General features: G+C 38.5%; 35 protein-coding genes (2 of these 35 only partly in view). 20 read left to right on the forward strand and 15 right to left on the reverse strand.

The features are described from left to right. From rpoC to EOJ36_RS06000, 9 genes are all read left to right on the forward strand, one after another. On the forward strand, positions 1-2,612 hold the 3' portion of the coding sequence (gene rpoC, locus EOJ36_RS05960) for a DNA-directed RNA polymerase subunit beta' (RefSeq protein WP_127803333.1). 1,702 nt of this gene lie to the left of the window's left edge; 2,612 of the gene's 4,314 nt are visible here — the last part of the coding sequence; its start codon lies off the left edge, out of view; the stop codon is at positions 2,610-2,612. Between the two features lie 153 nt (positions 2,613-2,765). Then, on the forward strand, positions 2,766-2,945 hold the full coding sequence (locus tag EOJ36_RS05965) for a type II toxin-antitoxin system HicA family toxin (protein WP_127803335.1): 180 nt from the start codon (positions 2,766-2,768) through the stop codon (positions 2,943-2,945). Beyond that, positions 2,942-3,316 carry a type II toxin-antitoxin system HicB family antitoxin gene (locus EOJ36_RS05970; protein WP_127803337.1) on the forward strand — a complete coding sequence of 125 codons (375 nt, stop codon included), beginning with the start codon at positions 2,942-2,944 and terminating at the stop codon, positions 3,314-3,316. Before EOJ36_RS05965 ends, EOJ36_RS05970 begins: the two co-directional genes overlap by 4 nt. A gap of 21 nt (positions 3,317-3,337) precedes the next feature. Continuing rightward, positions 3,338-3,661 (forward strand): DUF3467 domain-containing protein, encoded by a 324-nt coding sequence (locus tag EOJ36_RS05975; RefSeq protein ID WP_127803339.1) that lies wholly within the window; start codon positions 3,338-3,340, stop codon positions 3,659-3,661. 104 nt (positions 3,662-3,765) lie between these two features. Beyond that, complete coding sequence (locus EOJ36_RS05980) at positions 3,766-5,226, forward strand: tagaturonate reductase (RefSeq protein ID WP_127803341.1); 1,461 nt, start codon at positions 3,766-3,768, stop codon at positions 5,224-5,226. Between the two features lie 103 nt (positions 5,227-5,329). Continuing rightward, complete coding sequence (gene uxaC / locus EOJ36_RS05985; RefSeq protein WP_127803343.1) at positions 5,330-6,733, forward strand: glucuronate isomerase; 1,404 nt, start codon at positions 5,330-5,332, stop codon at positions 6,731-6,733. Between the two features lie 2 nt (positions 6,734-6,735). Further along, on the forward strand, positions 6,736-7,746 hold the full coding sequence (locus EOJ36_RS05990) for a sugar kinase (protein ID WP_127803345.1): 1,011 nt from the start codon (positions 6,736-6,738) through the stop codon (positions 7,744-7,746). Between the two features lie 2 nt (positions 7,747-7,748). Continuing rightward, positions 7,749-8,411 (forward strand): bifunctional 4-hydroxy-2-oxoglutarate aldolase/2-dehydro-3-deoxy-phosphogluconate aldolase, encoded by a 663-nt coding sequence (locus EOJ36_RS05995; RefSeq protein ID WP_127803347.1) that lies wholly within the window; start codon positions 7,749-7,751, stop codon positions 8,409-8,411. Between the two features lie 18 nt (positions 8,412-8,429). Then, positions 8,430-9,704 (forward strand): MFS transporter, encoded by a 1,275-nt coding sequence (locus tag EOJ36_RS06000; RefSeq protein WP_127803349.1) that lies wholly within the window; start codon positions 8,430-8,432, stop codon positions 9,702-9,704. A gap of 63 nt (positions 9,705-9,767) precedes the next feature. On the opposite strand, the gene mazG is transcribed toward EOJ36_RS06000, so the two are convergent. Both mazG and EOJ36_RS06010 read right to left on the reverse strand, forming a co-directional pair. After that, on the reverse strand, positions 9,768-10,550 hold the full coding sequence (gene mazG, locus EOJ36_RS06005) for a nucleoside triphosphate pyrophosphohydrolase (RefSeq protein WP_127803351.1): 783 nt from the start codon (positions 10,548-10,550) through the stop codon (positions 9,768-9,770). A 54-nt stretch (positions 10,551-10,604) separates the two neighbouring features. Further along, positions 10,605-11,411: a glycoside hydrolase family 16 protein gene (locus tag EOJ36_RS06010; RefSeq protein ID WP_127803353.1), complete on the reverse strand. Its 807-nt coding sequence runs from the start codon at positions 11,409-11,411 to the stop codon at positions 10,605-10,607. A gap of 115 nt (positions 11,412-11,526) precedes the next feature. On the opposite strand from EOJ36_RS06010, the gene EOJ36_RS06015 reads away from it, so the two are divergent. Beyond that, complete coding sequence (locus tag EOJ36_RS06015; protein ID WP_127803355.1) at positions 11,527-12,720, forward strand: glycosyltransferase family 4 protein; 1,194 nt, start codon at positions 11,527-11,529, stop codon at positions 12,718-12,720. Between the two features lie 399 nt (positions 12,721-13,119). On the opposite strand, the gene recF is transcribed toward EOJ36_RS06015, so the two are convergent. Continuing rightward, positions 13,120-14,196, reverse strand: coding sequence for a DNA replication/repair protein RecF (gene recF / locus EOJ36_RS06020; protein WP_127803357.1), 1,077 nt, complete (start codon positions 14,194-14,196; stop codon positions 13,120-13,122). A 101-nt stretch (positions 14,197-14,297) separates the two neighbouring features. Between recF and pdhA the strand changes: the two genes are divergently transcribed. Then, positions 14,298-15,308 (forward strand): pyruvate dehydrogenase (acetyl-transferring) E1 component subunit alpha, encoded by a 1,011-nt coding sequence (pdhA, locus tag EOJ36_RS06025; RefSeq protein ID WP_127803359.1) that lies wholly within the window; start codon positions 14,298-14,300, stop codon positions 15,306-15,308. A 74-nt stretch (positions 15,309-15,382) separates the two neighbouring features. On the opposite strand, the gene uvrB is transcribed toward pdhA, so the two are convergent. After that, positions 15,383-17,407 carry an excinuclease ABC subunit UvrB gene (uvrB, locus tag EOJ36_RS06030; protein WP_127803361.1) on the reverse strand — a complete coding sequence of 675 codons (2,025 nt, stop codon included), beginning with the start codon at positions 17,405-17,407 and terminating at the stop codon, positions 15,383-15,385. 147 nt (positions 17,408-17,554) lie between these two features. Between uvrB and EOJ36_RS06035 the strand changes: the two genes are divergently transcribed. Together EOJ36_RS06035 and EOJ36_RS06040 are read left to right on the forward strand one after the other, a co-directional pair. Next, positions 17,555-18,262 (forward strand): ABC transporter ATP-binding protein, encoded by a 708-nt coding sequence (locus EOJ36_RS06035; protein ID WP_127803363.1) that lies wholly within the window; start codon positions 17,555-17,557, stop codon positions 18,260-18,262. A 108-nt stretch (positions 18,263-18,370) separates the two neighbouring features. Further along, positions 18,371-19,552: a helix-turn-helix domain-containing protein gene (locus EOJ36_RS06040; protein ID WP_127803365.1), complete on the forward strand. Its 1,182-nt coding sequence runs from the start codon at positions 18,371-18,373 to the stop codon at positions 19,550-19,552. 130 nt (positions 19,553-19,682) lie between these two features. Here the strand turns inward: EOJ36_RS06040 and EOJ36_RS06045 are convergent, their stop codons facing one another. After that, on the reverse strand, positions 19,683-20,441 hold the full coding sequence (locus tag EOJ36_RS06045; protein ID WP_127803367.1) for a sterol desaturase family protein: 759 nt from the start codon (positions 20,439-20,441) through the stop codon (positions 19,683-19,685). A 1-nt stretch (position 20,442) separates the two neighbouring features. After that, entirely contained in the window at positions 20,443-21,966 is a 1,524-nt protein-coding gene (locus tag EOJ36_RS06050) for a carboxylesterase/lipase family protein (protein WP_127803369.1), read from the reverse strand. A 119-nt stretch (positions 21,967-22,085) separates the two neighbouring features. Between EOJ36_RS06050 and EOJ36_RS06055 the strand changes: the two genes are divergently transcribed. The 7 genes from EOJ36_RS06055 (at position 22,086) to EOJ36_RS06085 (ending at position 30,401) form a co-directional block, all read left to right on the forward strand. Then, positions 22,086-22,727, forward strand: a complete 642-nt coding sequence (locus EOJ36_RS06055) for an SdpI family protein (RefSeq protein WP_127803371.1) — start codon at positions 22,086-22,088, stop codon at positions 22,725-22,727. 390 nt (positions 22,728-23,117) lie between these two features. Beyond that, positions 23,118-24,485 (forward strand): DUF1800 domain-containing protein, encoded by a 1,368-nt coding sequence (locus EOJ36_RS06060; RefSeq protein ID WP_127803373.1) that lies wholly within the window; start codon positions 23,118-23,120, stop codon positions 24,483-24,485. A 1-nt stretch (position 24,486) separates the two neighbouring features. Then, a complete protein-coding gene (locus tag EOJ36_RS06065) occupies positions 24,487-26,019 on the forward strand; it encodes a DUF1501 domain-containing protein (RefSeq protein ID WP_238944419.1) in 1,533 nt (510 codons plus the stop codon). Positions 26,020-26,022: 3 nt separating this feature from the next. Beyond that, entirely contained in the window at positions 26,023-26,751 is a 729-nt protein-coding gene (locus EOJ36_RS06070) for an LOG family protein (protein ID WP_127803375.1), read from the forward strand. Between the two features lie 25 nt (positions 26,752-26,776). Then, a complete protein-coding gene (locus tag EOJ36_RS06075) occupies positions 26,777-27,787 on the forward strand; it encodes a glycosyltransferase family 2 protein (RefSeq protein ID WP_127803377.1) in 1,011 nt (336 codons plus the stop codon). After that, positions 27,774-28,697 carry an SDR family oxidoreductase gene (locus tag EOJ36_RS06080; RefSeq protein WP_127803379.1) on the forward strand — a complete coding sequence of 308 codons (924 nt, stop codon included), beginning with the start codon at positions 27,774-27,776 and terminating at the stop codon, positions 28,695-28,697. Before EOJ36_RS06075 ends, EOJ36_RS06080 begins: the two co-directional genes overlap by 14 nt. A 237-nt stretch (positions 28,698-28,934) precedes the next feature. Next, positions 28,935-30,401 (forward strand): capsule assembly Wzi family protein, encoded by a 1,467-nt coding sequence (locus tag EOJ36_RS06085; RefSeq protein ID WP_127803381.1) that lies wholly within the window; start codon positions 28,935-28,937, stop codon positions 30,399-30,401. Here the strand turns inward: EOJ36_RS06085 and EOJ36_RS06090 are convergent. From EOJ36_RS06090 to EOJ36_RS06130, 9 genes are all read right to left on the reverse strand, one after another. Further along, positions 30,398-30,856 (reverse strand): hypothetical protein, encoded by a 459-nt coding sequence (locus EOJ36_RS06090; protein ID WP_127803383.1) that lies wholly within the window; start codon positions 30,854-30,856, stop codon positions 30,398-30,400. The two genes, EOJ36_RS06085 and EOJ36_RS06090, sit on opposite strands and share 4 nt — an antisense overlap. 192 nt (positions 30,857-31,048) lie before the next feature. Continuing rightward, entirely contained in the window at positions 31,049-33,673 is a 2,625-nt protein-coding gene (locus EOJ36_RS06095) for a tail fiber domain-containing protein (RefSeq protein ID WP_164847857.1), read from the reverse strand. Between the two features lie 50 nt (positions 33,674-33,723). Continuing rightward, on the reverse strand, positions 33,724-34,749 hold the full coding sequence (locus tag EOJ36_RS06100) for a hypothetical protein (protein ID WP_127803387.1): 1,026 nt from the start codon (positions 34,747-34,749) through the stop codon (positions 33,724-33,726). Positions 34,750-34,753: 4 nt separating this feature from the next. Next, the gene (locus EOJ36_RS06105) at positions 34,754-36,292 is read right to left on the reverse strand and encodes a hypothetical protein (RefSeq protein WP_127803390.1); all 1,539 of its coding nucleotides are present in this window, start codon (positions 36,290-36,292) and stop codon (positions 34,754-34,756) included. Between the two features lie 11 nt (positions 36,293-36,303). Then, the gene (locus EOJ36_RS06110; RefSeq protein ID WP_127803393.1) at positions 36,304-43,245 is read right to left on the reverse strand and encodes a beta strand repeat-containing protein; all 6,942 of its coding nucleotides are present in this window, start codon (positions 43,243-43,245) and stop codon (positions 36,304-36,306) included. A gap of 15 nt (positions 43,246-43,260) precedes the next feature. Continuing rightward, positions 43,261-43,965, reverse strand: a complete 705-nt coding sequence (locus EOJ36_RS06115) for a hypothetical protein (protein WP_127803396.1) — start codon at positions 43,963-43,965, stop codon at positions 43,261-43,263. Positions 43,966-43,995: 30 nt separating this feature from the next. Then, entirely contained in the window at positions 43,996-55,566 is an 11,571-nt protein-coding gene (locus tag EOJ36_RS06120; RefSeq protein WP_127803399.1) for an Ig-like domain-containing protein, read from the reverse strand. Positions 55,567-55,760: 194 nt separating this feature from the next. Beyond that, positions 55,761-56,642, reverse strand: a complete 882-nt coding sequence (locus tag EOJ36_RS06125; protein ID WP_127803401.1) for a DMT family transporter — start codon at positions 56,640-56,642, stop codon at positions 55,761-55,763. Further along, on the reverse strand, positions 56,642-57,671 hold the 3' portion of the coding sequence (locus EOJ36_RS06130) for an LptF/LptG family permease (protein ID WP_127803403.1). Its footprint extends 47 nt past the window's final position; only the last 1,030 of its 1,077 coding nucleotides appear in the window; the start codon falls outside the window, past its right edge; it ends in the stop codon at positions 56,642-56,644. The genes EOJ36_RS06125 and EOJ36_RS06130 overlap by 1 nt, the downstream gene beginning before the upstream one ends.

Consider the following 57,671-nt stretch of genomic DNA (forward strand, 5'->3'; position numbering starts at 1 on the left):
CGAACATCGTTGTAAAGGCGAATGTGCGTAAAGAAGATGGTTCTTTGGTTCAAGAAATGGTAGAAACTGTAGCAGGTCGCGTATTGTTCAATTTATGCGTACCAGAGCAGGTAGGTTATATCAATGAATTATTGACTAAAAAGAAATTGCAGCAAATCATTGCTCACGTACACAAGATTTGTGGTACAGCAAGAACGGCTCAATTCTTAGATGATATCAAAGAATTAGGATTCCAACAAGCGTTCTCTGGTGGACTTTCAATGGGTATTGGCGACGTTCAGATCCCAGCTGAAAAAGCTTCTTTAGTGAAGCAAGCTCAAGAAGATGTTCAAGCGGTTTGGGATAACTACTTAATGGGTCTAATCACTGATAACGAGCGTTACAATGCAGTTATCGACATCTGGACTAAGGTTAACTCGAAGATCACTGAAACGTTGATGAAGCAAATGGAAGAAGATAACCAAGGCTTCAACGCAATTTACATGATGATGCACTCTGGAGCCCGTGGTTCTCGTGAGCAGATTCGTCAGTTGGGTGGTATGAGAGGTTTGATGGCGAAACCACAAAAGAACTTACAAGGTTCTGTTGGTGAGATCATCGAAAACCCAATCTTATCTAACTTTAAAGAAGGTTTGGACGTATTAGAGTACTTCATCTCTACACACGGTGCACGTAAAGGTTTGGCCGATACAGCACTTAAAACTGCGGATGCTGGTTACTTAACTCGTCGTTTACATGACGTTGCTCAAGATGTAATTGTAAATGAAACAGATTGTGGTACCTTAAGAGGAATTCAAGTTTCTGCATTGAAAGACAATGAAGAAATCATTGAACCACTATCTGAGCGTATCTTGGGTCGTGTTTCTATCCATGATGTAGTTGATCCAATCTCTGGTGACTTAATTGTTGCTGCAGGAGATGAAATCACTGAAAATATCGCTTCTAAAATCGATGAAACTTCAATTGAAATAGTTGAAATTCGTTCGGTTTTAACTTGCGAAACCAAAGAAGGTGTTTGTGCTAAATGTTACGGACGTAACTTGGCAACTGGCCGTATGGTGGACATGGGAGAAGCAGTAGGTGTTATTGCCTCACAATCTATTGGTGAGCCAGGAACTCAGTTAACACTTCGTACATTCCACGTGGGTGGTACAGCACAAAACGTTGCATTAGATGCTTCGGTTAAGGCGAAATTCGACGGAGTTATCCGCTTTGAAGAAGTTCGTACAGTTGCTTCAACAGATTCTGAAGGAGAAGGAGTTGATATCGTAATGGGTCGTTCGGGTGAGGTTCAAATTTGGAACCCTGCCAACAACCAAATGTTAATCTCTAACAACGTACCTTATGGTTCATTCTTACGCGTTAAGGAAGGACAAAAAGTGAAAAAAGGTGATGAGATTTGTGCTTGGGATCCATACAATGCTGTTATCCTTTCTGAAGTTGAAGGTAAAGTAGTATTTGAATCTATCGAAGAAAATGCAACTTACCGTGAAGAAGCTGATGAGCAAACAGGTTTACGTGAGAAAGTAATTATCGAATCTCGTGATAAAACTAAATCTCCATCAGTTGTAATTACAGCTAAAGGTAAAGAAGATATAGTATATAACGTGCCAGTAGGTGCTCGTTTAGCAGTTGACGAAAAAGATGCTGTTAAGCCAGGACAAGTAATCGCTAAGATTCCACGTGCTGCAGGTAAGACTCGTGACATCACGGGAGGTCTTCCACGCGTTACCGAATTATTCGAAGCTCGTAACCCTTCTAATCCAGCAGTTGTTTCTGAGATCGACGGTGTAATCAGTTACGGAACCATCAAGCGTGGTAACCGTGAGATTATTGTTACTCCGAAAGAAGGAGAACCAAGAAAATATATGGTGCCATTGACTAAGTTTATCTTAGTTCAAAACAACGACTTCGTTCGTGCGGGGGCTCCATTGTCAGACGGTGCAATTACTCCATCTGATATCTTGTCTATCAAAGGACCAACAGCAGTTCAAGAATACCTTGTAAATGAAATTCAGGACGTTTACCGTCTACAAGGTGTAAAGATCAACGATAAGCACATTGAGTGTATTGTACGCCAAATGATGCAGAAAGTTGAGATTCTTGAGCCAGGTGATACACAATTCTTACAAGGACAAAACGTTGACCGTTTTGCATTCCGTGAAGAGAATGATGCAATCTTAGACATGAAAGTTATCACTGATGCTGGAGATTCTGATAAGCACAAAGCTGGAGCAATCATATCTGCACGTGCATTACGCGATGAGAACTCATCATTGAAGCGTAGAGACCTTAAAGTAATGAAAGTACGTGATGCACACGCTGCCGTATCTTCTGCAAACTTGCAAGGTATCACTCAGGCTTCATTAGGTACTGATTCATTCATCTCGGCGGCATCGTTCCAGGAAACTACAAAAGTGCTTTCTGAGGCGTCTATCCGTGCTAAACAAGATACCTTAAACGGCTTGAAAGAAAACGTAATTGTAGGACACTTAATCCCTGCAGGTACTGGACTTCGTCGTTACAAAGATATCTTAGTTACGCCAGCTGATGAATTGAAGCAATTGGAAAAAGCGAGTGAAACTGTTTCTTCAGAAAAAGTAGAAGCTTAATCCAAATCATAAAATCCTTAAAAACCCGAGGCGAAGGCTTCGGGTTTTTTTGTTTGAAAAGATTATCAGACAACTTTTAAAAATTAAATATAAATTTAAAAATAAATTATTAAAACGGTATATTTTTTACTACCTTTACTAGCCACTATTAAAATGAAATCAAGTACTTTTCATTTAATAATTCAATCTAATGATTGGATATTAATTAGAATAAAAGGAAGCCATTATATTTATTCCAAAAATGGTAAAACGGTTCCTGTTCCTTTTCATGGGTCAAAAGAAATGGGGAAAGGACTTGAAATGAAACTTCGAAAATTAATGGAATTAAAATGAAAAATCTAATAATTATAATTGAAAAATCAAATGACTTATTTTGTGCTTATTCAGATAATTTTGAAGGTGCCTATGGTTGTGGTGTGACCATTGAAGAAGCAAAAAATGAAGCACTAAATGGTTATGAATTATATTTAAAGGAAAACCATTTAGAAAAACCAAATTGTCCAATAGTTTTTAGGTACGACATTGAAAGTCTTTTAAATTTTTACAAGGGTATAATTACCCTCTCTGGAATAGAACGACTAACAGGCATTAATCAAAAACTTTTGCATCATTATTTATGTGGTTTAAAAAAACCGCGTTCAACTCAAAAAGAAAAAATTATAAACGGCCTTAAAAAATTAGGTCATGAACTTGTAGAATTGTAATTTGCCATTTTAAAGAATCCCATGAAAGACCCCAACCCAGAAGAAAATCAATTAAATATCGAATTGCCAGAAGAAATCGCAGAAGGAGCCTATGTAAACTTGGCACTCATTGCCCACTCACCAAGTGAATTTGTGATGGATTTCATCCGCGTTTTACCAGGTATTCCAAAAGGAAAGGTGAAGTCGAGGGTGGTCATGACTCCCGACCACGCCTTGCGATTATTAAATGCCCTTCAAGAAAATATTTCCAAGTACGAAGAGAACTTTGGTTCCATTTCTAAGGATAATGACCTCGGTGGTTTCGATTTTCCGATGAACTATAATGGGCCAATAGGCGAAGCGTAAACGTTTTAAATATAAAACCTTAAAAAAATCCTCTAAAATTTAGAGGATTTTTTAGTAAAAATGCTGTCTATTAGCCTTTTAAAAGCAAATACTAAACATTTAAGATGGCAACAAAACATCTTCACCCCGATTTAATAAAATCAAAATCAATCAATGCATCTCTTCCCTTGGAAATTCCTCAGGAAGAAACATTCTCCTATCCTGAAAAAATTCTTCAATTCGGAACAGGCGTTTTGTTACGCGGACTCTGTGATTATTTCGTTGACAAAGCAAATAAAAAAGGTTTATTCAAAGGACGCATTGTCGTAGTTAAATCAACTGCAAAAGGTGGCGCTGATGCCTTTCAAACTCAAGGAAATCTATACACACATTGCATCAAAGGCATTGAAGATGGAACTGAAGTTGAAAAATATTTAATCAACGGCAGTATCTCTCGTACCTTAAATGCAAACAATGAGTGGGACAGCATTTTGGCTTGTGCGAGCAATTCGGAAATGAAAATTATTCTTTCCAACACCACAGAAGTTGGAATCCAATACCTTGCGGGAGACAAACTTTTTGATGGTTGTCCTAAATCATTTCCTGCCAAATTATTGTCTTTTTTACACGCACGTTACAAACATTTTCAAGGTTCTGCAGAATCTGGAATGGTGATTGTTCCAACAGAATTAATCATCAACAATGGAGATGCCCTAAAGAAAATAATTGACCAATTATGTGAGGAGCATCAATTAGATGCCCAATTCATTCAATGGTTGAATATGCATAATCATTTTTGCAACTCCTTAGTGGATCGCATTGTTCCTGGCAAACCGGACGCTGAAACGATTGCTGAAATTGAAGCAGGGGTTGGCTACTCAGATGAATTGATGATTCAGTCGGAGGTTTATGCACTCTGGGCTATCCAAGGCAATGAAGAGGTTCGAAAAGTGCTTGGATTTGCAGCCGCCGACAAAGGCGTAATCATTCAAGAAGATATTGAAATTTATCGCGAGCTGAAATTACGTTTGTTGAACGGAACCCATACCTTAATGTGTGGAATGTCGTATTTATTAGGCTTCCGTTTGGTAAAAGATGTGATGGCAAATGGGTATTTGGGCAAGTTAATCATGAATTTGATGCTTTCTGAATTGGCGCCTGCTATTCCTTATAAAATGGATTTCAAGGTGGCTGACCGATTTGGTAGATCTGTTTTAGACCGCTTCAAAAATCCTTTTATCAAACATAAATTGATTGACATTACGGTTCAATATACCACCAAGATGAAAATGCGTAACGTTCCTCTTTTGGTGAATTATTACCAAATATTTGGTAAAGCTCCAGAACTTTTTGCCATGGGTTTTGCAGCCTATTTACAATTTATGCATGCAGTGAAGGAAAAAAATGGCATATATTATGGAGAATGCAATGGAGAGTTTTACCCTATCCAGTGTGACTTTGCCCCTTACTTCTTCAAGGCATGGAAAAACTTTAACTTAAACGAACTATTAGCTGATAAATCCCTATGGGGTCAGGACCTTTCTGCACTTCCAGGGTTTAAAGAAGCTGTGGAAAAGTACTTGTAAAGAGTGAGCCAGTGAGCAAAGTGAGCCAGTTAGTAGAAGAAAAAATCTAGATTACTTTGATCACTTGCTCACTTGCTCACTTGCACACTATAACACTAAAAAAATGAAACCTTTCCTAAACGAACATTTCTTACTGCAATCCCCAACAGCACAATCGCTTTATCACGATTATGCAAAAGATATGCCCATTGTAGATTATCACAATCACTTGATTCCGCAACAAATTGCGGAAGATAAGCAGTTTGATAATATTACACAGATTTGGTTGTATGGCGACCACTACAAATGGAGAGCCATGCGAACGCACGGTATTGATGAAAAATACATCACAGGAAATGCTTCCGATGAAGAAAAATTCATGAAATGGGCAGAAACGGTTCCTTACACAATGAGAAACCCTTTGTACCATTGGACACATTTGGAGCTGCAAAGATACTTCGGAGTAACAGAAGTGTTAAATAAAGATTCTGCCAAAAGAATTTATGACCATTGCAATGCCTTGTTGCAAAAAAAGGAATATTCTGTTCGCAATTTGTTGTTGAAAATGAACGTAAAAGTTCTTTGCACAACAGATGATCCAACAGATGATTTGGTCTATCACAAAGCAATAAAAGACAGTGGATTTGAGATAAAGGTTTTACCAACCTTCCGTCCTGATAAGGCCATGGCGGTAGATGATGAATTGACATTTGTAGAATATGTAAACAAATTGGCTGCTGTAATTGGAAAAGAGATTTCAGATTTAGAAGCTTACAAGGCAGCAATTCGTTCTAGACACGATTTCTTCCATGCTATGGGTGGCCGATTAAGTGACCACGGTTTGGAACAAATCTATGCAGAAGAGTATTCAGATGAAGATATTGCTTTGATTTTTCACCGCCTGATGAGTGGAAAAACAATCTCACACAAGGAGAAATTACAGTTTAAATCTGCTATGTTAGTTTATTTTGCACATTTAGACCACGAAAAAGGTTGGACGCAACAATTCCACCTTGGTGCTTTAAGAAATAATAATGCCCGTTTGTTGGGTGCCTTAGGCCCCGACACCGGTTTTGATTCCATCGGTGACTTTGAACAAGCCACTCCGCTTTCTAAATTTTTAAATAAGCTGGATTCAACCAATCAATTAGCAAAAACTATTTTGTACAATTTGAATCCACGAGACAATGAATTATTGGCCACCATGATTGGCAATTTCCAGGATGGAACAATTGTTGGGAAAATGCAATTTGGCTCTGGTTGGTGGTTTTTAGATCAAAAAGATGGCATGGAAAAGCAAATCAATGCCCTTTCAAACATGGGTTTATTGAGCCACTTTGTTGGGATGTTAACAGATAGCCGAAGCTTTTTATCATTCCCACGCCATGAGTATTTCAGAAGAATTCTTTGTAACTTGTTAGGTCAGGATGTTGAAAATGGAGAACTTCCTGCAGACATGAAATGGTTAGGCCAAATGGTACAAGATATTTGTTACAACAACGCGGCTAACTTTTTTAACTTCGAATAAGAATGAAAAAAATTGTAAGTTTTGGTGAAATAATGGGCCGTTTGAGCCCTCCAGGATATGGCAGAATTGTCCAAGCCGACTCCCTAAATTTAACCTTTGGCGGTGGAGAAGCAAATGTTACTGCTGCCTTAGCCCACTGGGGAATTCCAGCGGCACACGTGACAAAATTCCCAGACAATGAAATGGGAAGAGCCGCAACTGCCTATTTCCGAAAAGTTGGAGTAGATATGTCCTTTGTGAATTATGGAGGCAATAGATTGGGTCTATATTTTACTGAATTTGGAGCAGCAATGCGTCCAAGCAAAGTAGTTTACGATAGAGCCGATTCTTCTTTTGCCCACATGCACCCAAATGAATTTAATTGGGTAGAAATCTTAGAAGATGCCCAATGGTTTCACTGGACAGGAATCACCCCTGCAATTTCCGACTCGGCAGCACAAGCAGTAAAAAAAGCCATCAAAACGGCTAATGAAATGGGAATAACCGTTTCTGCAGATGTTAATTATCGAAAAAATTTGTGGCAATATGGCAAGTCTGTGCAAGACGTAATGCCAGAATTAATTGAAGGCTGCGATATCATTGTTTGCGGAAAAGGTGACGCAGAGGATATCCTAAACATTGTTCCTGATGGTTCAACAAAGAGTGGATTTGAATCAATGTGTCGACAAATCATGGCACGTTTCCCTCGATTAAAGAAAATTATCAACACCAAAAGAGGACAAATTTCTGCTTCGGCAAACACCCTTTCTGCAATGGGTTTTGATGGTGAAAATTTGATTAAAACTGAAACAGTAGAAATCTCACAAATAGTGGATAGAATAGGTGGAGGAGATGCCTTTATGGCGGGATACATTTACGGAAACGTAATGGGAATGGATGAAAAAGATTCTTTACGATTTGGTGTAGCTGCCTCCGCTTTGAAGCACACCATTGAAGGAGATATCAATTTAAGTAATTTAGATGAAGTAGAATTAGTGCTGTCGGGAGACCTTACAGGACGATTAAAAAGATAAAAATGGCAAGAAATAATTCCCAAATCGTATATTCACGATTAGAAGAAACCCCTATCGTTCCTTTGTTTTTCAATCCTAATGTAAATGTAGCAAAGGATGTGTTAAAGGCTTGTTACGATGGCGGTATTCGAGTTTTCGAATTCACCAATCGAGGAGCAGAAGCTCCACAAATTTTTGCAGAATTGATCAATTTTTGCGAAAAAGAATGTCCTGATTTAGTATTAGGTATTGGTACTATTTATGATGCCAAACAAGCAAAAGAATTTATTGAAATGGGAGCAGATTTCATGTTGCAACCATTCACTACCCCAGAGGTTGGAGAAATTTGTGGCAAGCACGATATCCCTTGGATGCCAGGTACCATGACTCTAACCGAAATTAGAAATGCTGAATTGCTTGGAGCAAAATACATTAAAATTTTTCCAGGGAATGTGGTTGGTCCAGGCTTTGTAAAAGCCCTTACGGGTCCTATGCCACACAGTAAAATAATGGTTACTGGAGGAGTAGAACCAACACGAGAGAGCCTTACCACTTGGTTTGGTGCTGGGGCAAAGGCAGTAGGAATGGGATCTCAATTATTTCCTTCAACATTGATAAATGATAAAAATTATCAAAAAATTACTAATATTATCAGCGATTTGATAGAAATCTACAAAACGCTATAATTTAAACCCCTCTAAACGATGAAAATTGGAAATTACCGTTGGCGAATTTGCGCATTGTTGTTCTTCGCTACAACCATCAATTATTTGGACCGTCAGGTAATTGGTTTATTAAAACCTGCACTTGAGGACCAATTTAATTGGTCAGAAACTGATTATTCAAATATTGTAATCGCTTTTCAAGCTGCTTATGCCCTTGGATTAATTAGTTTCGGCGGTATTATTGATCGCATCGGGACCAAATTAGGCTACACTATTTCCATCGTTATCTGGAGTATCGCTGCTATTTTACATGCTGCAGCAACTGGCACTATGAGCTTTGCATTTATGCGCGCTTTATTAGGTGTTGGTGAATCAGGAAACTTCCCTGCGGCTATTAAATCTGTAGCAGAATGGTTTCCTAAAAAGGAAAGAGCTCTTGCCACTGGAATTTTCAATTCAGGGGCAAATATTGGAGCAGTAGCAGCGCCCATTATGGTACCATGGTTGTTGGGTGTTTATGGTTGGGAAATGGCCTTCATAGTAACCGGTGCAATTGGTTTCATATGGCTTATTTTTTGGATGATTTATTACGAAGCTCCTTCCAAACACAAACAATTGTCGCAAGAGGAATTTGACTATATTCATGCCGACAAAGAGGAAAAAGAAGAAAACGTTGAACCGGTTAAATGGGCTTCATTATTTGGATTCAAACAAACTTGGGCATTTTTCTTTGGTAAAATGTTAACCGACCCAATTTGGTGGTTTTTCCTATTCTGGTTACCATCTTATTTTAAAGAGCGCTTCGAATTAGACCTTAAAAAGCCAAGCTTAGAATTAATTGTAGTGTACACTGCAACCACCATTGGTAGTATTGGCGGAGGCTGGTTGTCGGGTTGGTTAATCAACAAAGGCTGGCCAAGTTTCAAAGCAAGAAAAATATCTATGTTAAGCTTTGCTTTGGCTGTTGTACCCATTATGGCGGCAAGATATTGCGATAATATTTGGCAGGCAGTGGCCTTAATTTCTTTGGCAGCAGCTGCACACCAAGCATGGTCGGCAAATATTTATTCCATAGCTACTGACATGTTTCCTAAAAAAGCAATTAGTTCGGTAATTGGTATCGGAGGAATGGCTGGCTCTGGAGGGGGTATCGTTTTTCCTATGATTGTAGGTGCCTTACTTGACCATTACAAGGTCTTGGGCAATATCAATGATGGATATAACATTATCTTTTTACTTTGCGGCAGTGCCTACATGTTAGCATGGGTTATTATTTATACCTTAGTGCCGAAGTTGGAAGAAGCGAAGGTTTAATTGTTAATTGTTAATTGTTAATTGTTAATTTTAAAAAATAATTCATAATTAACAATTAACAATTCATAATTGCTTCGCTTCCTCCCAAAAAACATCCATCTCAGCCAAAGTCATTTCTTGTAAAGATTTACCAATTTCATTGGCACGTTTTTCGAGATGATTGAAGCGCTTAATGAATTTTCTGTTTGTGCGCTCAAGAGCCGTTTCGGGATTTATATCAATAAATCGTGAAAAATTGACCAAACTAAAGATTAAATCGCCGAGCTCTCCCTCGGCTTTTTGTTTTTGCTCGGCATCTAATTGCTTGCCTACAAATTCAGCCTTAAACTCTTCTAATTCTTCTTCCACTTTGCCCCAAACCTGCTCCTTTTCTTCCCAATCAAATCCCGCACCACGAGCCTTTTCCTGAATTCGCATCGACTTTACTAATGCAGGCAAGGATTTAGGCACACCAGCCAAAACCGACTTATTACCTTCTTTTAATTTGATGGCCTCCCAATTTTGTTTGACCTCCTCTTCCGTTTCGGCTTTTACGTCCCCATAAATATGTGGATGTCTGCCAATCAATTTCTCACATTGAGCATTTAGAACCGACTCAACATCAAAATCTCCTGTTTCAGAACCAATTTTCGAATAGAAAACCAAGTGCAAAAACAAATCGCCAATTTCCTTTTTGATTTCGTTCATGTCCCCCTCCAAAATCGCGTCAGAAAGTTCATAGGTCTCTTCGATTGTCAAATGGCGCAAAGATTCCATCGTTTGCTTCTTATCCCAAGGGCATTTGGCACGGAGGTCATCCATGATGTCTAAAAGTCTTTGGAATGCGTTTAATCTTGGATCGTTCATTTTTTGTTTATTTATCTATAAATCTAACTTTTTACCTCCCCCCGTCCCCCTCCTTCACAAGGAGGGGGTGGCGCGAAGCGCCGGGGGCGGTAGAACTCGAACATAATCCACCTCCATTCTCACCGGAAATATACTCTCATCAACACCTTTACTACCTCCCCAATCTCCCCCAACAGCCAGGTTTAAAATTAGATGCTCCGGCTTATCAAATGGCCACTCTTCCCAAGACTTGTGCGTATTAGGGAATTCGAAATACATTTTATCGTCCACAAACATTCGGATAGTTTCTGGAGTCCAATCCATTCTATACACATGAAAAGCTTTATCGAAATCTGTAATCGTAATAGTATTCCCTTTTTGCGTACCAATTACGTGATTAAATGCCTTGGTATGAACTGTTCCATGAACCACAGAAGGGTCGTAACCCACATGTTCCATGATATCAATTTCTCCTTGATCTGGCCAATAGTTTTTGCCATAATTTATTCCACTTGCCAACATCCAAATCGCAGGCCAAGTACCTCTTCCTGCAGGTAATTTGGCCCTTACTTCCACGCGTCCATACGTAAAATCAAATTTCCCTTTGGTCACAATTCGTCCAGAGGTAAATCTATTTTTATTGAAGTCTTCTTTTCGTGCTTCAATGATCAGATGCCCGTTTTCAATACGTACATTTTCTTTACGGTCTTTCGTATAGTTTTGTAATTCATGGTTCCCCCAACCTTCTCCGCCGGTGTTGTAAGACCATTTGGTCGTATCAAGGTTTTTTCCAGAAAATTCGTCTTGGAAAATAAATTTTTGTTGAGCATTTGCAACCGAAATTGTTAAACAAAAAAGAAACAAAGGGTAAAATAATTTCATAAAATATTAGGTTTTACCTCCCCTAGTCCCCCTCCTTCAAAAGGAGGGGGTGGCGCAAAGCGCCGGGGGCGGTCAATTTATTAGATTCTTACATTCAAATTACATAATTTTGTAAATGCCCAAAATTCTAATTTACGACTCTATTGCCGACGGACACCACCTGGATTATATTTTTTATATCATCCAGCAAGTTAGCATCCGCAAAGATTCAGAATTAATTGTGGTTTGTCAAGATAAAATCGAAAGTACCCTCAAAGATTTTCAATTTGACCTGCCTTCTAATGTTCAATTAGAATTTATAACAAACGAGAAGATAGCCAACTTTCACAAAAAAAGTCTGTATGCTCGAAGCATATCAGAGTGGAATGAAACCATCAATTTAGCACAAAAACACCAGGTAGATCAAATCCTTTTCCCCTTTTTCGACTATTTTCAATTCGGGGCATTATTTGGCAAAAAGACAAACATTCCGTTGGCTGGCATCTTGTTTAAACCAAAAGTGAAAGGCAACCTGATAAATACTTTAAAATTTTGGATGCTAAAATGGGTAGTTAACAAGCCAAATTTTAAAAACTTATTTGTTTTAGCAGAATTCCGAGTTCAAGCGCTCCAAAAGACCATAAGTTTACATAAAATTAAATACCTACCGGACCCCATTTATGTTGTACCATCAAGTAATGAATTTAAGGAAGCGCTTAGAAAAAATTTAGATTTGCCTAAAAACAAGACTATTTTTTTAAACTTCGGACACCTGGATGACAGGAAAGGAATTTTAGAGTTTTTGGAGGGAGTTTCAATGTTGTCGGAAGAACAACGAAAAGAAATTCACCTCATTTTGGCGGGGAAAATAGAACCTAATTTCCAAAATAAAGTTGAAGAATATCTAAAAAAATTACCAAACCTTACATCTTCTCTACTTTTTGAGCGTCATAGCCCTGAAACGATGCAGGCCTTGTTTGAATTAACGGATTGGACTTTGGCATTATACCCAAAATTTATGGGCTCGGCCTCCATGGTCATCAGAAGTGCCTTTGCAGGAAAACCAGTACTAGGTAGCAATCTGGGTGCCATTTCGCATCAAATTAGCCAAAATAAATTAGGCGTATCTGCCGACCCCGAAAATCCAGCAGAAATTGCCCGCGCGCTCGAAAAAATACTCCATAAGGAAATATTATTTGATCCTAAAGGCCTTTCTGAATTTGCCCAAAAACATGGTGTGGAGAATTTTGGAAAAATTATATTTGAGAATCTGAGAATTGGGGAATCGGAGAATAGGAGAATTGGAGAATATGGGAATCGGAGAATTTGAGAATTGGGGAATCTGGGAATCTGGGAATCGGAAAATTGGGGAATATGGGAATCTGGGAATTTGTGAAGGCCGAGACATTTGTCCCTTATCCCTTATCCCTCATCCCTTATCCCTTATCCCTCATCTCTCATCCCTTATACCTTATCCCTTATACCTTTAATGACCCCGCTGGGGTCAAACGTCGGGGTGGATTCAATTAGGCTATAGATGTGGCATCCCTCCGGGATGCTTCCCCAATTCTCAAATTCTCCGATTCCCCAATTCTGCGATTCCCAGATTCACAAATTCACAAATTCTCCGATTCCCACATTCTCCGATTCTAAAATTCCCCAATTCTGCGATTCCCAAATTCAAAAATTCTCCGATTCCCACATTCTTATATTCCTATATTCTCCAATTCTACAGTTCTAAAAATTGAATCCCCCCCTTCAAACCCTTCAACAAAGATTTAGTTCTTTCTGGCCTGGCATCTGTAATAAAAACCTGACCAAAATGCTCTTCAGCCATCATTTGAATGAGTCGCTGGATGCGTCGATCGTCTAATTTGTCGAAAATATCATCTAACAATAAAATGGGTTTTTTATTGGTTTCAGACCACAGCATATCAAATTGGGCCAATTTCAAGGCAACAACATAGCTTTTTTGTTGTCCTTGGGAACCCATTTTTTTCAAAGAAAAACCATCAATTTCAAATACAAAATCGTCCTTATGGATTCCAATTCCCGTCCTTTGGGCTTGTAAATCTATTTGAACAGTACTTTTTAAAGCTTCTGCCATAGATCCAGGAACTACATTGCTCTCTAAGGCTATGTGAACACTTTCCCTGCCATCAGAAAGATTTTCATATTGTTTTTGAAAGGCAGGTATGTAGGCTTCTAAAAATAATTTTCTTGCATGAAAAATTTCTTCCCCCAATTCGACTAATAATAAATCGTAGGTTTCTAAGTGTAAATAATCTACTTGGCCACGTTCAGCAAAAGCTTTCAAAAGCTGATTTCTTTGGACTAAAACCCGATTATATTTCAACAATTTCTCCAAAAAAACACGGTCTTTTTGCGACATCATGTTGTCGAAAAATCGCCTCCGCTCCTCACTCCCCTCGCGTATTAAATCGGTATCATAGGGGTCCATCATCACCACAGGATAATTCCCAATATGATCTGCCAAGCGAGGATAAGCCTTTTGGGCTCTAAAAACCTGCTTTTTTTGTCCTTTCTGGAAACTACAACGAATTTCGGTCTCCATTTCCCCTACCACATAATTTCCTTGAACTGTAAAAAAATCTTCTCCGTGTAAGACACAAAGCGAATCCGAAAGTCGAGTGCTTTTTGTCATCGACAAAAAGTAAATTGCATCCAACAAGTTGGTCTTGCCAATTCCATTTTCTCCCACAATACAATTGATTTCTGGAATAAAATCAAAGGTACCTTCTGGGTAAGATTTGAACTGTCTAACTTGTAAGTTTTTCAAATACATAGGCTTTAATTTTGCCTTTTATCGCTTTTGTCTTAATTTCGCATCAAATTTCTAAAAATCTTTTCGGTTTGTTAGAAATATTTTAAATTACTTTAAAGAAAATGGCAAAGAAAGAAGCATCCCCTCTTAAGTATTCTAAAGAAACTTATCTTTATTGGTACGAATCAATGCAATTGCAGCGTAAGTTCGAAGAAAAATGCGGACAATTGTACGGAATGCAAAAAATTAAAGGTTTTTGCCACTTGTATATTGGTCAAGAAGCTTGTTCTTCTGGATCAAAATCGGCTCTTCGTGAGGGCGACAAATATATCACCGCATACCGCGACCACGGAATTCCATTGGCATTAGGCACTTCACCAAACGCTATCATGGCCGAGTTGTACGGAAAAATCACTGGCGCTTCTAAAGGTAAAGGTGGTTCAATGCACATTTTTGATAAAGAAGTAGGTTTTGTGGGTGGACACGGTATCGTGGGTGCTCAGATTCCTTTAGGTGCGGGTTTAGCTTTCGCTGAAAAATATAATAATACTGGTAACGTTTCTATTTGTTATTTTGGAGACGGTGCTACACGTCAAGGTGCTTTGCACGAAACTTTCAACATGGCAATGACCTGGAAATTGCCTTGCATTTTCGTTGTTGAAAACAATGGTTATGCCATGGGTACTTCTGTAGCAAGAACTTCTAACGTTACCGAACTTTACACCATTGGTGAAGCTTACGACATGCCGTCTGAGGCCGTAGATGCAATGAACGTTGAAGCTGTTCACGAGGCCGTTTCTCGCGCTGCTGCACGTGCAAGAGCTGGTGAAGGTCCAACTTTCTTAGAATTCAGAACGTATCGTTACAGAGGTCACTCAATGTCAGATCCGCAAAAATACCGTTCAAAAGAAGAGGTTGAAGCTTACAAAGATCGCGACCCAATTGAGCAAGTAAAGAAAACTATCTTAGATAATAACATCCTTACACAAGCACAATTAGACGAAATAGACGCAAAAATCAAGGTTCAAGTTCAAGAATCTGTTGATTTTGCAGAAACTTCTCCTTTCCCTGATGCTTCTGAAGCATACAAAGATGTGTATGTTCAGGAGGATTATCCGTTTGTGAAAGAATAATATTAACCGCCCCGGCGCTTTGCCCCACCCCCTCCTTCTGAAGGAGGGGGCTGGGGGGAGGTAAAAAGAAAAGCCTAGCCCCTCAACAACTTTTCAGTTTCATGCAAAGAGTCCCTCAATCTCGCCGCTAAAGGAAAATCCAACTCCCTTGCTGCTTTTTCCATTTCTTTTTGTAATTGCTCCAATTGCTTTTTCAGTTGATCTTTCGATAGATATTGCAACAAAGGATCTGCCGCTTGAGCCGTTTTGTCTTCCTGAGGCAAATTGTAATTCTTAACAGGCTTACCCATTTTGTCGGCTATGGATGTCTGCTCCATAATTTCCTCTTGCGTTCGCAAAATAGTTTTAGGAGTAATCCCATGCTCAAGGTTATAGGCCATTTGCTTTTCTCTTCTTCGATTGGTTTCTCGAATGGAGATCTCCATTGAACCTGTAATTTTGTCGGCAAACATCAACACCTTTCCGTTCTCATTTCTTGCTGCACGACCAATGGTTTGTATCAGCGACCGCACATCACGTAAAAAGCCTTCCTTATCCGCATCCATAATAGCCACCAAAGAAACTTCAGGCAAATCTAAGCCTTCTCTAAGTAAGTTCACTCCTACTAACACATCAATTACCCCCAAACGCAATTCACGTAAAATTTCTACTCGCTCCAAGGCTTTTATTTCCGAGTGAATATATCTACATTTAACGCCAACTCGATCCATGTATTTCGATAACTCCTCGGCCATTCGCTTGGTCAATGTGGTAATCAAAACGCGTTCGTTTTTCTTTATTCGGTCATAAACCTCATCCAACAATTCGTCAATTTGTCCTTTCGTTGGGCGAATTTCTATCAAAGGATCTAATAAGCCCGTTGGGCGGATGATTTGTTCCACTACAACCCCTTCAGATTTCCTTAATTCATAATCAGATGGCGTTGCAGAAACGAAAATGGTTTGACCAATCAAATCCTCAAACTCTTGATACGTTAGGGGCCTGTTGTCCATCGCAGAAGGCAATCTAAATCCATGTTCCACTAAAGATTCTTTTCTAGAGCGGTCTCCTCCCCACATGGCCCGAATTTGTGGCATGGTCACGTGGCTTTCATCTACCACCATCAAGAAATCATCTGGAAAAAAGTCCAACAAACAAAAAGGTCTTTGTCCCGGTTTTCTGTTATCAAAATATCTTGAATAATTTTCAATTCCGGAACAATAGCCCAACTCTCGCATCATCTCCAAATCAAATTCTGTTCGTTGTTTGATTCGTTCCGCTTCAGTCAATCGACCTTCCTTTCCGAAATATTCAATTTGCTTCACCAAATCAGCTTGAATTTCAGCAATAGATCGTAACATGGTTTCTTTTCCCGTGACAAATAAATTGGCAGGGAAAATAGCCACCATTTTTTCATCAGATATTTTTTTGCCCGACCAAGGGTCTATCCGATGGATCTCCTCCACCTCATCTCCAAAAAAAACAACCCGATAACCAAAATCTGCATAGGCCAAGAAAATATCCACTGTATCGCCTTTTACACGAAATGTTCCACGTAAAAACTCGCCCTCCGAACGCGCATATAAAATTTCCACTAAACGAAATAAAAACTGGTTCCGGGAAACAATCTCTCCTACTCCAATTCGCACAATAGAATTTCGGTATTCCTCTGGATTTCCCATACCATATATACAAGAAACAGAAGCTATGACAATGATGTCTCTACGACCAGACATTAAAGCTGTGGTGGTGGCTAATCGCAATTTTTCAATCTCCTGATTGATGGAAAGATCTTTTTCAATATAAGTTCCCGTGGAAGCAATAAATGCTTCGGGTTGGTAATAATCATAATAAGAAATGAAATATTCTACCGCATTTTCGGGGAAAAAACCCTTGAACTCACCATAGAGCTGAGCCGCTAAGGTTTTGTTATGGCTCAAAATTAGGGTTGGTTTATTTACCTCCTGGATAACATTGGCAATCGTAAATGTTTTTCCTGAACCTGTAACTCCAAGCAAAGTTTGGTTCTGTTCGTTGTTCCGAATTCCCTCCGCCAACTGTCGGATTGCCTCCGGCTGATCTCCCGTAGGTTGATAGTTCGAGCTTAATTTAAAGTCCATCTGGCAAGTTAAAGAGAAAAAGGCAATATAGGAAGAACCCCTTTCCTCTTATCCTTAAAATTTACATTTTATCCCATTCTTTGTACATTAATCGAAAAGAAGAAGGTTTCCTCTAAATATTTCCTAATTTTAAGTTTTGGTTTTTCTATGAGCAAGATTATTGAAACAGTAAACATTTCGAAACGCTATGTGATGGGCGAGGAGGTTATTGATGCCCTTCGCGACATTAGCATTTCAGTTAATAGAGGAGAATACGTGGCCTTTATGGGGCCTTCTGGTTCTGGAAAATCCACCTTAATGAATATTGTAGGCTGTTTGGACACACCCACCTCAGGAAAATATATTTTAAATGGACAGGATGTTTCAGAGATGTCTGAAAACGAATTAGCCAGCGTTAGAAATAAAGAAATTGGCTTTGTGTTTCAAACATTTAATTTGTTACCTCGCCAATCCTCTCTCGACAATGTCGCCTTGCCCCTTATTTACGCAGGCTACAACAAAAAAGACCGAACCGAAAAAGCCATGGAAGCTTTACGAGGTGTAGGATTAGAAAATCGAGCAAACCATAAGCCAAACGAGTTGTCGGGCGGACAACGCCAACGTGTTGCCGTAGCGCGCGCATTGGTAAATGATCCTTCTATTTTATTGGCAGATGAGCCTACAGGTAATTTAGATACCAAAACGTCTTATGAAATCATGGACCTTTTCGACCAGCTGCACCAGAAAGGCAACACGATTGTCATGGTAACACACGAAGATGACATCGCCCAATATGCACACCGCATCATTCGACTAAGAGATGGCCTAATCGAATCGGATAAAATCAATGAGAATATCCGCAAAGTAATAAAGTAGATTATGATTTAAATCATGTGTCAAATTTTCAATTTTTAAACATTTTTTAAAAAAATCACTAACTTGCAGAACAAGTTTTTTAAATTCTTTTAACAGTGTTCTGCTAATATGTTCTATATATCCTATTTAGGACTTCTAATTGCATTTATACTTTTTCTTTATCGAAATAAAGAATTAAGTACTAATTATACACTTGCATTTTTTTATTTATTTAACTCCATCTTTGGGATTGTACATAATGTATTGTTCAGCTCAAGCAATCCTACTGCAATTGCCATATTTACCAACCATTTTATGCCATTCTATTTTTTGGTTGGTCCAAGTCTCTTTTATTTTATAAAAAGAACCTACATTTCAGACAAAAAAACAATTTATGATTACCTACACGGTATCCCTTTTTGGTTGGTTTTTATAAATGTTAGTCCCTATATTTTTAGTCCTTGGGCTGAAAAAATTGAGTATGCCAATCAAATTCTTCATCACTCAAACAACCAATACGAGGTTAAATTCCTATTTATGTCTAGTATTTGGCAATCGGTATTGAGGCCATTTATTAATATTGTTTACGGAATTGTCTGTTTTTACATTTATTTATTGCACTACGATAAAAGAATTTTTAAGGTGAATAAAATGAATGATGCTTTTTGCTGGTGGGTAGGAGTATTCCTTTTTATTTTCATTTTAGCAAATTTGTCCTCTTTCCTTTTGGTTAGCAACTTAATTCTTCAGGATAAAATTCATTTGAATTTATTCAATGTTTTACCCTTAGATATAATTCAGTCGCTAGTTGTTTTTGCCTTCTTTTTTCAGAATCTTGTAATCCTTTTTATTCCATTTATTTTATTTGGAAGTTATTTTAAATCGGATTACATCATCGAAAACAAGTTAGAAAATGCATTAAAAAATGCCGAAAACACGAATCTTGAAAAGGAAGATTTGGGCATTTTGAATGAAGAAAAAATAAATGAGATAAGCCAAGGAATTGCAATTGTTCAACAAAACAACGATTGTATTTCGAACGATTTTTCTTTATCCAAAATGGCCTTAGAAATTGGCGTTCCGTATCATGTATTAACTGTATATTTTTCAAAGTATTTGAAAATATCTTTTCCAGAATGGAAAAATAGACAACGCATCGAATTTGTACAAAAGAAACTGAAAGAGGGTTTGGCAGACAACGTGACCTTAGAATCCATCGGAGAAATGGCGGGTTTCAACTCGCGAAGCTCCTTTATCAAGGTATTTAAGAAGTATACAGGAATTACTCCGAGTCAGTACCTAAAGAAGTGAAAAGTGAAAATTTTTCTTGCGCTCAGCTGTGCTGAGTGCACAATATGATGGAAACTTTTAGTTTCCATATGTCAAAACAAAATGTTTTGCAAATATTCAACACTCAGCACAGCTGAGCGTTTGTCACTCTTCACTTTCCACTTTTCACTTTCCACTTCGTATCGATCCCATACCTCAGTTTCCCCAAATCCATCTCCCGAAACGTTCTAAAAATTCGATCCCAAATGGAAAAAATATTTCCATAATTGGAATCTGTTTCAGGTTGCATCCAATGGTGATGTACCTTGTGCATGTTGGGAGAAACGATGATCCAAGATAAAAACTTGTCGATTTTTTGTGGTATTTGAATGTTTGCGTGGTTGAATTGCGAAAGCACCACTGAAACACTTTGGTACAACATCAACAACCAGATGGGAGCCCCAACGAGTCCAACGGCTATCCAAGTAAAAATTGCTCGCAAAACACTTTCTCCTGGATGGTGGCGATTTGCCGTTGTTGTGTCCACATATTCATCTGAATGATGAACCACGTGAAAATGCCACATCCATTTAATTTGATGCTCCAACCAATGAATGAAATAGGCTGAAATGAGATCTAGCAACAAGAGACCGGAGACCAATTGAAGGATTAGATTTTTTGGCAAAAAGAACAAAATTCCAAAAGAATTAGTCTGACACCAATCAATCGTTAGAATGATTAACTTCGCAAAGAGGAAATTAATCACAATAGTAGATGCAGTTAAAATAAAATTTAAGCGGGCATGTTTCCACTTTTGGTACTGGAGATTTTTAAGTGGAATTAGTCCCTCCAATATCCAAAAAAAACTTATACCAAAAGCTAAAATTAATGCCCTATGCGTACTTGGGATATGTTCGAAATATTCTACCATCTTATTTATTGAAATATTCTACTTGTTTTTCATCAGGCAAACGTACCACTTCCAACTGTTTATCTAAAACCATAATTTTTTTGTCTTTTTGGTCGTAGGCTGGCCAAGTGGTCAAACCCTTGCCAGAAGGATTGCCTGTTTTTGTGAAGTTTAACAGGTATTGCGACATGCTTTTGGCCAATTGCTGATCGGCAGCCTCAAATGGCCTATTCACAGTATGTAAATTGTTGTAAAAATAGGGCACATCTCCTGTGTGAAACGCTCCAAATTGAGTTTCTGGAGTAAAACCGGGTACATCTCTACAAAAACGATACATATAAATTTTACCTTTTCCCTTTGCTTCTTGCAACTTAGCTAAGCCATATTGTTTACTGCCAAAGAACTCGTTTCTACTCATAGCGGTTTGTGATTCTGAAGCAATGGCATCAGTTGTAGCTGGATATAATTGCAAAACTTCATCCGCTTTATCTTTAAACCTGGTTTTAATTTGTTCGATGTATTTGTCAGCCGGTAATGCACGAGGAGATAAGCGGTCATCCTTATTCCATCCAATTAGTAGGTTTACATCATTTTGTTTCCCTGCTAAGTAAGCACCAGTAATATCAACAGGGATTATATATCCATCTGCATAAGGACCCGCTTGACCAAGATTAGTCTTTTGAATTTCCTCCGCTGACTTGTTTCTTAATTCAGCTAAAGAAGCAACTCCTAATCTTTCAGCTAATTTCAAACCAGCTGCTTCGGCCTTTTCTTTGGCTTCATTGGCTTGTGCTGGATTGCTCATAACTAAAGATAGAGCACCACTTTCTAAAACAGCATTTTTGAAAAGTCCTTTTGCCAATGGAGATGCGCAAAGAATACTTACTGCGGATGCTCCAGCAGATTGCCCGGCAATTGTTACTTGATTAGGATCGCCACCAAAGGCATGGATGTTATTCTTTACCCATTTTAAACCTTCAATTAAATCCAAAATGGCATAATTACCAGAGCTTGCACTAGAGCTTTCTTTGCTAAGTTCCGGATGTGCCATAAATCCAAACACCCCAACGCGGTAGTTTAAACTTACAAAAACAACATCCTCTTTCGCCATATTTGATCCATCATAAATAGGACAAGCCGTGCCTCCACTTCTAAATCCACCACCATAGATATATACTAAAACAGCTTTTGGCTTTTGAACCTTAGCTTTGGTCCAAACATTCAAATACAAACAATCTTCGGAAATAGGCGATTTAGGAATTAAAAATTCAGAAGACCAAAAGGCAAAAGGTGCAGGAGCATTTTGAAAAGGGCTTGCACTAAATTGCGTACACTCCTTTATCCCTTTCCACGGATCCATAGCTTGCGGAGCTTTCCAACGTAAATCGCCAACAGGAGGTTTAGCAAATGGAATTCCCAAAAAGATTTGCAAATTATCTTTTGTGAATCCTTTCACTTTACCCTTATCGGTTTTCACAACTATAGATTGTGCAAATAAAAAAGTAAAAGGTAATAGGTAAAAAGTAATAGTTAGTAGGCGTTTCATATGGGTTATGGGTTATGGGTTATGGGTTATGAGATGGAAGGACTATTAAATTAGTAGAATATAAATAATATTTTATAATTTACAATTAATAACTCATAACCCATAACCCATAACCCAAAATGCGTTACCTCATACTTCTCCTCCTCTTAATCCCCTTTGCTTACGCATATTATATTTTCCCAGATCTGCCCGAACAGATACCCACCCATTTTGGAATAGAGGGAAAACCGGATGCTTGGGGACCCAAAAGTTCTATTTATGTAGCACCAACAATACTTAGTGCCGTTGGATGTGCCATATTTATTTTATTCCAAAATTTAATTCGGTTTGATCCCAAAATAGAAAAGTCAAGTCCTAATGCAAAAATTTTTCAAGAGATAAGTATTGGACTTGTTGTATTTATGGGAATTTTAAGTTTTTTCATTGTGTATGCCTCGGCGAATCCAGGAATAAAAATTGAAAAATTTTTATTCCCACTAATTGGATTGGCCTTTTCAATGTTTGGGAGATATATGCCGAAAATTGGTCCAAATTATTTTGCTGGATTTAGATTACCCTGGACATTGGAGAGTCCCGAAAATTGGAAAATGACACATTTGCTTGCTGGCAAACTTTGGTTTTATGGAGGAATGGCACAAGCAATAATGTGTTATTTTTTAACAGGAATAGGGCCTATAATCGTATTTTTGGGCATTACGGCGATCATTGTAATTATACCAATTGCATATTCATACAAAATTTACAAGTCTAAAAATATCTAATTCCCAATAAGTAGTTTGTATGAAATTGTATGTAAAAAAACTATTCACATATTATTTAACTTTAAAAGTAGACAATTTTATATGTGTCATTTTTTAAAGGACTTTCGTACCTTTTTCTTCGTATTTGTATAATTTTTTGATTTTAGGACTAAATTTTTCAAGGTATATTGCATTAGTCAAATATTTTTTTGAATTTAGCACACCGAAAAACGCGTGTCTTTTTAAAAAAGGCAACAGGTGATAAAATAAGACATTTCGCCTTTGGGCATTGAAATAAAAATAATAATTTAGAAAACGGAGTGAAGCGATAAGCAAGGATTTTTAATTCTTGCTTATTTTTTTTGTCTAAGAGTATTCGTAAATTATCAGATAAATTATATTCTTTTTCGAATGCCCGAATTTTCCTCGCAAAACATTAAACACCTTCTCAATAGAACCCTATTTGGTTTTTCGAAGGAAGATTATTTTATGGCAAGCGCAGAAGGAAGTATTTCAAGCCTTGTAAAAAAACTATTACAAGACAAATCTATACCTGAAGCCCCCAATTCTTGGGTATCAACCACTCCCGCACAAATACAACAAGACAACGGCTCAGCAAGTACCTGGTATAAAGAATTTACAATTTGGTGGAATCAATTAATGTTTAAAGAGTCTCTTTCCATCAGAGAAAAAATGGTTTTGTTTCTTCACAATCATTTTTCAAACGAAAGGGATAAAGTAAACTATCCGCAATATATGTATCAACAAAATCAATTGTTAAGAAAATTTGCTTTAGGGAACTTCAAACAATTGGCCAAAGAAATTTGTACTGACCCATCCATGTTAATTTATTTAGATGGGAATAATAGTAGGGGTCCACAGCCCAATGAAAACTTTGCTCGAGAATTATTTGAGCTATTTACTCTTGGGATAGGAAATTATTCAGAAACGGATATCAAACAAGCTGCCAAAGCAGTTTCAGGGTGGCAAGTAAAAGGATTAGAGTCCGTTTTTGATTCTACCCGCTGGTACAAAGAAACAACACTAACTATCTTTGGAAAAACAGCACAATTTACTGTTAATAGCTTAATCGATTTAGTTTTCGAACAAAAAGCAACAGCAGAATTCATTTGCAGAAAACTTTACAAAGAGTTTGTTTATTATAAACCCAATGAGGCCTTTGTTCAAGAAATGGCAACGGTCTTCAAAGTCAATAATTTTGAATTAAAGCCCTTGTTAGAATTTCTGTTGACATCTGAGGAATTTTACAAGGCCTCTTACCAGGGAAGTAAAATTAAAAATCCCCAAGAATTAATAATAGGCACATGTAAGCTCTTAGAATTACCCAAGCCTGACGCCAACAATTGGTATGAAATGGCCATCATATTGCAAATGCAATTATTTAATCCACCCAACGTGGCTGGTTGGCCTGGCCAAAGAAACTGGATAAGTTCAACCACCTATTCCTTTAGAGGAGGATTTACCGATTCGTTAATCAATGGGAAAAGATATAATGGAGCTGCTGTGACAGGAAAATTAGACACACTTCCCTACATTAGAACTTTTTTGAATGCTGAAAAAGTGGATTTACTGGTTGAAGATTATTTTTTCTATGCATTCCCAATTCCCTTGAGTAAAACGAGAAAAGACCAATTATTACAAACCATTTTAAGCGGAACGATTGTAAGTAATTGGACAACCTATATTGCAATGGCTGATACCCGAGTCAATTCTTTTTTAAAGGCATTGATGAGATTACCTGAATTTCAACTTTGCTGAGATGAAAAAAATCAACAGAAAAGAATTTTTACACCAAATTTCCTTATTAACTGGAGGAATGGGTATGGGTTTATCAAATTTTGATGCTAAGGCATATACCAGTACACCCCTTGCTTTCACGCAAAATTTAGCCGCTGGAAATGTTTTAGTAATTATTCAAATGAGTGGGGGAAACGATGGACTAAACACGGTAATCCCTGCCGAGGATGATTTATATTTTTCTGCCAGGCCTACTATCAGCATCAAAAAAGAGGTTGCATTACCGGTGGAAAATGGAATGTATTTGCATCCATCCATGACAGGCCTTAAAAAATTATTTGACGACGACAAAGTTTCCATCGTTCAGAACGTCGGATATGCAAATCCCAATCGATCTCATTTTAGGGCTACTGATATTTGGAATTCTGCATCAGATTCGGGCACTATTTGGGACGATGGCTGGGCAGGCAGGTATTTGTCACAGATTTATCCGGAATTCCCTATTAAACTTCCCAAGCATCCAATGGCTATTCAATTGGGCTCCGTGGAATCTCTTTTATTTCAGAGTCACCGGGGAGGTTTTGCAACTGTATTTGATGACCCCAATTTGTTTTATCAATTGGTCAATGGTTCAGTAGCAGACAACGATTTGCCTCCTGCTACCTTAGCTGGAGAAGAGTTAGCCTTTTTGAAACAAATTGCATCTGCTTCATTGCAATATTCAACCATCATTAAAGACACGGCAAATAAAGGGAAAAACATTCAATCCTATCCGAATACTAGCCTTAGCAAGCAATTATCCATTGTTGCTAAATTGATCTCTGGGGGCTTGGAGACCCCTATTTACTTGGCAAACATTGGTGGATTCGATACACATGCAAACCAAATAAATTCACATGCAAATTTGTTAAAAACGCTTTCAGACGCCATAACTAATTTTCAAATTGACATTCAAAATTTGGGCCTAGCAGATCGCGTCTGTGTAATGACCTATTCTGAATTTGGCAGAAGAGTTAATCAGAATGGAACGGCTGGAACAGATCATGGAACAGCAGCGCCAATGATTTTTGTAGGTAATTCTGTAAAATCCGGCCTAATCGGGTCCAACCCAAATTTAAAGGTGTTGGATAGCTCAGGAGATTTAAAATACCAATTTGATTTTCGTCAAACTTACACAACTGTTTTACGAGATCACTTAGGGGCGACAAACTCTTCAGCCGCAAGTCTTTTTACTGGGAATTTTGAACGACTTCCCATTTTCAAGTCTTCCCCTGATAGCATTTCAGATGCAGGGTCAATCGATTTGGCAAATCCTTGGCCAAATCCTGCTTCAATTTCAACATTTATTCAATATACAGTACATCAATCGCAAGAGGTCTTTTTGGCTATTTATGATTTATCTGGTAAATTAATTAATGTTTTGGTGCACGAAATCAAAGTAAAAGGAGAATATAATGTTTCAATAGATGTATCAGGATGGAATAAGGGGCACTATATTGTAACTTTGTTAGGATCTTCTGGCAAACGAATGACAAAGAACCTAATGATTAATTAGCGTATGAAAACAAAAAAAGAATTTGAATACCTTAAAGGAGCAAGATCAAGATGGAAGGAATTAGTTTTTTCGTTTGATGTATTATTGGAATTTATAAAGGGCTTTAGAAACCTCCATTTTATTGGGCCTTGCATCACGATTTTTGGTTCAGCCCGATTTGACGAAACGCATGAGTATTATCAAAAAGCGCAAGAGCTTGCAACAAAATTAGGAAAGGTCGGCTATGCGATCATGTCGGGCGGAGGGCCGGGTATCATGGAAGCTGCCAACAGAGGTGCAAAAGATGCGGGGGCCTTGTCACTGGGCTGTAATATTGAATTGCCCTTTGAACAAAAACCTAATCCCTATTTAGACAAGTTTGTAAATATCAAGTACTTTTTTGTTCGTAAGGAGTTGTTGCGAAAATACTCTTCTGGATTTGTGGTTATGCCCGGAGGACTTGGAACATTAGATGAGTTCTTTGAGGTGGCGACTTTGATTCAAACGGGCAAGATTAGCAATTTCCCGGTGGTCGTAATGGGTGTTGAACACCATCAATCTTTGATAGATTTTTTAGACAATTTGATAAAAATAAAGACAGTAAGTGAGGGTGATTTTAAAAATATATTATTCACAGACGATATAGATTTAGCTTTTGAACACATCAAATCGTTCCGCTCAAAACGTCCAATCTTGAAGCCAAGTCAACCTCTTTGGATTTTGGGAGAACAGAAAATTGTGGAAAAAGTTTAGTATTTTCGTAAGATTTAAGTGGATTATGATAAAAACCCAATTGAGTGTTGTTGTACCAATTTATTCAGGTTCTCAATACGTTCAGGAATTGTTTCAAAGAATTAAGACCGTTAGAGAACAATGGGAGCAAGAAGAAGCCCCCTTGGCCTTGGGAGAATTAATCTTTGTAGACGATCAGTCCATCGACAATTCTTTACCTGTTTTACAAAAAATAAGTGAGGAAAATCAGTGGGTGCATGCATTAAGTTTGTCTAGAAACTTTGGGCAGCATCCGGCCACAATTGCTGGAATTCTACACTCATCTGGCAATTGGGTAATTACTTTAGATGAAGACCTACAGCACCCCCCTGAAAAAATTGAGCAGCTTTTATACAAGGCCATCAAGGAGGAAAAAGATGTAGTCTATGCAAATCCGCAAAATGGCCCCCATGGAAAAGTAAGTAGGGATTTTACTTCGAGCTATTTTAAAAAAATGATGGTTTGGCTAACTGGGGATAAGCACATTGCCTATTTCAATAGTTTCCGATTGATGCGTGGGGAAATCGCACGCTCTGCAGCAAGCGTTTGTGGGCCCGACACCTATTTTGATGTTTCGTTGACTTGGTTTACCCAGGCAATTGGGCAGGTTTCTTTGGAAATTCAGGACCAAAGAATGGCTGAAAACAATAAAAGTGGGTATTCCTTTTTAAAGCTCATTGAACATGCCAGAAGATTAATTTTATCCTCAAAAATCAATTTATATAGAAGCATTGCATTTTTGGGAATTTTAATCTTTTTTGTGGGTGTTCTATATTCGGGATTTATCATTTTCAATGAGATAATGCATCCTGGCAAATTTGGTTCAAGAGGCTGGCCCTCTTTAATTATTACGACTATGATATTTGGGGCAACGAGCATCATTTTGTTGTCAATCATTTTAGAATACTTGTCGCTAGTGGTCCTAAAGGCCCAAGGAAAGCCTGTTTTTTTTGTAATTAATCGGTCGGCTCCAGCTGAATTGCTTACTTATTTAGAAAAAAGAAATGGTCGTCATTGAATCTAAATTAGGTAAAGATTCCTCAAAACTGATTTTATTATTTGGGGTGGGACTAATTGGAGAAAGTATTTTACAGGAATTTGACAAGCAATTTTCCTGCACATTTCATCAATTTCCGTTTTCATGGGGAAAAGAAGATGCACAAATAGAGGAATTGAACCAAATCAAAGAGTTTATTTTTGCACGAGGCAAAGGTGTTGCCATTCAACTTATCTGGTCTGCGGGGAAAGGTGGATTTTTCTCTACTGATTCAGATTTTCAAATAGAATTTGCTGATTTTGAAAGAGTCTTAAATTGGTTGCAACAAGCTTTAATTCCACAAAATTCATGTAGTTTTCATTTGTTTAGTTCAGCGGGAGGTTTATTTGAAGGACAGGTACTTGTAAATGAGCAAAGCAAACCGAAACCCATGCGCCCTTATGGACATTGGAAATTAAAACAAGAAGATTTGTTGAACCGTTCCGAAGGTTTGGTCAATCGTATCATTTATAGACCAAGCACTGTTTATGGTTATAGCCCTAAGGCTAGAATAGGTCTAATTGCTAAGTTGCTTATTTGTGCCAATAAAAATCAGTTTATTGAAATTTTTGCTTCAAAGACAGCTTTACGAGATTATATCTATGTAGGTGATATTGCAAAATTTGTGGTGGCAAAGATTGAAAATAGCGATTTATCTAGTTTAAAGCTTGGGACAACTCAAATTAATTGGTTAATTTCTGGGAAATCGAGTAATATATTAGAAATTTGCACTAAAGTGAGTGAGTTGATTAACAAGCCTGTTTTAAATAGCTTTAGATTGGTTTTAGACAACAGTTTAGACAATACATTTAATGCAAAATTGAAGCCAAAGGAACTAGCGATTAGCCCAATAGAAATGGGCTTGCGCAAGATATTTCAAACTTTAAAATGAAGAAAGCCACCTGAAAATCCGATGGCTTTGCCAGTATACTTCATCAACAAACTAAATTCAATTCAAATAAAAGTATAAATTTTTAAAACACAAGTCCAAATTGTCAAATTATAAGAAATTTTATAATTTTTTAAAGGTATTACCTAAATGAAATATGTATAATTTGTTTAAAATTACATATATCACACGATTTACATTTTAAAACAAGCAATTGAATTTTAGCTTTAGTCTATTATTATGAGAAATACTCTTTTCTTAGTATTCACTTTTCTACTTTTATCTAAAGCTACGCATGCGCGTGTTTTGGAAGATACGTTAACACATTCTTATGTAGAAGCTGGGGCTATGGCTTCTACGAGTGGATATTCTCCCCTTTGGTTTCAAAGTTTACAATATGGCGCCGTGCCCTATCAAGGTGCAACGGGAATTGTAAAAGGATACTACGGAAAAAACTATTTTGTGCCTACAAAAGCTTACCAGAAAGCTAAAAAATACGATTGGAAATATGGAGTTGAGGCTGTTGCTTTTGGAGGAAAGGAGAATGATATTCGCATAATACAAGCATTTGTAGCAGGTCGATCAAAGCATTGGGAGTTGTGGATGGGAAGGAAAAAAGAATTAATAGGATTAGGCGATAGTACCTTAAGTTCTGGTTTTTGGACGTTTTCTGGAAATGCAATGCCCCCCGTTAAAATTCATTTTGGAACCTTAGATTACCTAGATATATTTAAAGGTTGGCTGGGTGTACAAATGCAATATTCTGATGGATTTCAAGACAATTTTGGGCCCGTAATAGGCGCCTTACTTCACCAAAAATCACTTTATGGAAGAATTGGAAAAAGGAGTTCGAAATTCAATTTTTTTGGAGGATTAAACCACAATGTTTCTTGGGCAGGTGTTAGAAAATCTACCCAAGAACAATTTCCAAGCAATCTTGCCACCTATTTTTATGTGGTAACCGCCATAAAAGATAGGTCCATTGTGGAGATTGATCCGAATACGACAGGAGACGACTCAGGCAATCAATATGGGAATCATCTGGGAAGTGTTGATTTGGCCCTTCAATTTCAGGATAAAAAATTGGGTCGATTTATGTTTTATAAGCAGACCCCCTTCGAAACGGGCCGATTGTCGAGCTTATCTACTGTCAACGATGGGATAACCGGCCTTAGTTGGAAGTTACCCAAACGATTACCCATCAATCATTTGGTATTTGAATATATTTATACTGCAAACCAAGGAAATTATCTTTCCGGAATTTCAGAATTCTTGGGCCTCAAGGATTCCCAAATGTCCCAAATAGAATCCTATTACAACAACACACACGGCCCTTGGGCTTATTTTGGGAAAGGTTTAGGAAATCCTTTGATTCCCATTGACAGAGAGAGTGCTTTTATCAAAAACGAAGGATTTTCCTTTTCAAAAAATGCCACAAAGGCTTACTATATAGGCCTGGGAGGTGCAATTACCGATGAATTAAGTTACCTATTTAGAGGCTCCGTGAGTAGATATGCTACGCCAAGAAATCATTTGTCCCCTCGCCTCACAGACGAAGAAATGGAATCACAAACGGCCTGGGCCTTACAAGTTAATGGAGCGTTTAAAAAATCTTATACCTGGACAGCCCAAATAGGCTACAACCAAGGTTATAGACTACAAAACGCCTTGGGATTAATGGTTTCCTTGAGGAAGGATTTGTTTTAAAATCCTGCCTCCATATAATAATAAACAGTTGTTCCCATTACTATGAATGTATAAATGGTTTGTTTTAAAACAACTGTTTGTCCATTATTGGCCGATAAAAAGACAAATGAGGTTCCAGCAGGATTTAAACCTGTAAAAGACGAAGTATTAGCTGTAGTTCCTTGAACTGCTAAAGTATAGGTTCCACCATCTTTCATTCCTTGAAGGTTAAACGCACCAGGACTAGCTGTTGTATAAGTTAAGTTACTGTTTCCAAATAAAATAGCCGTGGCGGCGCCTGAATTGTAGGCACTGGCATTGGTAAAAGAACCATTTACTTCCAATTTTGATTTTGGGTCTAGAGTACCTATTCCTACATTTCCTCCTGAAGGATTAATAATAATTCGCAGATCCAGCTCCAAAAGAAACGGAAGAATAAGGTTTAAATTTGGAAAGCACCTGTGCTTTTTTACCATTTTGACCCAAAAACCAAAATTGAGAATGAGCAGAAAAAGTAAATGCTAAAAGAACTAAAAATAAAAATAAGTTTAATTTCTTCATGAAAGTAAATCGATTTGCATGATACAACGTTCGTACTTTAAAAATGTTGTCCAATTTTAAAAACGAAGATAGCAAGAAATTTACTACGATGTAATACTCAGCTTTATTTACTTCTTATTAACCAATTTTTCTACCAATTCTTTCAGTTCATTGATCTGATTTTGTTGCTTTTGGATAAGTGCTTGATTGTTTTCAATTTGAATTTGTTGTTCTTGAATGGCCTTTGTTAATACCGGAATAATAGCCGTATAGTTCACGCTCAATAATTTATCCTTGTCTTTACCTTCACTAACCAATTCAGGCATCACTTTTTGGAGTTCTTGCGCGATGAAACCGTTTTCATTGATGCTATTAGAAGCAGCATCTAATGACATTTTCTTGTCATAATTAACCGGGCGCAATTGCATGATTTTGGTCAAACCGCTATTGAGATTTACGATATTACTTTTTAAGCGGAGATCAGAGGTTAAGGCTGTACCAGCCGCGCGAACAGAGCCGCTGGCATTGATATCTCCTGAAACATCTAATTTATAACCTGGAGTTGTTGTACCTATTCCTATATTTCCGGTGGATAAACCTGTGATATAATTCGTACTAGCTAGTCCATTGGTTAAGGTAAAACCGTCTGATGTACCCGAAATATTTCTCAATTGAAAGGACCCTCCATCTTTATTAATCATTTTTATAAATGCCTGATCGTATGGCGCTGTTCCAGCGGTTCTTTCCAGCGTGATACCTCCGGTAGCCCCTTTTACATGGAAGAGCGATTCTGGTGAATTGGTTCCTATACCAACATTTCCTCCTGCTGGTTGAATTATATATGGCAAAACATTCCCAGTTGAATAGTTGTGAGCTTGAACAGCTGCTGAAGATGTTGTTAAATAGTAACTAATTGAGTTATTGTTAACACCTGAAGTGGTTTGAAAACGAATTAAGGGTCTAAATGTGGAATTATCCATTAGATTAGTAGATGTAGTAGGTAAGCTTGCAATATATGCATTGTCATTGACTACCAATTTCGTTAAGGGAGCTGTTGTTCCTATACCGACGTTCCCGTTTCCTTGCCATGTCATTACTTTACTTATTACCGTATTATTATCACCGTCAGTAAGTCCAAGATCTAATCGAGAAGACGCGAATGTAGTTGTGCCATAAGTCCCTAAATCAAACTGAGCAATGTTATCCCATTTTACACCATTGACTGCTGGACGAGAAAAGCGTAACATTTGAGCGTCTGCATTAACTGTGTTAGTAGCCGATAATGAATTAATGGCATGTATGGTAGATGTTGGGCTTGTTGTACCTACACCAACTCTTCCAGAGCCGTCAATCGTAAAAACATGTTTAGTGCCAATAGCAGAGGCGGCATTTGCATTGGTCCAAGTGTAGAAATCAATTGCATTGCCCGCAGCAGCACCACCTTGATGTCTTGTTTTTATCGCGTGGGCATAATTACTTGTTGAATTATAACCGAATAACAGTTGATTTTTTGTAAAAACACCTGAATCATTACCATTTCTAAACGAACCTCCGCCTTTCACATCTAAATTAATAGTAGGCGTATTAATGCCTACCCCTACGAAGCCATTTGCCTGCCAAGTCATCACCGGACTCATGGTCGTTATATCCAGTCCATCGTTCATTGTTAAATCCATCCTAGAATAGGCCGTGGCACCTAATTGTGCATAAGTTCCTAAATTGAATTGAGCAACGTTACCAAATTTTGACCCTGAAGAAGTGGGCCTAGAAAGCTTTAAAATAGTGACATCCACATTGGGTGCCTGTGTTGCTGCCGTCTGACTATTAACATCCAGGGTTGCAACTGGTGTACTTATGCCTATACCCACATTACCACTTCTTAAATAATTGATCATAGGGGTAACGTAACCATTCATTCCAAAATCTACTCGATTATTCGCAGCATCATTACCTTGATAAACAAATCGCCACTCTGAACTATTTCCTTTTGCATTAGCCGTACCAAAATTTAATTGGGTAGCATGGCCTGCAGTTGTATTGGTTGGTGCAAAAAATCTGGCTACTGTTGTGAAGGGACCAACTGTCGAAGATTGAACTTCTAATGGTACAGAAGGGGTAAAACTATTACCTCCAATTCCCACACTACCACCTCTCCAAATGCTGGCCGTTTTATTACTTCCTGCATCATTTGTGGTACCAGCCAAATTCCATGCCGTGGAGGCAGGCGCCGTGTAGGTCACATAGGTAGTTCCGTTGTAGGTCCAAAGACTGTTGTCTACACTTGATTGATACACCACACTTTGATCCGAGGGAGTATCGGGTGTAAAAACCACACCAGAGGTCGTTGGTGTAGCCGTAGAAAAAGTTACAATATTTTGTGTACCTGGCACGTTGGTTAAAATCACATCTCCATTGCTATCCACGCCCAATACTTTGCTGGATGATGTGTTAGCTGTGCTAGAAGACGTCAAATTCGTAAATCGCAAACCTGAGTTACCGGCAGTCCCCTGGTTGATTTCCAATTTATTGGCAGGTGCGTTTGTCCCAATTCCCAAATTACCTAAGCGGTAAATGGCGTTGGTTTTATCGGTTCCTGCATCTGTTGTTCCACCTGAAAGAGAAAAGTTAGAACCTACCGTAATTTCTTTACCATATCTATCCACTACCGCATTTTGTGCTAGAGATGCTGAAGTGATTAAACTAAAAATAAAAGTGGTTATACCAAAAATTCGAAGTTTTAGTTCAGAATGCATAAATTTCATAAGTATTATTAATATAGTTGAACGCTTCAATTTTAATTTTGTCAATAAGACCCCCAAAAAATAATTTGGTTGTTTTCTAATGTTGAATATTGTACTCTATTTAATGGTTCTGAGAATAAAATAAATTCTGGGATATTGCCAGTAAATCCATTTTGATTCAGAACGCTATCCAAGGATCCTGTTGTAATGCCTACTCCAAAAGTAGACCCAGCAGACCAAGTTGGAGGCGTATTAAAATTTAAATTCGAATTGTTTTTAGCTGATCCACTCACCCGGACTATTTTATCCGTTGGATTTCTAATTAATGTGTATTGTTTATAAGCATTAAATCCAAGTGTGCTATTATTTAAAAAATATCTACCCACATCGGCAGAGTTACCAAAATCTGTGTACATATAATTATTATCAGAAGGCCAATTCATGTGTGCCGACCACCTAATAGAATTATTAGAAATATCTGAATAACCGAATGAATTATTTGTACCAGATCCTGCCAATATTTTAGCAATCAACAAAACACTACCTCTAAGGCCACTTCCTAATAAAGTAGGTAAGGGTTGATTAATGGTTACATTAGTTTTGTTAGCGCCAACAAATGACAACGTCGCATATGCATTCGATGCACCGGCATTTGCTATTTCTAAGGCAGGTTGACGAGCAGTGGATGTTTGTACGCCATTATACCCATTTAAACTTTGATCATACCAAATGGATACGTTTAACGTACGACCGCTTCTGAAGGACGCTAAAGACATCGTCGAATTTAGCGCTAAACCAGAAGTCCCCGCAGCGGCAATGGTTACCACACTATTATCTGATACCACATTATTTGCATCAAACGCTACATCTGCCTGGGCATCATCTCCACTCCTTCTCACTCGTAAGGCAGGGCCCGTGTAGGCATTTCTTAATTTTCTAGTACTCAGTGCGAAAGACGCCGTTTGCTCTACTTGATCCAAAAGACCTCTAAACACAAATATGTGTGAATGTAAAACCGGTGTACCTGGAACTTGCGCATGGATTACGTTTGAAAGACTAAAAAAGAAAAGAAATATACATTTTTTCATATCCTTAAAAACCGGGTTCCATGTAATAATAAACCGTTGTACCCATAACAATAAATGTATACAAGGTATGTTTACCCGAAATGGTCGGTCCATTATTGGTAGAAAGAAAAGTAAAGGAGGCGCCAGATGGACTTAATCCTGTAAAGCTAGAAGTACCAGATGAAGTCCCTTGCACAGCTAATGTGTAGGTTCCACCATCTTTCATACCTTGTAAATTAAAAGCTGTAGGACTTGCCGAAGTATATGCCAAATTACTGTTTCCAAATAATATGGCGGTGGCAGACCCCGAATTGAAAGCAGCGGTATTAGTGGCCGATCCATTTACTTCTAATTTAGAAACCGGAGCTTTTGTCCCAATCCCAACATTACCGCTGTTCGTTAATCGAAAACCCTCCATCGTTGTCCCACCTGTGGTGGCGTAATTGAAGGCTAATCCTACACCAGTAGCACTTCCGGGTCTGACTACTTCAATTCCTCCAAAAGTATTATACCATCCTAATTTAATTCCTCCAACCTGTGTATCTACCCCAGTCGGCGCTTTACCATATACTTCGAACCAAACAGGCTCACCTGAACCATTATTTAAAGTATTCGGCTGTATACTAGCATTTCCTATAACAGACAACTTATAGCCTGGGGAAGTTGTCCCGATGCCCACATTTCCATTGGCATGCCAAGACATTACATCACTCAAAGTTGTTTCATCTCCACCATTGTTCAATCCCAAATCTAATCGAGTTTGGGCAGTACCTCCTGTTCCATAAGACCCTAAACTAAATTGTGCAACATGTCCAAATTTTACACCCTCTTGTCTAATTCGAGATAATCGCAACACTTGAGCACTGGCATTAATGCTAGCTGTAGCAAGTGTTGGGTTTTGTACGTGTAATGTCGATAAAGGATTATTTATACCTACACCAATACTTCCACTTCTCCAAATAGCAGCCGTTTTATTACCACCTGCATCATTCGTTGTGCCTGCCAAATTCCATGCCGTGGAGGCAGGTGCCGTGTAGGTCACATAGCTTGTTCCGTTGTAGGTCCAAAGACTATTGTCTACACTTGATTGATACACCACACTTTGATCTGAGGGAGTATCAGGTGTAAAAACAACTCCAGCTGTGGTTGGTGTAGCCGTAGAAAAAGTTACAATATTTTGTGTACCTGGAACGTTGGTTAAAATCACATCTCCATTGCTATCCACGCCTAATACTTTGCTGGATGAAGTGTTGGCTGTGCTGGATGACGTCAAATTCGTAAATCGCAAACCTGAGTTACCGGCTGTCCCCTGGTTGATTTCCAATTTATTGGCAGGTGCGTTTGTCCCAATTCCCAAATTACCTAAGCGGTAAATGGCGTTGGTTTTATCGGTTCCCGCATCTGTTGTTCCACCTGAAAGAGAAAAGTTAGAACCTACCGTAATTTCTTTACCATTTTTATCTACAACTGCATTTTGTGCAAATAATTCAATCGTGAACAAACAAAATAGACCTATAAAAAAAGCTGTCCTGAAAAAATATTTTTTGTGGATGTGATATTTCATTATGTCAAACATTAATATATGTAGTCAAAAGAAACTCGATCATTCACCAAAAGGGCGTAAGATCCATTGTTAGAAGGAACATAGGTAACTGTATCGCCAGATAAACTAATGGCATCTTTAGGTACTCGTATACCGTTTACAAACATGGCGACTTTACCCAGAGGGGTATTAGTTAAAGTAAAAGAAGTTTGACCTGCTGTTGCGATAAATTCATCTGTTTCCATTTGAGCTACTGAACTTTTTGAAACAGGAATCCAATTGGTACCATCAAATTGTAGAAGCTGATTGGTTGTTGGCGTGGTGGTACTTACTGGTGTTCCTTGAATTTTAACAACAGCTGGTGCCGTTGAGGTGCCGCCCAAGTCGCCAGTTAGTTGGATTTTACCTAATGTACTTGCATCGGCATTCGGAGTGGCGTTGGCACTCACATACGTTTCAACTGCTGCTACACTAGGGTACATAATTGTTGAACCCGTATTGGTCGTGATATTTGAAGATAAATTAGCCGTAGTCTGAGCACCCATTACATCTGCTACAGGAATTGTTGAACTGGCTGTCATTGCAGAAGTTCCATTTCCTTTCACATAACCAGTCAATGTAGTGGCTCCTGTACCGCCATTCGCTACAGAAATTGTTTCTCCTATTTTACTATTTGTAATAGCAGCATTGGCAATTTTGCTGGTGGTTACGTTTTCATCTTTTATTTTGGCAGTTTCGATGGCATCATTGGCAAGATCCGAAACAACGATGGTTCCATCTGCTATCATACCTGTGAGCACTTTTGATGCCCCAATGCTGGCAACTCCAGCATTACTCATTGTTATATCACCTGAAATGCTGACCTCTGTCGCTTCATTGGAGGCATTACCCACATAAATTTTTCCATCAGCCAATGTATTAATAGCGGATGTAGCGTTATCGACATAGGTTTTAACGGCTAATTGAGAAGGATAAGATGTATTATTAGCAGAAACACCCCCTAAATCCGTCGCCGTAGATTTATTGATAAGATCTTCTTTTAAATTCAAAGCCGTATTAGTAGAAGTTCCTATACCTGCATTTAGCATATTTTGAACAAAAGTTTTAACAGCAAGTTGAGTTGGATATTTAACATCATTAGCAGCAGCACCACCCATATCTACTGCTGTAGATTTGTTTACAACGGCTTCGGCGCCCAAATTGGTTAGTGCATCGGAAGCGGTACTAGCCCCTGTTCCTCCATTGGCTATCGTAATCACCTCTCCAATCTTTGCATTGGTAATTGAAGAATTAGCAAGGTCAACGGTTGCCACGGTTCCATCTAAAATTTTATTGGAGGTAATTTTTCCTGTTCCAACCTCGGGTGCTGAGGCGGTACCTGTTAAATCTCCAGCTAATTGAATTTTACCTGTTGCTAACGTGGTAGCATCTGGAGTAGCAGAAGATATCTTAGAATCTACATAGGCTTTATTTGCAGCATCTGTCGCATTATTTGGAGCATCTGCTAAGGTAATTTTTGTAGTAGTTGGAAAATCCAAATTTCCTGACATCACACTACCCGATAATTGTACATATCGAGCATCAAGAGAGGCCTGATTGACAGATACTTCATTCCAAGCACCTGAGGCTCCTGTACTTATGAAGGTTCTACCATTATTGGAAGCAATTGGATCCCCTGAAACCACATAAATATCTCCATTGTTAGTGGTACTAATAGCCGGAAGTAGTGCGAGTGTACCAGTTGTAACCTTTCCAAAAGCAATGGCTACATTACCTGTGGAAGGAACTGGAGTGATTCCATTGACCGAACGAACCGCACCTGAAACATCAGCCACCGGAATACTAGAAAGAGTAGTAAAATTAGCACCGACACTTGCCTGTTTTACATAGCCTAATGTAGTACTCAAATCGGAACCAGTACCGCCCTTTGAAACAGAAACTATTTCTCCTATTTTAGCATTGGTTATGGCAGCTTCAGCAATCTTTGCAGTGGTAATTCCTAGGTCTGCCACTTTTATGTTGGAATTAATTAAAGTAGCTCCAACGCCATCTGTAACAGTTATTGAAGCATCTCCAGCTGTCAAATCCTTACCAATCAAATTATCAGAAGATAATTTACCCCACTCTACCCCTGTCCCAGTCGAATTTGTTTTTAAAACTTGATTCGCAGTTCCGGAGGCAATTTTAGCGGTTGTTACATTCGCATCTTTGATGTCCGCTGTTTGTACTTCGCCATCTTTGATTTTATCTGTGGTAATAGCATCTGCTTCTAACTTCGCATTCGTTACATTCAAATCCGCAATTTTTGCGGTCGTTACATTTGCATCTTTGATATCCACTGTTAGAACTTCGCCATCTTTGATTTTATCTGTGGTAATAGCATCTGCTGCTACTTTCACATTTGTAACATTTAAATCAGCGATTTTTGCCGTCGTTACATTTGCATCCGCAATCTTAGCAGTAGTAACCGCAGCATCAGCGATTTTAGCTGTTACTATACCTAAATCTTTTACTTTGAAAGGACTTGCTGTGGTTCCAGCTCCTTCGATGCTGGTCATATCCGCCACTGCCCCAAAACTATTTTTATCCAACCATGCAACAGCACCAGTCGCATCTGTTACTAAAACAGTATTGCTCGTACCTGCTGCTATTTTATTGGTAGTAACTGCCGCTTCTGCAATTTTTCCATTTGTTACATTTAAATCCGCAATTTTTGCTGTAGTTACATTGGCATCTTTAATATCGGCTGTTTGAACTTCTCCGTCTTTGATTTTATCTGTGGTAATGGCATCTGCTGATACTTTCGCATTTGTAACATTTAAATCAGCGATTTTTGCAGTTGTTACATTGGCATCGGCAATCTTAGCAGTAGTAACCGCTGCATCAGCGATTTTAAGGGTAGAAATAGCACCCGAAGTAATAATTGGGGCATTTGCCGTAGTTCCTGTGCCGGCTAAATCACCTCCTAATTTCACTTTTCCTAAAAAACTTGTTGTTGCGTCTGGTGTTGCTCCCGCAACAGTTGCATCTACATAGGTTTTAACTGCTAATTGAGAGGGGTATTTGATATCGGTTGGGGTACTTCCGCCTAAATCTGTGGCAGTTGATTTATTATTAATAGTCTCCGCATCAACTACATCTGCCACTGGAATCGTAGCAGTGGTAGTCAAAGGATTAGTTCCATCCGCTTTTACATAACCCGCGGCTAAGGTTGTAACACCTGTACCACCATACGCAACACCGATGGTTGATGCACTCCAAGTACCAGCTGTCACAGTTCCTAAAGTTGTAATCGATGATTGTCCAACATAATTGGAAGCTATATCTACTGTTGGAGTGGTTGTTCCATTGGTAACAGATACTCTATTAGGTGTACCAGAAACATTTGTTACAGTTCCGATGGTCGAATTTAACACACCATTGTTCATAGTTAAACCTGTTCCCAATGAGATTTCAGTTAATGAGGTTCCTCCATTGCTTCCAGTTCCTAATAAAAGGCTTTGTGCAGAAAGGTTTTGAATTTTATTGTAAGTAACCGCATGATCAGTAATAGTTGTAGCCGCTGTTCCTGAAACGGTTGTTACATCCCCAGTTAAAGCGGGTAAGGTAGCAACGGGCAAGGTAGTCAAGGCTTCGATACTTCCCGATCCAGTGGAACTTCTACCTAACACGACATTTGTTGAAACATCTTGCATTTTAGGGAAGGTAATTGCTTTATTATTAACCAAAGGATTGGTCGCAGAACCTGTCAAGTCACCCGCCAATTGAATTTTACCTGTTGCCAATGCGGTGGCATCTGGCGTTGCTGCAGAAACTCTTGCATCTACATAATCTTTATTGACTAGGTCTGTATTATTTACAGGAGCATCCGCCATAGTTGCTTTGGTACCTGTTGGAAAAATCAAATTTCCCGACATCGTACTTCCAGCCAATTGAACATATCTTGCATCTAGGGAAGCTTGATTTGGGGTTACTTCATTCCACGTACCACTTGCACCTCCTGTACTGATAAAGGTTCTTCCATTATCACTGGCAGTTGCTCCTGTTTCACCAGAAACGACATAAATATCACCGTTATTCGTCCCTGCTACTGCTGGTCGATTGGCCAATAAACCTGTTGTAACCATACCAAAAGCGATGGCAACGTTGCCAGTTGTTGGGTCTGGTGTATTTCCATTTACGGTGTGTACTGCTCCGGTCACGTCTTGCCATGGAATATTAGAAACTGTAGAAAGCGAACTTGCTCCACCTTTTACATAGCCACTTGATAAAGTAGTTGCACCTGTTCCGCCATTAGCAATTGGCATAACGGCAGAACCCGAAATCGTTCCATTTAATACAGGACTGGTCAGTGTTGGAGTAGAAATATCGGGACTTGTTCCAAATACTACATTTCCTGTTCCTGTAGTAGGTAATTCTTGTGGAGTCGTAATTCCACCCGACATATTACCCAACACTTTTTGATCGGCAATATTGGGTAATCCTGTTAAACTATTGATAGCATTGGTACCTCCAAATTTATTATCCACGTAAGCTTTTACGGCGTTTTGTGTAGGGTAAGCAGTGTTACTTGTTCCTAAGTTTACGTTAGCATCTTTGTTGGCTACATCCTCTTTCAAATTCAAAGCAGTTTGTGTAGATGTACCAATAGCGCTATTGGTACGCGAGTCAACATAGGTTTTAACTGCTTTTTGAGAAGGATATAAAACATCACTGGAGCCTGTATTTCCCAAGTCAACAGCTGTAGATAAATTAGATACACTTTGCCCATCCACAATGTCGGCGATTGGAATAGTAGCGCTTGAAGTCATTTGAGAAGCGCCATTTCCTTTAATATATCCTGTTAAGGTTCCTGCATTTCCTGTACCGCCATTGACAACATCAACTATTCCATTGACATTTTGAGCATTGCCAGGTATACTACCCGTAACTTTTGAACCACTTACTGAATTAATTTTTGCATCTGTAACTGCTAAATTGGCAATTTTTGTAGTGGTCACAGCGGCATTTAACAATTTATTAGTTGTAATGGCAGCATCAGAAATGACAGGAGCTGCGGCGGTAGTACCTGCTCCATTTAAATCTCCACCTAATTGAATTTTACCTTTTGAAGTGGTTGTTGCATCAGGAATAGCGGCATTGGCAAATTGCGTATCTACATAATTCTTAACTGCATTTTGCGTTGGAAACAAAGTAGAACTTGTTCCTAAATTCACGTCATTGGATTTGTTGGCAGTTGGTTCAGCACCTAAATTAGTCAAAGCTCCTGTTGCAGTTGTTGCTCCAGTTCCACCATTGGCAACACTGATTGTTTCTCCAATTTTAGCATTGGTAACTGCACCATTGGCAATTTTAGGATTGGTTACAGCACCATCATTGATTTTATTCGTTGTAATGGCATTATCCGAAATAACGGGTGCAGCTGCAGTTGTACCTACTCCGTTCAAATCGCCACCCAATTGTATTTTTCCTTTTGATGTAGTAGTTGCATCTGGAATTGATCCATTAGCGAATTGGGTATCTACATAGGTTTTCACCGCAGCTTGCGTCGGGTATAATGTAGTACTAGTTCCTAAATTAGCATCATTGGATTTGTTAGACAAGACCTCTTTGGAAGACAAACCAGGAACTGTTGGAGAATCAGCCGTACCTCCAAGATCCCCTGTTAATTTGATTTTTCCCTTGGTTGTTGCATTGGCATCCACTACTCCTGCTGCTAGAGCCGATTGTACAAATTGAGTTGTGGCAATAGCGGTCGTATTATTGTTCAAAGGTTGTGTGACTGCTTGAGTAGCGCCAGGCAAAACAGGTGTTCCTGTAAAAGTAGGAGAATCAATGTTCGCTTTTAAGTCCAAATTAGCTTGAAAAGCCAAGCCAGTTACCGAGGCATCCACATAATCTTTGATGGCCTTTACGGTTGGATATTTCGTTTGAGAGCTAGCGTTTCCTGTTATGTCGGTTGTTTTATTGGCAAGCTCTTCTTTTAATAATAAGCCCGGAACCGTAGGTAATTCGGCAGTACCTGCCAAATCTCCTGCTAATTTTACTTTTCCTTTTGCCAAGGTTGTGGCATCTGGAGCACCTGTGGCCACGGCATCTTGGATGGTCACGTCCACATAAGTTTTTACTGCTTTTTGAGAAGGATATAAGGTGTTGCTGGGATTCGCATTGCCTAAATCTATGGCAGTTGATTTGTTGTTCAACACTTCATACGTATTGCCTAATTGATCAATCCGGTTATTCGTATTGTTGATTTGGGTCCCGAGGTTATTGCTGACCCCCTCTAGCTTGGAATCAAACTGTGTATTCAAGTTGCTGATTTTATTATTTATATCAACGATTTGAGTACCCTGATTGACCACCTCCTTTTTCAAGCTGCCTATATCTTGATTGACTAATAAAAAACGTTGGTTGGTTTCGGTTTTATTTTTTGCCAAAGAATCTTGCAAGGGTTTCAAGGCCTCTTTGGTGATATAACCTACATCATTAGAAAAATCGGATAAATTTTTAGGGGCATTTCGAACATTTACATATTCAACTGATTCTGCATAAAGTGCGTAAGGAGTATAATTAAATAATTGGGTACTCACTACTTTAAAGTTTGTGCAGGCATCGAAACTAACTGAAACACTAAGGGCAAAAGTGGTGGATCCCCATTTAAGGTCGTCAAATGTTATTGCTTTAGAATTGCTAGTTGCTTGTCCAGCCCCAATGGTCAAATTTATGAGTCCATATTCATCTGTTTTTGTTTGTTGGGTTTCTTCATATTCTAAGGACTGCCCTTTTAGAATACTAAATTTCACACAAACGTTCCCTGATGCCAGTGGCTGCCCAGTAATGGCTACTCCGGGAACATCTATTTGTTTTGGGTCTAATACAACGGCTTGGTAATTAATCCCTTTTGAGTTTGTTTGTGCAAAAACAAAAGAATTACAAAATAACAACAAAAGGATAAGTTGGATGTATTTCCTCATGATTCAAAATTTTTATTACTTGTTGATACGAAATGTCAAACCCATCGAAATGGTTTGTGTGGTTAGGTCAAAATTGCCGGTATTTGCGCTCGAAGAATTCAAGGATGAATATTGTCCATATCCAAAAACAAATTCTGTAGAGGGATTAATTTGAGTGCTGATATCTACTTGGAAGCCTTTTAAAAACTTAATTCCATCAAATTGTTCATTCCCTTTTAGCAGATAATAGTTGTTCCCTGCCAATTGGGAACCATAGAGTAATTTGTTTCCAGAAATGACACCTTGGACACGAATTCCTACAAGTTTTTTTATTTTCAATTTAGCCCCTATGCCTACTTCCACCCCGGCATAATCCGTTTCGTATCGGAGGGGGATTTGTTGCACATCTCCAATAGCGTTGAGTTGCATCATTTGTGCAGAAATTGAATAACTTAACACACTCAATAACTTAGCCAAAATAGGCCTTTGAGAATACTGCAAAGCCTTTTCAGGGGAGGACAATTGAAGGGCAAGGGTATCCAAAAACAATTTATGATACCCTGCTTTTAAATGCATTCCGTTGCTAGGTTTTAAATAATCAACAGGCTGCCCATTGGTATTTACCAAATGGTAGTCTGTTTGATTACGCCCAAGGGAGAACTGAAAATTTTGGGCATTTGCATAATTGGACAAAATCCAAAAACAAATAAAACTCACAGGTACTAAACGAATCAACTTCATCCTTCAAAAATTATTTTATTTATTACTTAACTACTTAATTTGTCGGTTTATGTAAACATAAGTACCCTTGGTTGGGTAAGCTCCATAAAATTCAATCACATAATAGTAGGTACCATCCGGAAGTTTTCCGTCGCCTTCTAAAAGTGCAGAGCCAACGTTCAGCTCACCTGCCCAATCGTTCTTATAGTTTTCAGTTTCAAAAACCAATGTTCCCCAACGATTAAAAATCGATAACCTATTTTTAGTCAGACGTCTAATACCAGGAATAATCAATTGGTCATTTGCGCCGTCTTTGTTTGGAGAAATTCCATTAGGTAAGAACCACTCACAGAAGTCTGGGTCAATACGATTCGGGATACCATCGTGGTCACAATCTGGCAAAGCGCCGAAGTCTATATCGTCCTCATCTTTGTCAGGAATTCCATCCCCATCAGAATCTAGGTCTCGGAAATCATAGATATTGTCTTTGTCGGTATCGACAGGATTCCCACAAACTTTGCCCGCCTCCACATTGTCTGAGTAGGTATCATTATCAGAATCTAGATCTAAGTAATCTGGAATGCCATCATTGTCGGTATCCACTACTTTTCCACAAATTGCCCCAGCCTCAATTTTATCAGGGATACAATCTTGATCGGAATCTAAATCCAAGTAATCTGGGATTAAATCGTTATCTGAATCCACTGGTTTTCCACAATTTTTACCTACTTCCAAGCTGTCTGGAATACAGTCACCGTCCGAATCCAAATCTAAATAATCTGGAATTCCATCTTTGTCGGAGTCCACTGGTTTACCACAAGTGCCTACTTCAATACTATCTGGGATACAATCATTGTCTGAATCCAAATCCAAATAGTCTGGAATTCCGTCTTTGTCGGTATCTGCTGGCACTCCACATTCCTTGCCAACTTCTATCGCATCCGGAACACAATCATTATCTGAATCTATATCTCTGTAATCTGGCAGCCCATCTTTGTCGGAATCTACTGGAATTCCACAAACTTTACCTACTTCTAATTTGTCTGGAATACAATCATTATCTGAGTCTAAATCCAAATAATCAGGAATTCCATCTTTGTCGGTATCAATTGGTGAGCCACAAACTCCAATTTCTATAGCGTCTGGAATACAATCGTTGTCCGAGTCCAAATCCAAAAAGTCTGGAATTCCATCCTTATCGGAATCAACAGGCTCTCGAGTTTCACTTGCGTCGAACCAACCATTTCCGTTGGTATCAATGAACATTCCTGCGTCATCGATCATTTTGTCTGCATTGGAATCGGCCTTGGCTTGTGCTGCAGGCAAAAGTGCTTCGATCACATCAGGAATACAGTCACCATCGGAGTCCAAATCAAGGTAATTTGGAATGCCATCCTTATCGGAATCTGAAAGGCCTTCTAATCTGTCGCTAATGCCATCGTTATCCGAGTCTAAGTCTTGGTAATTAGCCCAATCGTCGGTATCTACGTGCTTATTGCCTTCTATGGCGTCTGGAATGAGGTCATTATCAGAATCTAAGTCTAGATAATTAGGAGTACCATCCCAATCAAAATCGAGGGGCAAACCTGAGCCATTTGTTTCTGCGTGATTAGAAATACCATCGCCATCACAATCTCCTTCACGGAAAAATTTATTGTATGTGTCTGAATTAAGCGGAGGAATATGTCCTATTTTTCCTCCAACACAGAAATTTAAAGGTTGACTATCTTCGCCATTTTTGTTTCCATCTCCATCACAATCTAAGTCATACCAAGACGCTCTTGGATCTACGTTGCGGTGGTCATAAATGAAGTCGCATGGATCATTGAGATTGGTGCGATCTGCCAATTCGGTTTGGTCATCCACCCCGTCGCCATCTGTGTCAATGATGATTTTAACTTCAAAGCTTTTGCTTGTACCCGCACAGGCGTTTGTATCTATTTTCACGACAGTAATATTTCCTGCAAGCGTGCCATAGGTCACCAATAAAGTATCTGAATGTGAATTGTTGGACGTCCAAGAGGCTGGCACTGTCCACTGGTAATATCCTACTTGATCTCTGCTGCTCAATCGATAAACTGCTGAAGAGCCTGCAAGTCCCAGGATACTTCCCCTTATTTCGCCTGCTATTGAAGGACGATTTTTTACCACGACATTCACTCGAAGACGAGGACCTTCCACTTGGTTGATAACTTGACTTACAAAATAGGTACTTGTACCTGCCACAAGGGTGTTGGCTTCAGGTCTAACATTCAAAGGTGTTGTACCGGTTGAATCCGTATACCATCTCAAGGTACTTTGACTGGTAGTCCCTTCTACTGCAATTACCTTATTCGCATCATTTAGACAAAAAGTTTGCGTGTAATTTAATTCATCAAAATCTCTTGGTGGTGTGATAGGTCTTGGCCTTGGAACCATTTGAAACATGGCCAAAGGAGCAAAATTGTATTGTTGGTAGATGTTTTCCACAATTTGTCCAGCATCAACCGTAAAATGGATTTCTTGACTAATCCAACCTGGAATTGCCAAATGAGCTGTATCCAAAAGGTCATCATTTGGAGATAGGAATATCTTGTAGGTCCCATCTGGGAAATCCATTGAAAAAGAAAAATTACCTCCATTAGAAACTTCAGAAGTTGCCATAATAGTCCTTCCAGACTTATCCATCAGTTTGGCAAATTTTTGTTGGGTTGGAAGGTTTGCATAACTTTCTGAGCCATTCAAAAGAAGGTCATTATTTGAATCCAAATATAATTGTCCATCTAATTGAAGGGTCGACGCTTCACATCTAATGATAAACTGCCCAGCATATATATCAAGTCCATTGGCAGAAACATCTTCTAAGGATAAGCCATATTCAAAGTTCTGAAGGTTTCCATCATAAATTAGTTGAACCACTTGTAAGCCATAACCAATTTGATATGGGAAACTATTGGTGTTGCTAGTGGCAACAATTTTTTTAGAATCCCCCGCATTTATGATGGCAAACTTTGTTTGCTTTTGAGAAGGTACAGGTTCCGGATTGAGCATAGACCACTGGGCATCGTAGTTGCACAATACGTTAACAAAAATATCATACGTGGCAATGTTTTCGCAAGATGGTTGTACATCTGCCACCTTGGCTCCTATTGTAATGCCCGTCAAAGTAGTTGCTGCTCTACTCGCGAAGGCGTAAAGTTTATAATCGCCTGCAATTACCCCCCTAAAAGATCCAATGGTGTCTGTACTTATTTGTCTAATTCTGCCGTCCAATTTACTCACAAGGGCAATCTTAAAATTATTGTAGGTTCCTGGCACGTACTTATACCGCACATTTGCTGGACCATAAAGTATCATAAAGGCCGGATTCATATCAAACCTTCCAGGATCATCTGGGCAACAATTACTTAAATCAACTAGTACAGGGGCCCCCTCTAGGCTGTAACAAGCGTTGCCTGATTTCGCCCAGAGATAAACCGTTCCTGCAGTGGTATAGGCCAGAGGATTTAAAATTTGTGTATCGCGAGTGCTGGCTGTTCCTGTCCACCATTCAAATTCCTTTCCGTTGATGGCTGCGGGCTGCAGACTCGTTAGGTTTACACTTGAACTATTACAAGTGCTCAAAATAGTATTAAATAGTGGCTCTGGATTTCCCGGAGTGCTTATTTGAATCTGAGCAGAGCAGGATGTTAATTCCATAGATCCTGATCCATTTTTAACAATAACATAAAATCTACCGTCTGTTTTAACTTGGTAACAGGTATCTGTAGCACCTACAATTTGATTTCCATTTCGGTACCATTGATATACAGGATTTGATAAACCATGCGTTCTAGAAGCCGAAAGTTTTACAGAATCTCCTTGACAAATTTGTGTTGAAGTCACATTTAATACAGGAGGCTCATAAATTCTCGTATATTCTGAGGTCTTACTGCATCCATTAACCGTTACTTTCACTTGATAAAACCCAGCCACATTTACGGAGTTCGTTTGGCGTGTTTCTGTCAATTCTTGAGGAATATGACTTGACTGCAGCTTATAATACCAAGTGTAATTTGGGGTTCCTGCAATGGTCTGATTTTTGGCTGTTAATTCAATCGGAATATTCTGGCAATTCGTAGCATTAAATGCCAATTCTAAGCCTTGCTCAATGGCAGCAATTGGATATTCATGAATAGAAATTTGCTTTACATCACTCGTATCACTTGCACAATTATATTGGCTAATGACGGTGGTATAAGCCCCCGACTGCGACACAAGCAAGGAATCATTTGTTTCTCCAACAATGGCAACTCCATTTTTATACCATTGGTTTCCTTGAGAAGTATTGCTAACTAAAAGCAATTGATCTCCAGCACAATAAGTGCCGGTCCCTCCTGAAATGATTGGCTTGGTTGGTCGAGCTCCTTCATAGAAATTTAATACAGGAGATGAATACCTACAGCCATCTACATCGGTAACATAATATTTATAAGAGAATTGGGTCAAATTATTTTGACTAATCCAATGGCCATCTACTTGCTCCTTGTTGATGGTTGCTGTCGATTTTTGGAAATCAAAATCATTCATACCATCGTGCCATTCCAAAACATAAGGGCCATTTGCATTCGTTTGAGACCTTAGGGTCACATTCGATTGCATACACAGGGTGTTGTTTGCGTTAACCTGGTCTGATAAAATATTTACAGTAGGGGCAGGTAGAATGGAAATTCCTACACTAGATGAAAGTGCCTCGCATTCGGTAATTTTATCTTTTATCAGCACCGAATAGGTTCCTGCTGCAGAAGAATTAGCAGAGGAAACAGCCAAACTTTGACTTGCTTCACCGCTAATTGTCGAGGCGTTTTTCATCCACGAAAATGTAAATCCACTAGCCGCCTGCTCATTAACTCCATATTTGATGAAGGTATTTAGGTCAACCGACTTTTGAGTTGTTGATGTTGGAGCACACAAGGCAATTGTTGTGCCTGGATACAATACATTATTATAGGTTATCTCTACAGTAGGAGATGGATTAATGGTAAGGGCATCGCTTAAAATACTTTCACATTGTGTACTGGTTTCTACTTGTTTTACTTGGTAATTTCCAACTTGTGTTACCACCAAAGTATCTGCAGTAGCCCCACTTAGTATCAGGCCATTTTTATACCATTGATTATTTCCTGAAACATTGCTTCGCAAAATGGTTGATGACCCGGCACATTTATTCCCTGCTGTTGAAATGATTGGTTTAGTGGTAGATGCCTTGAAAAATACCACTTGGTTTAAACTTTGACCAGAGGAACAAGAATTGCTATTTGAAACAATTACGGCATACGTACCTGAGCTTGTTACAGTTAAAATTTGTGCCGTTTCATTCGGGATGAGCGTTCCATTTTTATACCACTGGTTTCCGGTAGCCGAACTACTCGTGAGAGTAATGGTTTGGCCTTGGCAGTGAGTAGCATTTGCATCAAATCCAGTTACTGTAGGTGCTTCAGGAGATGCATTGACAGTTATCCGAACCGAAGCGCTTTCATCACTTGCACAATTTTGAAGGCTTGTGATAATAACAGAATAATCTCCTGTTTGAGTTGCATTATAGGTAGCATTGGTTGCTCCTGAAATGGCAAGGCCATCTTTTAGCCATTGATAGGTAACTTGACTTGCCGTTGTGGAAAGTGAAATACTATTTCCAGAACAAATGGTAGAAGGTATTTCGTTAATAACTGGTTTTGCTGGTCGGGTATTTACCACAAAGGAAACTCCTAAAGAGGCTTCAGATGCGCAACCCGAAGTGTTTGTAACAACAACCGTATAGTCGCCTGATTCCGTAACATTGTAAGTTTGAGATGTGGCACCGACAATTATTACTCCGTTTTTAAACCACTGATAAGTAGATCCGTTTGAACTTTGAATCGTAATTGTTTGCGAATCGCAATATGTTCCGGCAGCGGCTCCTGTAATGACAGGTTTTGCAGGAAGTGCCACAAAAGTTATATTTTCAAGAGTACTTTTACTACTTACACATCCATTAGGAGCTGTTCCTTCTACCTGATAATCGCCCGTTGTTGTAACTACAAAAGAGGCATTCGTTGCGCCATTTACCAAAACTCCATCTTTGTACCATTGGTAGGCCGTTGCACTACTACTGCTTAAATGAATGGTATCGCCCACACAATAAGGAGCTAGTTTATCTTTCGAAATGGTTGGGGCAAGTGGCGTATCCTTGATGGTAATCGCTTTTGAATTGCTTGAATTTGTAGAACATCCGAATGCATTGGAAACGATAACGGAATAGGTACCCGTCTGACTAACTGTATAATTTGCAGTATTGGCGCCTGCTATGGCCACTCCATCTTTATACCATTGGTTATTACTTCCCGTAGAAGTTAAAATGACAGTCTGACTTGAACAATACGGACTTTGATCTCCTCCTGAAATGGTTGGTGCAGCCGGAGCGGTGTAAAACGAAACATTATTTCCTCCACTGCTGGCACTCGAACAACCCGATGCATTTGTCACGATCACCGTATATCTACCTGCTGCCGTTACATTTAAAGTTCTGTTGGTTTCTCCAGTCAGAAGGACTCCGTCTTTATACCATTGGTAGCTCGTAGCCACACTACTGGTTAAAACAACAGTGCCAGGACAAAAAGACCCATTTCCCCCAGTAATCGTTGGAGTAGCTGGTAGGGCATTCAATACGATGGTAGTGCCCGAGGATGTTGTTGAACAATTTTGAGAATTGGTAACTGCCACGGTATAGGTACCTGCCAAACTTACGGTATAGGTACTATCTGTTGCGCCTGTGATCAAGACTCCATTTTTATACCACTGATTTCCCGTTCGAGAACTACTTTTTAAGACAGTAGTTTGTCCAACGCAATAAGAGCCTGTACCACCGGTGATACTTGGGGTAGCAGGACTAGCAGGTTGTGCTATAATTGTTTTTGAAACATTAGTTGCTACTGTTTCACAAGACTGATCGTTTTTAACCTTTAAATAGTAGGTGCCAGGAAGTAAATTACTGAATACCTTAGAAGTAGAATACGATTGGCCATTGTCGATACTAAAAGAATTACCCGCCGTCAATGGACTTAAAAAAGTAATAGATCCTTTGGCAGAGCTACAGGAAGTTTGCACCAATGATGCCTCTGGGGCAGCTGGTGCACCTTGGACATTCACAGTTAAATTTTGCGATCCATTGGTTTTAAATACATCACAAACAAGCCCATCACAAGTGGATGAGATGAATTTACCTGTAGTGATAGAAATATTTCCCGAGTTTGGAAGATAGGCATTTAGATTGGGAGCTACATAAACTTCCATTACAACAGAATCTCCAACTGCCAAATTTGCTGGCATATTCCAATTCATTACTTGAAACGAATTGGTTTGTAGGTTAGGCTGTGTTGCTGGAGCATTTTTATTTCCTGTGGAAGCTGGATTATAACTTTTAAATCGAACAATTTCAGGCAACAATACCCGAATAAATTCAGTACCAGTAGATGCCACTGGTCCTAAATTGATTACTTTAAGAACTAATTTATTCCCAGTTGCACAATTTTTTACAACTGGTTCAATAGTTGATTTAGTAAGATTTGTTGAAAAGACTGGAGCCGTTAAATTACTAAAAATTAAATTTTGGGATGCCTGATAAATGGTAGGTAAACTTTCTCCGCAGATTTTATTGGCATAAAAATTATGATAAATAGGGAATCCTTCTGAAACCCCACACTTGGATTCTAATGCATACTGAACCAAAATAGTGTTTGCGTTTGTATTCCCCGTTCCTTCCATGGAGGTAGCGCTTAATAAAGAGGGTCCAACGCCAGATGAAGGTTTTAATATGGCAAATTCTAAATTGATTCCATCCAAAGTGTCCCCTGTAATAACCGGATTATAACTTGAAGAGACCCATCCGCCTGTTGAATTACTCGGGAATTTGTATTTAACTGAGTTCGGAACATAATTCATTCCGGGCAAGGTACTTACCAAGGTAGAAATATCTTTAATAAGACCTAAATTGGTATTACGAATTTCAAATTCAACCGTCAACTGAGAACAAAAATCAGGAGCAGTTAACCCTTCATTTAAAGAAATTATTTTGGCATCAAAATTGGTTGTTACTGGCCCAATAGTTACATAATCACTTGATTTACAAGAATAGTTTATTACATCTGTTGGCAGTGTGCTATTGCACTCATTCCCATAAAAGATATCAATAGTATCTTTGGCACATCCAGAATTTAAAGATAGATCAAATGAAATTTCTGCACTTGAGGAATTAATCGGGATTGTTCCCAGGGAATATACTCCATTCGAGTTTGGATTTATGGTAACACCACCTTTTTTTACATTAATAATTGAAGCATTCCCCCTTCTACCTCGTAAATAAAACCACGAATTATTTGTTGCTGCAGAGGTTGAATTGTTGGTAAGGATAAATTTGTTTGTTGATATACCAGAGTTTGGTTCCTGTAGCCTACCAGTGGTTAAAGAAAGTACCAATTTATTCAAGTTGGTATTAATTGGTATATTGGTTGTACTTGTAATCGTACTATCAGTTTGGGCATTTGGAATACTTTTATCTAAATAAGTACTTTTTAATACGTTTAAAAAATTTCCTGTAACATTATAGCAACGTTCTTTGGGAGTAAAGGTATAATTTATTCTAATTTGAGGTGATTCAATGGGATAAACATTAGGTTTTGAATTTCGATATCCTTTTAAATTCCAAGTAATAACATTCCCATTGACCGTAGTAAATGGCGTTAATTCAGAATTATTGGTTGTTGCCGCATATCCTAAATAAATAGAGCTTAATGAACTAAAATTAAGGCCATCAGGCATTGTAACCTTGAATTCATCCGGATAAACAAGTGGCCTATATTCATAGGGAAAACTAAACCCTACATTTGTTGGATTAAAATAGATTCCATAAGTATTAGCATCACAACCATTGTTAATGTAATTATTTGTACCTGTAAATCCATAATTAATATCAAAACCTGAAACCAAATACAAATTTTGCAGTGCAGTAAAGGATGCTTGTTTCAAGGGCCCATTATAAACCCATTCTGGAGAAAGGGTATTCTGAGAAGCAATGTAAGTAGTAGATGAAAACAGTCCCGTTTTAACTGTCATTAAATTATTACTTGCATCATAAAATTTATTTTGGACTAATTCGTACTCTTGTACAACTTCAATGGTATCCTGGTCCATGTAGTCGCCCCAACCAGCCGGTTCATTCCCCGACCATTGAATAATAAAATCTCGTTGCGATGTTCCTATCTGGGTAATATTTCCAGGAACAGTAGCCGTTTGATTGGTACTCCCTCTTTTTAAATTAATAGTTGGTAAACCAACGGGTTTCCACTTCCCCTCGGCAAATCTTTGATCTGCTTGAAATCGAGCATAATTCCCACAAATAGCTGATTTAGAGGTTGCTTTTACCTTATCACCATAACGAAGATGATACATGTAAATCTTTGATCGATCTAAGGACCCGTTTGTTTCGGGATATCCATCCTCATTATTATCTGGTAAGCCAAAGTTTGATCGCTCAATGTTTACAGAAACGGGTTTTATTCCGGTGCATGTCAAATCACAACGAAAATCCACTGTATCGACCCGCATTGTTTGAGAAACTAAAGGTTTTGTACCGTTTATATTATCCGCTACAAAAGTGCTTTGCACAATAGGAAGTTTTCCACATGCTGTGATACCATCTGTTTCCAGTTGAATCTTATAGTACATTCGCCGTGTTGAACTTGCTGTTTCATTAAATCGTAAACTTAAAATTCTTGTAGAAGAATTAAAACTAGGATAACCTGATTTGAGCGTTGCACCATTTAATGAACTGTAGGTATTTGGTACATATGAAACACCTTGAGGTAAGGTAATATCCATTTGATAAACTTTCTGATTGGCAGAAATGTTATTAAGCTTCAAAAAAGCACTCATGTTTGCCTCTCCTTCAATGTAAAATTTCTTGGCTCCTAAAACTTGAGCAGGAACAATTGTTGAATTAATTTTACTGGAAACATTATAAGCGGTGTGGTTACCTGCCATAGTTTGTTGCCAATAATTCCTTACACCACAATGATTGTCCCAATCTGAATAACCACCAATCCAACCACTAAAATAGTACTTATTGCTAATATAAGGTTCAGAATCATACGGAGGTGTCTGTGGGGCAACCGATTTAATAGGTTGTGGATCACTATCACATTGAAGTAAGTCATAGTAAATAATTACAGATTCCCCAGGTTGCAAATAATAATTATTAAAATATATTACATAATTGACTGTTTTATCATAAAAACACGCACCAATAGCTGATGAATATCTATTTTTAACATCTCCTCCTCCAGAATAGCTTGAAGAAGGCAAGGCTATTCCTTGACCATTCTCAACTCTTACAGAACTAGTAATTACCTGATAAGTACTAGCTGGAACACCCCAGTATTGGCCCGGTCTTATAAAACTATACAATCCTCCATCAAAAATTGAAGCTTGGGCAATTTTTGCAATATTGTTTCCAGTATTTTTAATCTCATATTTAAACTTTCGAGTACCCCCAACAATTTGATCAAAATTCGTTAGCGTCGGCACCTCAGTCATTGTCATTGAAATCGTTGTTTGAACATTATTAACGGTGTATAACGAGGTTACTGAATTACTTGATTTACAAACAACTGTGTTACCTGTATAGCTAAACCCAGACCCACACATTGCCTTTGCAACAATTGTTCTATTGGTTGAATTACAGTTTTTAACTGTGAAATCATACGCAATATCAATCTTCATATTGTTATAAAATACCGAATCCAAAACAATATCAATCGTTTTATTATCAGATTTTAAAGTAGCCGTTCCGATGGGGGTGGTTGTACCGGCTGCATATACTTTTGGATTAGTAATTGTTGGCGTATTGGTACTGTTGGCTGCCAAAGCATCCACATCTAAATTCAAATATTTTACCTTCCCTTTTCCACCATTCGTCACTTGAACAACCTGATTAAAGGTAGATAATACATTTACGTTGGTCAAATTGTTATTTGTTGGTGCCGTTACAATGGAGAGGTCTGCTCCTAGAACCGAATATGGACTTGTTGACCCGGTATTCGATCCATCTACCACATCGGAAAGGACAGCTCCATTCGATTTTAATTGGTAAGAATTCGTCAGGAAATTTAAATCATTGGCAGAACAACTCGCTTCCAATTCTACTGAAAAACGAATGGTCGCCAAATAAGGTAAGGCTTTTGTAATCGTAAACTTCGTTCCATCCCAAGTGATCCCTCCACTAGTATAGGCTGGAGATAAATTCTGATTAGGAACGTATGCACTTGTTAAATCCAATAAAGAATTGGCCTTGATGGTTACTCCCGCCGGAAACGTTGGTGTGATGGTGACACCGTTGATGGCCTGTTGATTGGTCCGGTTGTTTTTTACCGAAACAATAAATGTTTTACTGCCATAACATTTGTCTATATTTTTGGAGGTATTTTCCCAAACCAATTGATAGCTCGTTTGGGCCACACTAGAATAAATAGAAATAAAAAATATTGCTATTCCTACGAATAATTTGGATAAGGCATATACCATGTCCTCACCACTCTTTAAAGAAGAGTAAGATTTGATGAAATGTTTCATTAACAACAGAATTGTTTATTAGTGGTAGCGCTTAATTTTTAAACTAATCCTAACAAAAGGACATAATTTTCATAAAACTCTAAAAATAAAATTTTACAAAAAAACCTAATTAGATCAGTTTAGTATGTCAATTTTTTTACAAAAACCATTTTTGTTACAAAAAAGACATTTTTGTTACATGAAAAATTTGAGCATTAAGCGCTTTGCTTTTTGTCTAAAAAAGGGTGCGCGAAAACAGTAAGTAATAAAACAACGGTTCCAATGTAGAAACCTGTATGCATCACTTCCTGCTTGCCAAAAATGAAAATGGCTAATAAGATCCCATAGACGGGTTCTAAGGTAATGACTAAATTAATGGAGAAAACAGAAAAAACTTTATACAATTTTATGGTTTCGGTGTAAGCATAAACGGTGCAAACCACGGCCAAAATACCTATCCACAACCAATCCATACCTATAGGCAGGTAATGAGCTGAGCCCGAAAAGTATTCATAGCCCCATACGAAACCAGTAATAATAGCTGCCGATAGCATTTCATAAACTGTAATTACGCGGGCATCGTGGGTATGCGTAAATTGTCCGTTGATGACTGAAAATAAGGCGCCGAAAAAACCCGCTCCAATACCTAACAACAAGCCCAACCATTGTGCCTCCTCTACAAAGAAAATAATTCCTAAGGCTAACACAACGACTAGACCCAAAAAAACCTCAACGGTTTTGATTTTTTCTTTTTTGAAAATAGGCTCCAAAAGACTTGTCCAAAAAGTTTGTGTGGAAAGTCCCGCCAAACACATGGCCACCGTAGAAACTTTTGCTGCCCCAAAAAACAAAAGCCAATGCAAAGAAATAAAGGCACCATTGAGCAGCCAAATCCGGAGGGATTGCGCATCTGTCTTCAATGATTTCTTTGATAATTTGATTACTAAATACAATCCCGCTGCACTTATTACACAGCGAAAAAAAACGATACTTAAGGCATTAGAAGAAATAGCATTGCCTAAAATAGCCGTAAAGGCATATAAAATGACAATGAAATGTATTTTAAGGTAATCACCAAGTTTGGGGGCCTTTTTCATTAGCGCGGAATTGTGTAATAAAGTACAACCCCAATGCCTGAAAATATCAGATTGGGTAACCAAACCGCCAATAAGGGAGGCATTCCACCCCCTTCTGCAATGCCCTTACTCATCATGAAAAACAAAATGTAGACAAAGGCTAAGGTAAATCCGAGGGCAATTTGAAAACCAACACCTCCTCTTGATTTCCTGGCCGATACCAAAAAACCAATAACGGTTAATATAATGACAGAAAAAGGATTAGCAAAGCGCAAATATTTTTCAATCAAATACACCTCCACTCCGTCGGCACCTCTAGATTTCACCAAATCAATGTGTCGCTCTAATTCAGGCAAAGTAAAGGTTTCGTGCAAGAGATGTTTGTTCTCAAAGTCTTTTGGAAATAAGTTCAACGTAGAATCTATTTGAGAACCGAAGGCCACGCGCTTGTTGCCTGGCTCTTCGAAACGAATACGGTAATCGTGAAATTGCCATTTGTTACGGGTAGAGTCCCAAGTGATGCGGTCGGCCATTAATTTGATCTGAATGTCTGTGCCCTTAATTTTTTCAAGAGAAAATCGATAGCCTGTTTTCAAAGAATTGTCGTACGACTCCAAATAAGCATACACATCCGGTGCTATTTTGATATGGATATCTCTTTTATCAAAATAATAGGCCCCGTTGATGTATTTGTGTTCAAAAGGAACACGAACTTTATTGGCCATGGGGACAATCCAACCGACCATCACAAAAGTTGCCACTGCAATGGCCGTGGAACCAATGATATAGGGGCGCATGAGTCGGAAAAAACTAACCCCAGAACTTAAAATAGCAATTATTTCCGTTTTGGCAGCCAAGTTTGCTGTAAAAAAAACGGTGGCGATAAAGACCATTAGCGGACTAATGTAATTGGCCCAATAAGGAATAAAATTTAAATAATATTCAACTAAAATAGCTCGCAAAGGCGCTTCTTTACGAATGAAATCATCGATTTTTTCGGTATAGTCGATCACCATAATGATTACCACAATAATCAAAACGGCAAAAACA

Source organism: Sandaracinomonas limnophila (assembly GCF_004005965.1).
GTDB lineage: Bacteria > Bacteroidota > Bacteroidia > Cytophagales > Spirosomataceae > Sandaracinomonas > Sandaracinomonas limnophila.

What these genes read in the sequence shown, in the direction of transcription:
- EOJ36_RS06045 (WP_127803367.1), bottom strand. Translation starts at nt 20,441, where the DNA reads ATGGTAGAATATTTCGAACATATCCCAAGTACGCATAGGGCATTAATT.
- EOJ36_RS06060 (WP_127803373.1), top strand. Translation starts at nt 23,118, where the DNA reads ATGCCCGAATTTTCCTCGCAAAACATTAAACACCTTCTCAATAGAACC.
- EOJ36_RS05990 (WP_127803345.1), top strand. Translation starts at nt 6,736, where the DNA reads ATGAAAAAAATTGTAAGTTTTGGTGAAATAATGGGCCGTTTGAGCCCT.
- uvrB (WP_127803361.1), bottom strand. Translation starts at nt 17,407, where the DNA reads ATGGACTTTAAATTAAGCTCGAACTATCAACCTACGGGAGATCAGCCG.
- EOJ36_RS06100 (WP_127803387.1), bottom strand. Translation starts at nt 34,749, where the DNA reads ATGAAAAAATGTATATTTCTTTTCTTTTTTAGTCTTTCAAACGTAATC.
- EOJ36_RS05980 (WP_127803341.1), top strand. Translation starts at nt 3,766, where the DNA reads ATGGCAACAAAACATCTTCACCCCGATTTAATAAAATCAAAATCAATC.
- pdhA (WP_127803359.1), top strand. Translation starts at nt 14,298, where the DNA reads ATGGCAAAGAAAGAAGCATCCCCTCTTAAGTATTCTAAAGAAACTTAT.
- EOJ36_RS06070 (WP_127803375.1), top strand. Translation starts at nt 26,023, where the DNA reads ATGAAAACAAAAAAAGAATTTGAATACCTTAAAGGAGCAAGATCAAGA.
- EOJ36_RS06000 (WP_127803349.1), top strand. Translation starts at nt 8,430, where the DNA reads ATGAAAATTGGAAATTACCGTTGGCGAATTTGCGCATTGTTGTTCTTC.
- recF (WP_127803357.1), bottom strand. Translation starts at nt 14,196, where the DNA reads ATGTATTTGAAAAACTTACAAGTTAGACAGTTCAAATCTTACCCAGAA.
- EOJ36_RS06035 (WP_127803363.1), top strand. Translation starts at nt 17,555, where the DNA reads ATGAGCAAGATTATTGAAACAGTAAACATTTCGAAACGCTATGTGATG.
- EOJ36_RS05965 (WP_127803335.1), top strand. Translation starts at nt 2,766, where the DNA reads ATGAAATCAAGTACTTTTCATTTAATAATTCAATCTAATGATTGGATA.
- uxaC (WP_127803343.1), top strand. Translation starts at nt 5,330, where the DNA reads ATGAAACCTTTCCTAAACGAACATTTCTTACTGCAATCCCCAACAGCA.
- EOJ36_RS06105 (WP_127803390.1), bottom strand. Translation starts at nt 36,292, where the DNA reads ATGAAATATCACATCCACAAAAAATATTTTTTCAGGACAGCTTTTTTT.
- EOJ36_RS05975 (WP_127803339.1), top strand. Translation starts at nt 3,338, where the DNA reads ATGAAAGACCCCAACCCAGAAGAAAATCAATTAAATATCGAATTGCCA.
- EOJ36_RS06120 (WP_127803399.1), bottom strand. Translation starts at nt 55,566, where the DNA reads ATGAAACATTTCATCAAATCTTACTCTTCTTTAAAGAGTGGTGAGGAC.
- EOJ36_RS06055 (WP_127803371.1), top strand. Translation starts at nt 22,086, where the DNA reads ATGCGTTACCTCATACTTCTCCTCCTCTTAATCCCCTTTGCTTACGCA.
- EOJ36_RS05995 (WP_127803347.1), top strand. Translation starts at nt 7,749, where the DNA reads ATGGCAAGAAATAATTCCCAAATCGTATATTCACGATTAGAAGAAACC.
- EOJ36_RS06015 (WP_127803355.1), top strand. Translation starts at nt 11,527, where the DNA reads ATGCCCAAAATTCTAATTTACGACTCTATTGCCGACGGACACCACCTG.
- EOJ36_RS06075 (WP_127803377.1), top strand. Translation starts at nt 26,777, where the DNA reads ATGATAAAAACCCAATTGAGTGTTGTTGTACCAATTTATTCAGGTTCT.
- EOJ36_RS06110 (WP_127803393.1), bottom strand. Translation starts at nt 43,245, where the DNA reads ATGAGGAAATACATCCAACTTATCCTTTTGTTGTTATTTTGTAATTCT.
- EOJ36_RS06050 (WP_127803369.1), bottom strand. Translation starts at nt 21,966, where the DNA reads ATGAAACGCCTACTAACTATTACTTTTTACCTATTACCTTTTACTTTT.
- EOJ36_RS06095 (WP_164847857.1), bottom strand. Translation starts at nt 33,673, where the DNA reads ATGCATTCTGAACTAAAACTTCGAATTTTTGGTATAACCACTTTTATT.
- EOJ36_RS06010 (WP_127803353.1), bottom strand. Translation starts at nt 11,411, where the DNA reads ATGAAATTATTTTACCCTTTGTTTCTTTTTTGTTTAACAATTTCGGTT.
- mazG (WP_127803351.1), bottom strand. Translation starts at nt 10,550, where the DNA reads ATGAACGATCCAAGATTAAACGCATTCCAAAGACTTTTAGACATCATG.
- EOJ36_RS06080 (WP_127803379.1), top strand. Translation starts at nt 27,774, where the DNA reads ATGGTCGTCATTGAATCTAAATTAGGTAAAGATTCCTCAAAACTGATT.
- EOJ36_RS06125 (WP_127803401.1), bottom strand. Translation starts at nt 56,642, where the DNA reads ATGAAAAAGGCCCCCAAACTTGGTGATTACCTTAAAATACATTTCATT.
- EOJ36_RS06115 (WP_127803396.1), bottom strand. Translation starts at nt 43,965, where the DNA reads ATGAAGTTGATTCGTTTAGTACCTGTGAGTTTTATTTGTTTTTGGATT.
- EOJ36_RS06065 (WP_238944419.1), top strand. Translation starts at nt 24,487, where the DNA reads ATGAAAAAAATCAACAGAAAAGAATTTTTACACCAAATTTCCTTATTA.
- EOJ36_RS06040 (WP_127803365.1), top strand. Translation starts at nt 18,371, where the DNA reads ATGTTCTATATATCCTATTTAGGACTTCTAATTGCATTTATACTTTTT.
- EOJ36_RS06090 (WP_127803383.1), bottom strand. Translation starts at nt 30,856, where the DNA reads ATGGTAAAAAAGCACAGGTGCTTTCCAAATTTAAACCTTATTCTTCCG.
- EOJ36_RS05970 (WP_127803337.1), top strand. Translation starts at nt 2,942, where the DNA reads ATGAAAAATCTAATAATTATAATTGAAAAATCAAATGACTTATTTTGT.
- EOJ36_RS06085 (WP_127803381.1), top strand. Translation starts at nt 28,935, where the DNA reads ATGAGAAATACTCTTTTCTTAGTATTCACTTTTCTACTTTTATCTAAA.